This is a genomic window from Agromyces chromiiresistens (genome assembly GCF_029167465.1).
GTDB classification, from domain to species: Bacteria; Actinomycetota; Actinomycetes; order Actinomycetales; family Microbacteriaceae; genus Agromyces; species Agromyces chromiiresistens.
In genome coordinates this window covers 113044-157001 of the sequence record NZ_JARFNL010000007.1, presented here as the reverse complement: position 1 = coordinate 157001, position 43958 = coordinate 113044, and the positions used below count along the sequence as shown (strand labels likewise).

40 protein-coding genes (1 of these 40 running past the window's edge) are annotated in these 43958 nt (G+C 70.3%); 11 read left to right on the top strand and 29 right to left on the bottom strand.

The features are described from left to right. Positions 1-196: 196 nt before the first annotated feature. Together PX701_RS17730 and PX701_RS17725 are read left to right on the top strand one after the other, a co-directional pair. Positions 197-1477: a TrkH family potassium uptake protein gene (locus PX701_RS17730; protein WP_275507036.1), complete on the top strand. Its 1281-nt coding sequence runs from the start codon at positions 197-199 to the stop codon at positions 1475-1477. Then, positions 1470-2168, top strand: a complete 699-nt coding sequence (locus tag PX701_RS17725; protein ID WP_231429346.1) for a potassium channel family protein — start codon at positions 1470-1472, stop codon at positions 2166-2168. Before PX701_RS17730 ends, PX701_RS17725 begins: the two co-directional genes overlap by 8 nt. A 71-nt stretch (positions 2169-2239) precedes the next feature. Here PX701_RS17725 and PX701_RS17720 read toward each other — a convergent pair whose 3' ends face one another. Next, positions 2240-10429, bottom strand: coding sequence for a DUF7507 domain-containing protein (locus PX701_RS17720; protein ID WP_275507035.1), 8190 nt, complete (start codon positions 10427-10429; stop codon positions 2240-2242). A gap of 345 nt (positions 10430-10774) precedes the next feature. On the opposite strand from PX701_RS17720, the gene PX701_RS17715 reads away from it, so the two are divergent. From PX701_RS17715 to PX701_RS17690, 6 genes are all read left to right on the top strand, one after another. Further along, positions 10775-11113, top strand: a complete 339-nt coding sequence (locus PX701_RS17715; RefSeq protein ID WP_231429345.1) for a PadR family transcriptional regulator — start codon at positions 10775-10777, stop codon at positions 11111-11113. Between the two features lie 2 nt (positions 11114-11115). Continuing rightward, positions 11116-11481: a DUF1048 domain-containing protein gene (locus PX701_RS17710; protein ID WP_275507032.1), complete on the top strand. Its 366-nt coding sequence runs from the start codon at positions 11116-11118 to the stop codon at positions 11479-11481. After that, on the top strand, positions 11478-12323 hold the full coding sequence (locus tag PX701_RS17705) for an ABC transporter ATP-binding protein (RefSeq protein ID WP_275507031.1): 846 nt from the start codon (positions 11478-11480) through the stop codon (positions 12321-12323). The genes PX701_RS17710 and PX701_RS17705 overlap by 4 nt, the downstream gene beginning before the upstream one ends. Then, positions 12320-13084: an ABC transporter permease gene (locus PX701_RS17700; RefSeq protein WP_231429343.1), complete on the top strand. Its 765-nt coding sequence runs from the start codon at positions 12320-12322 to the stop codon at positions 13082-13084. The genes PX701_RS17705 and PX701_RS17700 overlap by 4 nt, the downstream gene beginning before the upstream one ends. A gap of 83 nt (positions 13085-13167) precedes the next feature. Beyond that, the gene (locus PX701_RS17695) at positions 13168-13524 is read left to right on the top strand and encodes a DUF1048 domain-containing protein (protein ID WP_231429342.1); all 357 of its coding nucleotides are present in this window, start codon (positions 13168-13170) and stop codon (positions 13522-13524) included. 1 nt (position 13525) lies between these two features. Continuing rightward, positions 13526-13852 (top strand): DUF1048 domain-containing protein, encoded by a 327-nt coding sequence (locus PX701_RS17690; protein WP_231429341.1) that lies wholly within the window; start codon positions 13526-13528, stop codon positions 13850-13852. A gap of 85 nt (positions 13853-13937) precedes the next feature. On the opposite strand, the gene PX701_RS17685 is transcribed toward PX701_RS17690, so the two are convergent. The 3 genes from PX701_RS17685 to PX701_RS17675 form a co-directional block, all read right to left on the bottom strand. After that, complete coding sequence (locus tag PX701_RS17685; protein ID WP_275507030.1) at positions 13938-14420, bottom strand: YciE/YciF ferroxidase family protein; 483 nt, start codon at positions 14418-14420, stop codon at positions 13938-13940. A 10-nt stretch (positions 14421-14430) separates the two neighbouring features. Continuing rightward, complete coding sequence (locus PX701_RS17680; protein ID WP_231429339.1) at positions 14431-14631, bottom strand: CsbD family protein; 201 nt, start codon at positions 14629-14631, stop codon at positions 14431-14433. Between the two features lie 177 nt (positions 14632-14808). Next, positions 14809-16284 (bottom strand): FAD-dependent oxidoreductase, encoded by a 1476-nt coding sequence (locus tag PX701_RS17675; RefSeq protein ID WP_275507029.1) that lies wholly within the window; start codon positions 16282-16284, stop codon positions 14809-14811. Positions 16285-16517: 233 nt separating this feature from the next. Between PX701_RS17675 and PX701_RS17670 the strand changes: the two genes are divergently transcribed. Beyond that, complete coding sequence (locus tag PX701_RS17670; RefSeq protein WP_231429337.1) at positions 16518-16685, top strand: hypothetical protein; 168 nt, start codon at positions 16518-16520, stop codon at positions 16683-16685. 171 nt (positions 16686-16856) lie between these two features. Here PX701_RS17670 and PX701_RS17665 read toward each other — a convergent pair whose 3' ends face one another. From PX701_RS17665 to PX701_RS17650, 4 genes are all read right to left on the bottom strand, one after another. Continuing rightward, a complete protein-coding gene (locus tag PX701_RS17665) occupies positions 16857-17699 on the bottom strand; it encodes a class II glutamine amidotransferase (RefSeq protein ID WP_231429336.1) in 843 nt (280 codons plus the stop codon). A gap of 122 nt (positions 17700-17821) precedes the next feature. Next, positions 17822-18379, bottom strand: coding sequence for a dihydrofolate reductase family protein (locus PX701_RS17660; RefSeq protein ID WP_231429335.1), 558 nt, complete (start codon positions 18377-18379; stop codon positions 17822-17824). 5 nt (positions 18380-18384) lie between these two features. Then, positions 18385-19680, bottom strand: a complete 1296-nt coding sequence (locus PX701_RS17655) for a serine hydrolase domain-containing protein (RefSeq protein WP_275507028.1) — start codon at positions 19678-19680, stop codon at positions 18385-18387. A 180-nt stretch (positions 19681-19860) separates the two neighbouring features. Further along, positions 19861-21168, bottom strand: coding sequence for an ATP-dependent DNA helicase (locus PX701_RS17650; RefSeq protein WP_275507027.1), 1308 nt, complete (start codon positions 21166-21168; stop codon positions 19861-19863). Between the two features lie 234 nt (positions 21169-21402). Between PX701_RS17650 and PX701_RS17645 the strand changes: the two genes are divergently transcribed. Then, positions 21403-22449: a hypothetical protein gene (locus PX701_RS17645; RefSeq protein ID WP_231429332.1), complete on the top strand. Its 1047-nt coding sequence runs from the start codon at positions 21403-21405 to the stop codon at positions 22447-22449. Positions 22450-22470: 21 nt separating this feature from the next. Here the strand turns inward: PX701_RS17645 and PX701_RS17640 are convergent, their stop codons facing one another. The 18 genes from PX701_RS17640 to PX701_RS17555 all read right to left on the bottom strand — a co-directional run bounded on the left by PX701_RS17640 (position 22471) and on the right by PX701_RS17555 (position 40343). Further along, complete coding sequence (locus tag PX701_RS17640; RefSeq protein ID WP_231429331.1) at positions 22471-24450, bottom strand: bifunctional copper resistance protein CopD/cytochrome c oxidase assembly protein; 1980 nt, start codon at positions 24448-24450, stop codon at positions 22471-22473. A 123-nt stretch (positions 24451-24573) separates the two neighbouring features. Beyond that, positions 24574-24861: an HU family DNA-binding protein gene (locus tag PX701_RS17635; protein ID WP_231429330.1), complete on the bottom strand. Its 288-nt coding sequence runs from the start codon at positions 24859-24861 to the stop codon at positions 24574-24576. A 187-nt stretch (positions 24862-25048) separates the two neighbouring features. Next, positions 25049-26434 (bottom strand): PxKF domain-containing protein, encoded by a 1386-nt coding sequence (locus PX701_RS17630; RefSeq protein ID WP_275507026.1) that lies wholly within the window; start codon positions 26432-26434, stop codon positions 25049-25051. Between the two features lie 229 nt (positions 26435-26663). After that, complete coding sequence (gene rpsN, locus PX701_RS17625) at positions 26664-26969, bottom strand: 30S ribosomal protein S14 (protein WP_231045429.1); 306 nt, start codon at positions 26967-26969, stop codon at positions 26664-26666. Positions 26970-26972: 3 nt separating this feature from the next. Beyond that, positions 26973-27140 (bottom strand): 50S ribosomal protein L33, encoded by a 168-nt coding sequence (gene rpmG, locus PX701_RS17620; RefSeq protein ID WP_021760158.1) that lies wholly within the window; start codon positions 27138-27140, stop codon positions 26973-26975. After that, complete coding sequence (rpmB, locus tag PX701_RS17615) at positions 27140-27376, bottom strand: 50S ribosomal protein L28 (protein ID WP_231429328.1); 237 nt, start codon at positions 27374-27376, stop codon at positions 27140-27142. The genes rpmG and rpmB overlap by 1 nt, the downstream gene beginning before the upstream one ends. Positions 27377-27616: 240 nt before the next feature. Then, on the bottom strand, positions 27617-28309 hold the full coding sequence (locus tag PX701_RS17610) for a hypothetical protein (protein ID WP_231429327.1): 693 nt from the start codon (positions 28307-28309) through the stop codon (positions 27617-27619). A 43-nt stretch (positions 28310-28352) separates the two neighbouring features. After that, entirely contained in the window at positions 28353-29165 is an 813-nt protein-coding gene (locus tag PX701_RS17605; protein WP_231429326.1) for a trimeric intracellular cation channel family protein, read from the bottom strand. A gap of 100 nt (positions 29166-29265) precedes the next feature. Beyond that, complete coding sequence (gadC, locus tag PX701_RS17600; RefSeq protein WP_275507025.1) at positions 29266-30807, bottom strand: glutamate/gamma-aminobutyrate antiporter GadC; 1542 nt, start codon at positions 30805-30807, stop codon at positions 29266-29268. A 12-nt stretch (positions 30808-30819) separates the two neighbouring features. Next, on the bottom strand, positions 30820-32193 hold the full coding sequence (gene gad, locus PX701_RS17595) for a glutamate decarboxylase (protein WP_275507024.1): 1374 nt from the start codon (positions 32191-32193) through the stop codon (positions 30820-30822). A 281-nt stretch (positions 32194-32474) separates the two neighbouring features. Further along, positions 32475-33368, bottom strand: coding sequence for a glycine betaine ABC transporter substrate-binding protein (locus tag PX701_RS17590; protein WP_275507023.1), 894 nt, complete (start codon positions 33366-33368; stop codon positions 32475-32477). A gap of 151 nt (positions 33369-33519) precedes the next feature. Next, a complete protein-coding gene (locus PX701_RS17585; protein ID WP_275507022.1) occupies positions 33520-34482 on the bottom strand; it encodes an ABC transporter permease in 963 nt (320 codons plus the stop codon). Then, positions 34479-35840 carry a quaternary amine ABC transporter ATP-binding protein gene (locus PX701_RS17580; protein ID WP_275507021.1) on the bottom strand — a complete coding sequence of 454 codons (1362 nt, stop codon included), beginning with the start codon at positions 35838-35840 and terminating at the stop codon, positions 34479-34481. Before PX701_RS17580 ends, PX701_RS17585 begins: the two co-directional genes overlap by 4 nt. A gap of 321 nt (positions 35841-36161) precedes the next feature. Continuing rightward, entirely contained in the window at positions 36162-36584 is a 423-nt protein-coding gene (locus PX701_RS17575; RefSeq protein WP_275507020.1) for a Fur family transcriptional regulator, read from the bottom strand. Next, positions 36581-37423 (bottom strand): metal ABC transporter permease, encoded by an 843-nt coding sequence (locus tag PX701_RS17570; RefSeq protein WP_231429319.1) that lies wholly within the window; start codon positions 37421-37423, stop codon positions 36581-36583. Before PX701_RS17570 ends, PX701_RS17575 begins: the two co-directional genes overlap by 4 nt. Next, a complete protein-coding gene (locus PX701_RS17565; RefSeq protein ID WP_275507019.1) occupies positions 37423-38412 on the bottom strand; it encodes a metal ABC transporter permease in 990 nt (329 codons plus the stop codon). Before PX701_RS17565 ends, PX701_RS17570 begins: the two co-directional genes overlap by 1 nt. A 46-nt stretch (positions 38413-38458) precedes the next feature. Beyond that, entirely contained in the window at positions 38459-39241 is a 783-nt protein-coding gene (locus tag PX701_RS17560; protein ID WP_231429317.1) for a metal ABC transporter ATP-binding protein, read from the bottom strand. Between the two features lie 4 nt (positions 39242-39245). Then, positions 39246-40343, bottom strand: coding sequence for a metal ABC transporter substrate-binding protein (locus tag PX701_RS17555; protein ID WP_275507017.1), 1098 nt, complete (start codon positions 40341-40343; stop codon positions 39246-39248). A gap of 155 nt (positions 40344-40498) precedes the next feature. Between PX701_RS17555 and PX701_RS17550 the strand changes: the two genes are divergently transcribed. Next, entirely contained in the window at positions 40499-40987 is a 489-nt protein-coding gene (locus tag PX701_RS17550; protein ID WP_231429315.1) for a GNAT family N-acetyltransferase, read from the top strand. An 83-nt stretch (positions 40988-41070) separates the two neighbouring features. Here PX701_RS17550 and PX701_RS17545 read toward each other — a convergent pair whose 3' ends face one another. The 3 genes in view from PX701_RS17545 to PX701_RS17535 are tightly spaced (at most 56 nt apart) and all read right to left on the bottom strand, a layout consistent with a single transcriptional unit that may run on beyond the window. Next, a complete protein-coding gene (locus PX701_RS17545) occupies positions 41071-42474 on the bottom strand; it encodes a dihydrolipoamide acetyltransferase family protein (RefSeq protein ID WP_275507016.1) in 1404 nt (467 codons plus the stop codon). Positions 42475-42524: 50 nt separating this feature from the next. Beyond that, complete coding sequence (locus tag PX701_RS17540; protein WP_231432223.1) at positions 42525-43547, bottom strand: alpha-ketoacid dehydrogenase subunit beta; 1023 nt, start codon at positions 43545-43547, stop codon at positions 42525-42527. 56 nt (positions 43548-43603) lie between these two features. Continuing rightward, on the bottom strand, positions 43604-43958 hold the 3' portion of the coding sequence (locus tag PX701_RS17535) for a thiamine pyrophosphate-dependent dehydrogenase E1 component subunit alpha (RefSeq protein WP_275507014.1). 779 nt of this gene lie beyond the right edge of the window; the window shows 355 of its 1134 coding nt (coding positions 780-1134); its start codon lies off the right edge, out of view; the stop codon is at positions 43604-43606.

Here is a 43958-nt window from a genome sequence, read left to right as displayed (position 1 = left end):
GTGCCGTCGAATCGTCCCAACGCTTCCCTGCCGAGCGCTGCGATCAGAGCCGACGCCCCACGACCTCACCCGCAACGGCATCCGATCGCTCTAGAGTTGGCCCGTGGCACCATCCGCACCGTCGGCCCTGAAGCGTCGAGGGCGCCTTCGCTCCCTCCGCCTGCATCCGGCCCAGACCGTCGTGGCCGGCTTCGCGATGGCCGTGCTCGGCGGCACCGCACTGCTGATGCTGCCGATCTCGAAGGCCGGGCCGGGCGGCGCCTCGTTCGTCGAGGCGCTCTTCACCGCGACATCCGCCGTGTGCGTCACCGGGCTGACCGTCGTCGACACCGTGACGTACTGGTCGCCGTTCGGGCAGGTCGTGATCATGCTGCTGATCCAGCTCGGCGGCCTCGGCATCATGATCTTCGCCTCGCTCATCGGCCTCGTGCTCGCACGGAAGATCTCGGTGCGCTCCAGGCTCAACACCGCGGCCGAGGCGAAGGCGACCGGCCTCGCCGACGTGCGGGGGCTCGTGCGGGGCATCGTGAAGATCACGTTCACGATCGAGCTCGCGATCTTCCTGCTGCTCGGCCTGCGCTTCCTCTTCGGCTACGGGTACGGCCTCGGCGAGGCCGCCTGGCACGCCGGCTTCCTCGCGGTCTCCTCCTTCAACAACGCGGGCTTCGCGCTGTACAGCGACAACCTGATGGGCTTCGTCGCCGACCCCTGGATCTGCCTGCCGATCTCGGCGGCGATCATCCTCGGCGGCCTCGGCTTCCCGGTGATCATGCAGTTGCGCAAGGAATTCCGCCGGCCGCTGCACTGGACGATGAACACGAAGCTCGTGCTCTGGGGCACGGTCGTGCTGCTCGTGGCGGGCACCGCCTACCTCACTCTCATCGAGTGGGACAACCCCGAGACGCTCGGCGGCCTCGACCCGGCGGCACGCCTGCTCGCCGGCTTCTTCCAATCGGTGCAGACCCGCACGGCCGGCTTCAACTCGATCGACATCGGCGCGATGCACGACGCGAGCTGGCTCGGCATGGACGTGCTGATGTTCATCGGCGCCGGCCCAGCGGGCACCGCCGGCGGCATCAAGGTCACGACGTTCGCGGTGCTCTTCTTCATCATGATGACCGAGCTCCGGGGCGAGGCATCCGTGAACATCTTCGGCAAGCGGCTCAGCCGCGCCGTGCACCGGCAGGCGATCACCGTGGTGCTCATCGCCGTCGCCGCGGTCGTCACCGGCACCGCGGTGCTGCTGCTGATGACGGGCCTCGACCTCGACCGCGTGCTGTTCGAGGCGGTCTCGGCCTTCGGCACGGTCGGCCTGTCGACCGGCATCACGGCCGACCTGCCGGATGCCGCGAAGGTCGTGCTCGTCCTGCTCATGTTCCTGGGCCGGATCGGCCCGCTCACGCTCGGCAGCGCGATCGCGCTGCGCGATCGACGCCTCCTCTACGAACTCCCCAAGGAAAGGCCGGCCATTGGTTAGGTTCCCCATCTTCGGCGGCGACCCCGCTCGCCGCATCGCCGAGGCCGACTCGGTCGCCGTCATCGGGCTCGGCCGGTTCGGCAGCTCGCTCGCCATCGAGCTCATGGCGGGCGGCACCGAGGTGCTCGGCATCGACCTCGACGAAGAACTCGTCCAGGCCCACAACGGCGAGCTCACGCAGGTCGTGCGCGCCGACTCCACGAAGGAGGAGGCGCTGCGGCAACTCGCGATCGACGAGTTCGACCGCGTCGTCGTCGCGATCGGCGGGGATGTCTCGGCGTCGATCCTGACCTGCTCCGTGCTGCTGAGCATGAAGATCCCGGTGATCTGGGCGAAGGCCGTCGACGATCGGCACGGGCTCATCCTCGAGCAGCTCGGCATCCAGCACGTCATCTACCCGGAGAAGGACATGGGACGCCGCGTCGCCCACCTCGTGCGGGGCGCGGCGCTCGACTACATCGAGGTCGCACCGGGGTACGCCCTCGTCAAGACCGCCGCGCCGTCGGTGCTGCACGGCAAGCGCCTCGGCGACACCGGCATCCGCGCGAGCCACGGCATCACGATCGCGGCGTTCCAGCACGGCGACGAGGCCTGGCGCAACGCCGACAACGCGACCGTGCTGCACGAGGGCGACACCATCCTCGTGGTCGGCCCGACCGCCAATGCCGAGGCGTTCGCGCAGCTGCGCTGAGCCGACGGGCGGACCACCCGGACGACCGCGCCCCGCTGAAGGGGTTGGGGGCGCGGTCGTCCGGGGGCGTCTCAGCGGGCGGGTGTCCCGTTCCGGTCCTTCCGGCGGCGTGTGATGACGAACAGGATGCCTCCGGCGATGACGAGTGCGCCCCCGAACGCCCAGGGCGCACCGGCTTCGAAGCCCGTGGCCGCCAGGCCGGCGGGCGGAGCGGGCGGCACGTCGACGTACTCGGTGACCGCGGGTGCGACCACCGGGTCGTCACCGTCGGGCGGGCTCGCGACGGCGAACGCGGTGTTCGCCACCTCCTGCGCCGCGACGTCGGCCGAGGTCACCGCATAGGTCGCCCTCGCCGTCACCGACTGACCCGGTTCGAGCACGCCCGGCTCGCCCGGCCAGTCGTAGGTCAGCTCCGAGAGCCCCTCCATCTGGTCGACGATCTCGGCGTCGGTCACGGTCACGTTGCCCTCGTTGGTGAGCGTGAACTCGTAGGTGATGACGTCGCCCTCGCCCGACACCTGATCGGGGTCGACCGCCTCCTTCGTCAGGTCGAGTGCGTCGACTGCGCCGAAGTAGTGCGACCAGTCCTCATCCGTGACCGGCGGTCCAGGCGGAACCTCCTCGCCGTCGACGCCCGTCGTCGGCGGGGGTGTGGCCGTCACCGACCCCAGGTTGGCGTACTGGCCGGCCGTCGCCACCCCGGTCGCCGTGCACTCGACGGATTCCCCGGCGGCGAGCGGGCCGGGGACCGCGTTGCTCCCCGTTCCGGCGCAGTCGATCTGGTCGGCGGCGACCTGGTCGTCGGTGACGACGACGTCCGTCAGCGGAGTGTTGCCGGTGTTCGTCACGACGTAGGTCCACGTCACGGCGTCGCCGATCGGGACGTACGGGCCGGTCGGCTCGTCGGCGTCGACGCCGTTCGTCGACTTCTCGATGTCGACCGCCGGCTCGGCGCCGAGGTAGTGCGACCAGTCCTCGTCGGTCACCTCCTTCGGCGGCAGGGGCTCGCCGTCGGGCCCGATCGTCTCCGGCCCGACCGCCGCGACCGTGCCGAGGTTCTCGTACTGGCCCGCCGTCGCCGTGCCGGTCGCCGTGCACTCGAACGTCTCGCCCGGAGCGAGCGGGCCGGCCACCACGTTCGTGCCGTCGCCGCAGTCGATCTCCGACGCCGCCACCTGGTCGTCGGTCACGGTGATGCCGATCAGGTCGACGTTGCCCGTGTTCTCCACGAGGTACACCCAGCGGACCGGGCCGCCGACGGCCACGAGTGGGCCGGTCGGTTCGTCCGCGTCCTCCGTGTTGGTCGACTTCTCGATGTCGACCGCCGGCTCTGCGCCGAAGTAGTGGTCGAGATCCTCGTCGCCGACCTCCTCCGGCGGCAACGGGTCTCCGTCGGGCCCCGTCGTCTCGGGGCCGAGCGCCGCGACCGTGCCGGTGTTCTCGTACTGGCCGGCCGTCGCCGTGCCGGTCGCCGTGCACTCGAACGTCTCGCCCGGCGCCAGCGGCCCCGCGACCACGTTCGTGCCGTCGCCGCAATCGATATCTCCCGCATCGACCTGGTCATCGGTGACCGTCACGTCGGTCAGGTCGACGTTGCCCGTGTTCTCCACGAGATACGTCCACACCACCGGCCCGCCGACCTCGACCAGCGGGCCGGTCGGCTCGTCGGCCTCCTGGCCGTTCGTGTGCTTCTCGATGTCGACCGCCGGGTCCACACCGAAGTAGTGGTCGAGATCCTCATCGCCGACCTCCTCCGGCGGCAGCGGGTCGCCATCCGGCCCCGTCGTCTCCGGCCCGAGCGCCGCGACGGTGCCGGTGTTCTCGTACTGGCCGGCCGTCGCTGTGCCGGTCGCCGTGCACTCGAACGTCTCGCCCGGGGCGAGCGGACCGGCGATGACGTTGCCGCCGGTGCCGTCGCAGTCGATCTGCGCCGCATCATCGTCGAGCATGTCGTCGGTCACGGTGACGTCGGTCAGGTCGACGTTGCCCGTGTTCTCCACGAGGTACGTCCACACGACCTGATCACCCACGGTGATCGCCGGACCGGTCGGCTCGTCGGCCTCCTGGCCGTTCGTGTGCTTCTCGATGTCGACCGCCGGCTCTGCGCCGAAGTAGTGGTCGAGGTCCTCGTCGCCGACCTGCTTCGGTGGCAGCGGGTCTCCGTCGGGTCCCGTCGTCTCGGGGCCGAGCGCCGCGACGGTGCCGGTGTTCTCGTACTGGCCGGCCGTCGCCGTGCCGGTCGCCGTGCACTCGAACGTCTCGCCCGGCGCCAGCGGACCGGCGACCACGTTCGTGCCGTCGCCGCAATCGATATCTCCCGCATCGACCTGGTCGTCGGTCACGGTGACGTCGGTCAGGTCGACGTTGCCCGTGTTCTCCACGAGATAGGTCCACACCACCTCGTCGCCAACGGTGATCGCCGGGCCGGTCGGCTCGTCGGCCTCCTGGCCGTTCGTGTGCTTCTCGATGTCGACCGCCGGCTCTGCGCCGAAGTAGTGGTCGAGATCCTCATCGCCGACCTCCTCCGGCGGCAGCGGGTCGCCATCCGGCCCCGTCGTCTCCGGCCCGAGCGCCGCGACCGTGCCGAGGTTCTCGTACTGGCCGACCGTCGCTGTGCCCGTGGCCGTGCACTCGAACGTCTCCCCCGGAGCGAGGGGGCCGGCCACGACGTTCGTGCCGTCGCCGCAGTCGATGTCCACCGCGTCGACCTGGTCGTCGGTCACGGTGACGTCGGTCAGGTCGACGTTGCCCGTGTTCTCCACGAGATACGTCCACACCACCTCATCACCGGCGTTGATCGACGGACCGGTCGGCTCATCGGCCTCCACACCGTTGGTGTGCTTCTCGATGTCGACCGCCGGCTCTGCGCCGAAGTAGTGGTCGAGATCCTCATCGCCCACCTCGGGCCCCGGAATCGGCTCGCCGTTCTCGTCGACCGTGTCGGGCCCTCGGCCGATGACGCTGCCGAGGTTCTCGTACTGACCGGCCGTCGCCGTGCCCGATGCCGTGCACTCGAACACCGCACCCGGCGCCAGCGGCCCCGCGACGACGTTGCTGCCGGTGCCGTCGCAGTCGATCTGCGCCGCGTCGTCGTCGAGCATGTCATCGGTGACGGTCACGTCGACGAGGTCGGTCGTGCCGGTGTTCGTCACCGTGTACGTCCAGTTCACCGTGCCGCCGACTGCGACGAACGGACCGGTCGGCTCGTTGTTGTCCGTCGTGTTCGTCCGCTTGACGATATCGACCGCCGGCACGTCGGCGAGCGCGAGGTCGATCGTGAAGTTCGTGAACTCCGGCGCCAGGAGCGGCGGCGCGAGATCCGCGACGTCGTCGTTGATCGGTCCGTTCGCGCCGATCAGACGCGGGTCTGCGCCGGTCGAGTACCGGTATGCGAGCGTGATCGGCGCACTCGTCAGGCCGGTCTCGGCCGGATCGCGGGTGTCGGTGTTGTTGTTCGACACGTTCTCGTTCTCGTCGTTCGAGTCGCTGTTGCGGGTCAGCGCGGGAACGTAGCCCTCGACCGGCCCGCCGGCACGGAACTCCGTCGCCGGGATCCGCGCCGAGTACGTTCCGGCGGGAATCGCGGAGACCGACCAGCGACCGTCGGCGTCGGTCCGCTCGGTCGCGACGACGTCACCGTTCTCGTCGAGCAGCTCCACCACGACGTCCACGACCGGGTCGTCGACGCCGTCGGTGTAGCGTCCGTCGCCGTCGCGATCGAACCAGACGAGGTCGCCGACCGAGAAGCCCGGCATCTGCACGTACGGCTCGTTCGACAGCAGCGGCTGGTTCGGGAAGGTGGCGGAGTAGATCTGCGCCCGGTTCACGTAGAGGTTGTCGAGGTCGTTGCTCGTCGACACCATCGGAATGAGCGCTCGCACGCGAGTTCCCGTGTCGAGCGCCGTCGACGAGACGAACCGCACCGCCGTCACGTCGTCGAAGTCGGTGATCTCCGCAGCCGTCTTCCACAGGCCGCCGGCAGTGGCCGGGTTCGCGTTCGCCGCGTTGCGCGGGTCGTGGTTGATCGTCGACGGGTCCGCGGTGGCGTAGTACCAGGTGCCCGGCACATCGCCCGTGAGCTTACGGACGTAGGTCGGCGGGTCGAGCGGGCCCGTCAGCTGCGCCAGTCCCTGGTAGGAGGAGGCGAACTGGTCGCGTGCGGATCCGACGCCGTCGGCCCCGTCGCCGTTCCACGGCAGCACGTCGATGACGTCCGTCGGCAGGAAGGAGATCACCGTCGACGAGTTGCCCCAGTCGAGCGACCACGTGTACTCCTCGCCGCTCGCCACGAACGGCTTGTCGACACCCTTGACCAGGCCCAGCTGACCCGACCCGGTCGCCATGGTGGTGGCGGTCGCCGTGGGCGCGTTCTCAGCGGTGTCCGACATCGCCTGCACCTGGTTGACGTACGTGTCGCCGGGCTGCGCGACCGTCTCGAGCGTCGCGCACAGCTGCAGCGCGGTCGCGCCGGTGCGGATCCAGTAGTTGGCCGCGGTCGTCGTGATGTCCCCGAGCAGGAACGTCACCTCGCGGGTCGCCGCGTTGTAGCTGACGGTCACCCCGGCGGGCAGCCTGCTCTCGGTGCAGGCCTCGTTGTAGGTGAGGCCGGCCGGGACGGTGTCCACGAGCCGGAGGTCCTCCACCACGGCGCCCACGGCGGCGTCGTTGACGCCGACGCTGAGGTTCCAGATGGCGTCCTGACCCGGGAGGTACGTCGCCTGCCCGGCGGACTTCGCGACGATGAGGCGCAGTCCCTGGTATCGGACCTCCTGCTGCATCGTCGCCCAGTCCTCACCGCGAGGGCCGGTCGACCAGCCGCCGACGTTCGAGAGGCGGATGCCCGTCAGCAGCGGCTCCCCGTCGTTCGGGCCGCCGTTGTAGGACCCGCGGGCCCGCAGGAACATCCGCAGGTCGAGCCGGAACGCCGAGTGCTCGACGTGGTCGGGCTCGACGGGACGGATCCGCACCATGTTGACCTGGTCGCGCCAGTCGGCGCCGAACTGCGCGGGGTCGGTGTGCCACGGGCCGGCGTCGTCACGGCATCCGGTGTTGTCGCCAATGAGCGACGTGCGGTCCACCGGGTAGAGCCCTCCGACCTGCGCGCCCGCCTGGGTGTCGACGGCATTGGTGCCGACGCCGTACTCGATGACGTACTCGGATGCGGTGGCGCGGCCCTGCGCCGTGAACGTGGCGGGGGCGTCGAGCTGGAACACCGACACGTCGAACGTGTCGCAGACCATGGGGTTGTCGATCGGGAACCCGATGGCGTCCGGCGCACCGGGCGCCTGGACACCGCGGGCCGTGCCGGTGTTGCGGATGCCGGACCAGTCGACCTCGAGGCCCGCCCACGACTGGACCCGCTGCCCCGAGGCGACCGTCGTGTTGTCGGCCCACGCGTTGCCGGCCTCGTTCGTGAAGTACTTGTAGCCCGTGATCGGGAGGTTCGCCGCGAGCTGCCGCGAGACGTCCTCGTAGACGATGCCGCCGTCCTGGTTGGTCTCGGGCCAGCTTCCGGAGTTGTTCAGCAGCACGCCCTGCGGGATGTCCTCGCCCGCGTTGGGCCCGCCGTTGTACTGCCAGCGCGACTGCAGCGGAACGTAGAGCCCGAGGGTGAAGGGGCCGACCTCGACGTGGCCGGCGTTCACCGGGCGGGCCCGCACCATGTTGACCTCGTCGCGCCAGTCGGCGCCGAAGGTCGCCGTGGGGTCCGTGGTCCACGGGCCGTCGTCATCGCGGCACCCCCGCACGTCGGTCACGTTCGCGGTGTTGTCGAGCCCGTTGCCCGTGCCCGTCTGCGTATCGACGGTGTTCGAGCCCACCGCGTACTCGATGACGTAGTCGTTGCGATCGAAGTTCGGGTTGGTCGGGTTCGCCTGCAGGTGCGGGTTCGGGTCAGTTCCCGTGACCGGTGTGAGCGGGTTGCCCGAGACGCGCCACACCGACACGTCGAACACGTCGCACACCACCGGGTCGGTGACCGAGATGCGGCTGGTCGTCGCCGTCGTCCAGACGTGCGAGTTGACGACGTCGCCGAGCGAGAACTGGTTCCAGTCGTTGAGGCCGCCGGCGATGCCCTCGTACTGCTTGTTGCCCTGCATCGTGCCGCAGTCGCTGACCGTGCTGCGCACGTTGAAGGTGCGCGTCGAGACATTGTTGCCGGTCGCGGTCGTGTCGTCCCAGCCGGGCTCGAACCCGGTGTCGTTGATGGGCCAGTCGTCCGCCGTCCAGCCATCGGTCTCACGCGCCTCGTTGCGGAACGAGAGCGTGTCGTTCACGTTGGCCCGGCACGGGTCGGGCACGGTCGGCGTCGGGACGAAGAAGATCGCCTGCCACGTGTTGGTCTTGGTGTTGTTGCCGTTCGCGTTCGGCGTGAAGCTCATGTCCCAGCCGTCCGCGGGCTGCACCCCGGTCTCGCACGTCGGGGTGCCCGTGTTGAAGTTTCCGGAGTGGCCCACGCAGCCCGTGAGCACGGCACCGGGCCAGTCCGGCATCACATCCTTGAACGCGATCTGGTCGATGTTGGCGCTGAGGATGTTGCCGTTCGACTCGTTGACGCTGAACTGGTAGACGACTTGGAATCCGGGCACCGCAGGGGTGGCGGGGTTGTTGTCGAGGTCCCGTTCCTGGAACGAGACGTTCCCGGTGTTGGTCTTCGACAGGTCCCACCGGGGCTCGGTGATGTTGAACTGACGAGGCACCACGTTGTCGCCCGTCGCGGTCGAACCGTCCCAACCGGCCTCGAAGCCGGGGCCGACGCCACCCGGAGGGTTGTTCGGCTGTCCGCCGGTCATGTGCCAGCCGTCGGTGTCCTCGACGTGGTTCTCCCACGACACCGTTCCGGTGGGCGGCGTGTCGCCGTGCTGCCAGGTCGGGTCCACCGAGCGGTACGCGTCCTCGGTGGGCACGAAGACCTCCACCAGGATGCGCGTGCTGTCGTACGGCGAGTTCGACGGCTTGCTGGCCGTCATCGTCCAGCCGTCGGCGCCGGCCGCCTCGTCGATCGGACAGGTGATCGTCCAGCCGCTGCTGAGTCCGATGTTGTCGAGGCGGCGGGGCAGGCAGAAGGTCATGACCGCGTTCGGGAACTTCGTCATCCGGTCGGTGAACGTGATCGGCCACTGCAGGTCGGATCCACCGGCACCGCGGAGGTTGAGGAGGTCGATCCAGTACTGAACCCGGAATCCGGGCGTCACCACGCCGTTGATGGTGCGGGTCGTCGCGCCGGGCGCGGCCTGCAGCGACTTCTTCGCCTCCCACTCCGCGGTGCCGGTGACCTCGATGACCGGGCCCGAGACGGTGTTCGACGGAGCGGCGTCGTCCTGACCCGCGTAGGCGCTGGCCGTGACCGACGCGAAGCCCGGGATCGGCGTGTCGTCGGCGAAGCGGTACGCGAGCTGCACCGTGCCGACGTTCGACGACATCGGCCCGAGGTTGCACACGACCGTGATCGACCCGTCGGCGTTCGTCGTCGCCGACGACGGCGGGTTCGCCCCGTTCGCCGCCGCGAGGCATCCCGCAGGCAGCCCGTTGGTGCCGGGGCCGGCCAACTGGAGCCGGGAGTCCGCGACATCGCTCGGGTCGTCGGGGTTCGAGACCGGGTCGATCGTCATCTCGATGACGACGTTCGGCACGCTGACCCCGGTGGGGAGGCCCGTCAGCGACACCGAGTAGTTCTGCAGCACCGTGTCGCCGACGCGCACGATGCAGTTGCCGGGCCCCGTGTCCAGTCCGGGCCCGTCCGTCGCATCCCACGGCGGAGCACCCGTCGTCGCGTACCCCTCGCACGAGTTCGGAATCTGCAGGCGGTCGACCTCGAGCGTTGCGATCGGCTGCAGCCCAGCGTCGCGGTTCGGGGCCTGCGTCGCGCCGGCGATCGTGATCGGACCGGTGATGCCGCGCTCCGGATTGCCGGTGGTGGGCACCTCGGCTCGCGTGAACACGTTCTGCCCTGAGGCGGTGTCGGGGAAGCGGTGCGCACCGGGAGCGATGACGCGCACGTAGACCGCGCCGTCCGCGACGTTCGCGAAGCTGTAGGCGCCGTTCGCGGCGCTCGTGGTGGTGCCGACGATGGGACCCGTCGGCCCCGACAGCAGCTGGACGGTGACGCCGCCCTTGACGGACTCGTCAGCCGTCCGGAGGCCGTCGCGATTCGCATCGGCCCACACGGTGCCGCTGATCAGGCTGCCGGCGGCCGCGCGCGCGGCGTCGCCGGCGAACGGCAGGAAGAGGCTCGCCACCATCGCCAGTACCGCGATGAACACCGCCGCCAAGCGGGTCCCTCGACGAACCACTGAGACCTCGTCGGGGGTCGTGACCGCCGACCCCTTGCCCCCAACATCCATGCTGCAGCCCCCTCGCGCAGAACACCTGTCATAAGTGAGGAGTCGTCGCGACATGTTTCCTTACGCCGGCACGAGAATTCCTCGCGACGAGACGGCGGCTCGGCGAGGCATCCGGGCGGTGTCTCGAGAAGAATCTCGAGAAACTTGCTATTCGGTGTTGCTAAGTACCGGTACTCAGTGTTACTTTCTAGTGGTACTCAGCAACGCTGATTACCAGCGACACTGAATAGCTAGCACCGAGAGAACAGAGAAGGGGGTGGCCTGATGGGCAAGCAGATGACCGAGATGCTCAAGGGCACGCTCGAGGGCATCGTCCTGGCGATCCTCGCCACGGCGCCCGCCTACGGCTACGACATCACCGCACGGCTGCGCGAGCGCGGCTTCACCGACATCGCCGAGGGCACGATCTACGCCCTCCTCGTGCGGGTCGAGCAGCGCGGGCTCGTCGACGTCGAGAAGGTGCCCTCCGAGAAGGGCCCGCCGCGCAAGGTGTTCTCGCTCAACGAGCGCGGGCACAGCGAACTCGAAGAGTTCTGGAGGACGTGGAGCTTCCTGGCAGAACGCATCGAACAGCTCCACACGACCGACGAATTGGAGAAGTGACCATGGCTGCGAAGTGGATCGAGACCATCACCGGCTCGCTCGAGCAGAAGAAGCAGTACAAGCAGGCCAAGGCCCGCATGGAGGCCCTCCCCGAGCCGTACGCGGCCTCGGCGGGCGCCGTTCAGCGCTACCTCATGTACTCGGGCGACATCACCGACGGCGACACGATGGTGCAGATGCTCGTCGACCTCGCCGACCTCTGGGAGCGCGCGTCGATCGACGGCACCCCGGTCGGCGACATCGTCGGCGACGACCCCGTCGAGTTCGCCGAGTCGTTCGCCCAGGCCTACGGCGGCAAGCGCTGGATCGACAAGGAACGCGCTCGCCTGAACAAGGCGATCGACGAGGCCAGGAAGGAGCAGTCATGACCACCATCACCGAACCCGCCATCCGGGTGCAGGGCATCGAGAAGTCGTTCAAGGACCTGCACGTGTTGCGCGGCGTCGACTTCGACGTCGCCCGGGGCTCGATCTTCGCCCTGCTCGGCTCGAACGGAGCCGGCAAGACCACCCTCGTGCGCATCCTCTCCACCCTCCTGAAGGCCGACGCGGGCACCGCGACGGTCGGCGGGCAGGATGTCGCGGCGAATCCCGGCGAGGTGCGCGAGGCGATCAGCCTCACGGGCCAGTTCGCCGCCGTCGACGAGGTGCTCACGGGTCGGGAGAACCTCGTGCTCGTCGCGAAGCTGCGCCACATGAAGCAGCCCGGCAAGATCGCCGACGACCTGCTCGCCAGGTTCTCGCTCACCGAGGCCGGCGGCCGCAGGGCGGGCACCTACTCGGGCGGCATGCGCCGCCGGCTCGACATCGCGATGAGCCTGATCGGCAACCCGTCGATCATCTTCCTCGACGAGCCGACCACCGGGCTCGACCCGCAGGCCCGCATCGACGTGTGGCAGACCGTCAAGCAGCTCGCCGACGGCGGCACCACGGTGCTGCTGACCACGCAGTACCTCGACGAGGCCGAGCAGCTCGCCGACCGCATCGCGATCCTGCACCGCGGCACCATCATCCAGAACGGCACCCTCGACGAGCTCAAGCGGCTGCTGCCCGCGGCCAAGGTCGAGTACGTCGAGAAGCAGCCCTCGCTCGAGGACGTCTTCCTCGCCCTCGTCGGCGAGACGGGCGAGACCGAGGGCGAAGAGACCGGCGAGCCCGCGACCGCGGGCACCCGCGCCGACAAGAAGAAGAAGAAGGAGGCCGCACGATGACCAGCCACGCCATCAGCGACACCGCCGTACTCACCGGCCGCTCGCTGCGCCACATCCTCCGCAGTCCCGACACGATCATCACGACCGCGGTCACGCCGATCGCCCTCATGCTGCTGTTCGTGTACGTGCTCGGCGGGGCGATCAACACCGGGTCGAACGAGTCGTACATCGACTACATGCTGCCCGGCATCCTGCTCATCACGATCGCGTCGGGCGTCGCGTACACCTCGTACCGGCTCTTCCTCGACCTGCAGGGCGGCATCTTCGACCGCTTCCAGTCGATGCCGATCGCGCGCTCGAGCGTGCTGTGGGGCCACGTGCTCACCTCGCTCGTCTCGAACCTCGTGTCGGTCGCGATCGTCACGGGCGTCGCGCTCATCATGGGCTTCCGCACCGGCGCCTCGTTCGGGGCATGGCTCGCGGTCGTGGGCATCCTCGTGCTGTTCACGCTCGCGCTCACCTGGCTCGCGGTGATCGCGGGACTCTCGGCGAAGACGGTCGACGGCGCGAGCGCCTTCGCCTACCCGCTGATCTTCCTGCCGTTCATCAGCTCGGCGTTCGTGCCGACCGAGTCGATGCCGGCCCCGGTGGCGTGGTTCGCCGAGAACCAGCCGGTCACGTCGATCGTCGACACGACGCGCGCACTGTTCGCCGGCGAGCCGGTCGGCAGCGACATCTGGGTCGCCCTCGCGTGGCTCGTCGGCATCATCGCCATCGGCTACGTCGGCGCCCTCGCGGCGTACCGCCGCAAGGTCAGTTGACGAACGGATGCCGCGGCGAGTCCCGCCGCGGCATCCCGTCGCCCGACCGACCGACCGACCGAACATGATCGAGGAGGACTGAGATGAACTTCTGGGACACCATCACCGGCAACGACCTCCGCAGGGAGCTGAAGGCGTTCGACGCCCGGGCCGAGGCGCTGCCGGCCGACTACCGTGCGGCCTTCGAGGAGATCAAGCTCCAGCTGTGGGGCTACGCCGACTTCACGGGCCGCAACCTGATGCCGATCCTCGACGGGGCCCTCGGGCTGCTGGAGGAGACGGCGGCCGAAGGACAGGGCATCGACGAGGTGCTCGGCGACGACATCCCCGGGTTCTGCCAGGCGCTCGCCGGCGGCGAGGGCGCAAAGGGCTTCCGCGACAAGTGGCGCGAACAGCTCAATCGGAACGTCGCGAAGAAGCTCGCAAGGCTGGGAGGCTGACATGGGAATCCACGACATCATCGAGGGCAAGCGCGAGTGGCGAGCCCACCTGGCACGCGTCCGGGCGCTGCCGAAGGACTACCAGGTCGTCTACGGCGAGATCCAGAAGTACTACTTCAAGATCGGACCGGTCGGCCTCGAGGACGGCACGCTCCTCTCGGGCATCGTCGACTTCTTCGAAGAGGGCGCGACGCAGGGCAAGGGCGCGATCGAGCTCATCGGCGACGACGTCGCAGCCTTCGCCGACGACCTCGTGAAGGACACGCCCACCTACGCCGACCGCTACCAGGCGTCGCTCATCGAGAAGGCCGGCTCGGCCGGCGAGTGACGACGACCACGGAGGGGCCGCACCACCCGGTGCGGCCCCTCCGTCGTGTCGCCTCGAGTTTCGTCGAGACGCCCGATCTCGCGCCTCAGCCCGCGATCGACTGCAGTTTCGTGCGGATCTCCTCGCTCGTGTGCGTCTCCTGGTCGAGGTTCGACTGCAGGAGGGCCGCCGCGTCGGAGGCGCCCATCGCGGTGACGGGCACGAGCAGCGCCTCGTACGCCGAGATCTCGTAGTGCTCGTTGCCGAGCGCGCTCGCGAGCGCCGCCCGGTCGCGCAGCTTCGGCGCGCTCCGCTCCAGCAAGGAGGCGGCCTGTCGGCTGATGCCCTTCGTGCTGGGCGACGGCGCGGTCGACTCGCGCAGCTCGAGCAGGCGGAAGACCTGCTGCAGGTTGGCGATCTGCTCGCGCGTCTCGTCCGCGTGATGGCGGAACAGCTTCTTGATCTCGGCGCTCTTCGCCGCCGAGGCGAGGTCGCCGAGCGCCGCCAGCGAGTCGTTCTCCATCGTCAGCGCGGTGCGCAGCTGGAAGTGCAGCAGGTCGCCCGGGCTCTCGAGGCGCTGCCTCACCACCGGTCGCTCCTCAGTCGCGATCCGTGAAGACGTCCTTGGCGCGTTCGCCGGCGTCCTTCACCTCGTCGCCGGCCTGCTTCATGTCGGCCTTGGCCTCGTCGACGTGGCCTTCGGCCTCCATCTCCTCGTTGCCGGTCACCTTGCCGACGCCCTGCTTGATCTTCGCGCCCGCTTCTTCGGCCTGGTGCTTCGCCTTGTCTCCGATACCCATCGTCCTCATCCTCCGTGTTCGAGTCTTGGATGCCGTGCCCGGCACCACGCGGTGTCGGGTCGGCACCGGTGCCGGGCGCGGCACCTGTGTTCCACGCTCGCACCGGCCCGCTGACCCCTCAAGGGATTGACAGCCTGGGAACGATGTGCCGACGCGTGCGCGCACGCGGTCGCGGACTCAGGGCTCCGGCGTCAGGTCGTCGCGTGCCGGACCCTCGAGCCGACGACCGTCGGCGGCGAACCGGCTGCCGTGCAGGGGGCAGTCCCACGTGCACTCCTCGTCGTTCCACGCGAGGATGCCGCCGAGGTGCGTGCAGACCGCCGACACCCGGCGCGTGACGCCGTCGACGGTGCTGATCGCGACCGGCGGCACGCCCCGGCCGACCCGGCCCTCGCCCTCCGCGGGCGGCTCGTCCTGTGAGCCGCCGATCGCGCGAGCCATGCCGCCGAGCAGGTGCCCCACGGCATCGGCGTTCCGTGCGACCGCGGCCGCGACGTCCGATGCCGTGCCGGGCCGGTCGTAGAGCCGCGCGGCCCAGTCGGGGCGACGGCCGCTCGCGATCTCCTGCGCGAGGGCGATGCCCGAGGCGGCACCGGCGGCGAGCCCCCACTTGCCGAAACCGGTCGCGAACCACGGGCCGTCGCGACCGAGGCGACCGGCGTACGGCGCACCGTCGAGCGAGTCGTAGTCCTGCGCCGCCCACTGGTGCGCGAGCACCGCGCTCGGAGAGCGATCGGCGACCCAGCGGTGCAGCTCGCGTGCGCGCTCGGCCGTCGATCTCGCGTGCCCGACCGCATCGTCGTTGCCGGCGACGACGAGGTACTCCTGCCCGCCCCGGCGAGCGGGCCGCAGCGAACGCGTCTCGCCGTCGACCGAGAGGTGCATGCCCTCGACCAGTCGACGCCCCGTGCGGAACGCGGCGACGTGCGATCGCGACGGCGACGTGCGGGCGAACGTCAGCCCGCGGTCGACGACCGGCGTGCCCGTCGCGAGCACGAGCACGTCCGCGTGGAGCTCGCCCAGCTCGGTCTCGACCTCGTGGCCCGAATCCGACGATCGCACGTCGACCACGCGGCATCCCGCGACGACGGGCACGCCCGCCGCGCGGGCGGTGGCGACGAGGCGGCGTACCAGCACCATCGGGTCGAGCATGAACTGCCCGTCGAGCGCGACCGCCGCGCGGGCGGCGACCGGCGACTCGCGCGGAGCGGCCCATCGCACGTCGAGGCCGAGTTCGCGGGCCACGGCGTGCTCCGCCTCGAGGCGCTCGGCACCGGCCGAGGTCGTCGCGAAGCTGTAGGCGGTCGCCTGCTCGCAGCCCTCGTCGTGCTCGGAGAGCTGGGCCCGCAGCCACGCGGCGCCGCTGCGGCACGCCTCCAGGTAGGCGGCGGCGACGTCGAGCGAGCTGCGGTCGCGCACGGCCGAGAGCCGCGTGCCCTGCAGCAGGGTCACCTTGCCGGTCGAGCCCCCCGTCGTGAGGGCGCCGGGCGCCGCGGCATCGAGCACCACCGCGCGCCGGCCCGCCTGGGCGAGCCGCACCGCGACGGTGAGGCCGACGAGCCCGGCGCCGACCACGAGGACCTCGTGCGAGGCGTCCTCGGGCAGCTCGTCGACGGCGTGCGCGTCGAGTCCGTCGCGCCAGAGCGATCCCATACCCACATCGTCGCGACGACCCGCGACGGGGGCGAGGGCTTGACACCCGGCGCGGGCGATGGCTCGGCCTGCGGATCACGTGAAGGGTTCCGCGGCTGTCGCGCGAAGTCAACCCCCTGCCGCTCGTCCGCTCGTGTCCCTAGTTTGGAAGCGTCGCGGCCCGACGGGTCGCGGCTCGACCGTACGGGGCCCGACCGAGAGGCCCCGGCGTTCCCCGAAGGAGGGACTCTCAGATGAACATCCTCTTGATCGTCATCGTCGTCATCGCCATCATTCTCGCCATCACCGGCGGGCTCGTGCAGTCGCTGAACTTCCTGCTCTGGGTCGGACTCGTACTGCTCGCGATCGCGGTGATCGCATGGCTGATCCGGGCGATCGCCGGCCGCAACAGCAGCGTCTGACGACCCGCGCGGCGGCTCGCGTGCCGTCGCGACACCGGTCGCTTTCCGACAGGGATGAGCCGGTCGGCACCCGCCACGAGCGGGCCAGCCGACCGGCTCATCCCTGTCCGGGCGGATCGACGACGGCGACGACGGGCGGCGTGCCGCCAGAGGCATCCGCCCTATTCGGGCCTATTCGGGCTCCGCGAAGAACGTCTCGTGCCGGTAGTGCCCCGCGTCGAGGATCGCGACCGTCGCCTCGGGTACCTCGACGAACACGCCGGGCATGTCGGTGAGCGGCTCCGACACGATGACTCTCGCCGCACGTCCGAAGCCCTGCAGCCGCTCGGAGTCGGGGTACATCTGCTGCAGCGTCGCCATGTCGACCGAGTGGAACAGCGTGCGGGTGCGTCCGGCGCTCGAGTACCGGAAGGCCCACACGGTCGCCCCGTCGGCGACCGCGACGGTGCCCTGCATCGGGAACTCGATGCCGTGCGCGTGGCCGACCTCCTCGACCTTGCGGATCGCCTTCGTCATGCCCGCGATCGGGTCGTCGCGAAGGCCCAGCGTGAGCGCGAGGTAGAACAGCACCTCGCTGTCGGTCGTGCCGCGGATGAGCGGGAAGAACGACTCGTCGATCGCGAGCATGAGGTCGCGCCGTACGCTCGCGAACCCCGCGAGCCCGCCGTTGTGCATGAAGAGCCAGTTCTCGTGCCGGAACGGGTGGCAGTTCGTCTGCTGGATGGGCGGACCGGCCGCGGCGCGCACGTGCGCGAAGAACAGCGGGCTCTCGATCGCCCGGGTCAGCTCGCGCAGGTTCTCGTCGTGCCACGCGGGCTCGATGCTGTGGAACAGCCACGGCTCGGTGCCGACGGTCGCCCCGGCGGGGTACCAGCCGACGCCGAATCCATCGCCGTTGACCGTCTCGGCGCCGAGCGGCGAGTTCAGCGACTGGGCGACGAGCGAGTTCTCGGTGTCGAGGATCAGCCTTGCGGGCTGGATCGGCTCACCGGAGTAGGCCAGCCAACGGCACATGTCCCACACCTCCCCTGAGGGTTACGGATGCCTCGGGGCTGACGATACGCCGCTTCGCGTCGCCGCGACAGAGCACGTCGCGACCGGATCGGCCCCGATCGACCCGTGGGCCGGGGCCCGGCTCAGGCCAGGAGCCGATACCGCAGGTAGACGACCTCGTCGAATCGGCGCTCCTCGAGGAGCTGGAGGTCGAGGCGCACCCCGTCGGGCAGCAGCCGCGTGCCCCCGCCGACGACGACGGGGAACACGAAGACGAAGAGCTCGTCGACGAGCCCCGCGCGGACGGCCTCGGCGGCGAGGTGGGGGCCCGAGATCGACAGGTCGCGCTCCGCGGCCGCCTTGAGCCTCGCGACCTCGTCGGCATCGAATCGTCGCTCGAGCCGGGTGCGCGCGGTCGTCACCTGCTCGAGCTTCGACGAGTAGACGATCTTGTCGGTGTCGCCCCAGATCGAGGCGTAGTCGCGTTCGACGTCGGAGATCCGCGGGTCGTCGGCGAGTCGCTCCCACGCGGACATGACCTCGTACATGCGGCGACCGTAGAGATAGGTGCCGATCGGGCGCTCGAGGTCGTTCACGAACGCGTGCACCTCGGCACTCGGCATGGCCCAGTCGAATGCGCCGTCCGCGTCGACGATGTAGCCGTCGAGGGAGGCGAGCGCTCCCGTGATGAGCTTGGCCATGGCGATCAGCCCTCCGCCGTCTTCTCCGTCGTGTCGTCGCCCTGCTGCCCACGCGGGCATGCCGCGAGCGAGGTCATCTTCTCGGTCGCCTGATCGTACGACCAGGGCAGCTCGACGAGGGGCTGGTCGTGATCGGCGGTGGCCTTCGCCTTCGAGCCTGCGGACGCGAGCGCGAACGCCGCCTCGCGCACGAAGTCGGCGCCCGAGGTCGAGTTGTTGAGGGCGATCACGACCGTGAGCCCCGTCTCGGGGTCGGTGAACGCGGCGGTCAGCGCACCGGCCGACTCGCCTGCCGTGCCGCGGAGCGGGCCGTACTGGGCGCCGCCGAACCCGTACGAGTACCAGACGGGGGCGTCGCCGCCGATGGGCTGCGTCGTCCACTGCTCGCGGGCCTCGCGCTCGTCGAGCAGCGCGCCGGTGGCGAACGCCTCGCTGAGTCGGCGCGCGTCGGCGAGCGTCGACACGGCACCGGCAGCGCCGGCGCCCATCGAACTCGACTGCGCCGAGTCGTCGTGGAGCGAGTCGCACACCGGCTCGTCACCCGCCCATTCCGACGCGTACGCCCCGAGCAGCCCTGCGTGGGTGGTGTCGTCGGGAGCGGGCAGCTCCGTGTCGTCGAGGCCGAGCGGCGCGAACACGTACTGCTCGGCGAGCTCGCTCCACGTGCGCCCCGTCGCCTCCTCGAGCGCGCGCGACAGCAGCAGCACGCCGGTGCGCGAGTACGACCAGTCGTCGCCGGGGGTGCCGGAGCGCTTCGTGGCGAGCCCGCCCGCCAGCAGTTCGTTCGGCGACCAGATGCGCTCGGGGTTCTGGACGAACTGGTGCTCGAGGTCGGGGTAGTAGTCGCCGAGGCCCGACGTGTGACGGCAGAGCTGTTCGAGGGTGATCCCCTCGAGCCCGGGCACGCGGTCGACGTACTCGGAGACCTGGTCGTCGAGCGAGACGGTTCCGGCCTCCGCGAGCCGCAGCAGCATCGTGCACGTGATCTCGCTCGTCACGGTCGCCAGGTGGAAACCGGTGTCGACGGTCACCGGGCGGGACTTCTCCGCGAAGTCGACGGTGCCGGAGGCGCCGCTCCACGACCCCGCCCACGGCGCCCAGACACCCGCGACCCCGCCGCTCGACCCGCTCAGCGCGACCGCCTGGTCGAGGGTCGACTGCAGCTTCTCGACGAGCGCCTCGTCGTACGAACCCTCGACCGGCTCGAACTGGCTCGATGGGTCGACACTGCCCCCGGTGCAGGCCGAAAGCGCGAGCGCCGCGGCGAGCGCGACGATCGATGCCGCGACGGCTCTCGCCATTCGCCGCCTGCCCCCGGTACCGTCAGCCACCGTGCCCCCTCAAGCCGTGTGTCCGCAGAAATTGTAACCTGCGTAGGCGGCGGCGCCCGGGTCGACGGGCCCCGTCGGGGTGATGATGAGCGCACCCCTGTGCTACTGATATGTCCGGAGGGGGCCGAAAGGTTCCGGATCGGTCGCGATTCAGCGCGAGACGGCACCGATCTCGCGAGCCGCGCCCGCCATGAACCGCTCGACGTTGCGATCGACGATGATGTCGCTCGGCCGCAGCGGCCGCTGCAGGTAGAGCCCGTCGAGCGCGGTCAGGCGACTGAGCGCGACATACGTCTGGCCGGGGCTGAACGCGCGGGGGCCGAGGTCGACGATCGCGGCGTCGTAGCTCGCCCCCTGCGACTTGTGGATCGTGACGGCCCACGCGAGGCGCAGGGGGAACTGCGTGAACTCGGCGACGATCTCCTTCTCGAGCTTCTTGCGCACCGGGTCCCAGCTGTAGCGGTACTTCTCCCAGGTGACCGGTTCGACCTCGTGGATCTCGCCGCCGATCTCGACGTGCACCTCGCGCTTCAGCGAGGTGATGGTGCCGATCGTGCCGTTCACCCAGCGCTGCCCGTCGGGCCCGACGGCCGTGTCGTTGCGCAGGAACATCACCTGTGCGCCGACCTTGAGCTCGAGCCGTTCGTCGGCGGGGAACGCGCGGCCGCCGAAGTCGCCGTTCACCTCGGCCTCGTTGGCCTTCGACGTGCCGGGCAGCCGGTGCAGCGCCGTGGCGTTGATGCGGTTCACGGTGCTGTTGGTCGTCGCGAGCGTGATCGCACCCTGCTCCGGCACGGGGCGACGGGCACCGACGCCGTTGAGCACGCCGGCCATCTCGGCGGTCACCCGTCCGTGCCGTACGGCGTTGAGCAGCTGCTTGAACTCGTCGTCGTGCTGACGGTGGATCTCGCCGAGCTCGAAGATCTTCAGGTCGGCCTCGCGCCACACCCTCGCGTCGAAGAACCACATCGAGTCGTAGGTGTCGGCGAAGTACGCCCGCTCGTCGCCGTCGCCAGGGACGGGGGCGAGCTGGTAGGGGTCGCCGAACAGCACGACCTGGGCACCGCCGAAGGGTTCGAGCGGCCGCTGCCTGGCCTGCCGCAGCGACCGGTCCATCGCATCCATCAGGTCGGCGTTGACCATCGACACCTCGTCGATCACGAGCGTGTCCATCGCGTTGAGGATCTTGCGCACGGTGTCGTTCTGGTCGATGTCATGGTCGGCGATGACCCCGATCGGCAACCGGAACAGTGAGTGGATCGTCTGACCGCCGACGTTGAGCGCCGCGACGCCGGTCGGCGCGCAGATCACGATCTGCTTCTTCGTGTGCCAGTTCAGGTGGTTCAGCAGGGTCGACTTGCCGGTGCCCGCGCGACCCGTCACGAACACGTGCTCGCGCGTGTCCTCGATCGCCTGGAACACCGCGGACTGCTCACGGGAGAGGGTCACGTTCTGCACGGCAGGTCTTTCGATGGGCGGGGCGGACGGCTCGGGGCGGGCGCCGCACGGGCGCATCGCCCGGCGCTCCCACTGTAACCACACCCAGGGGTTGACGAGGCAGTGCGGCCACCGTCGCATCCGAGGGTCGAGGAGGGGGCGGAGCGACCGTCTCGAGACCCCGCGCCCCGGCATCCCCGCGCGGCCTGTGGAGATCCTCAGGTTGGCGCGACGCGCGACCTTAGACTTGGGCGCGTGGGGAATGCGGGCGGTGAGCGGCGGCGCATCCCCGCGCGCGCGCTGATCGCATGGGGCGGGCTCACCGTCGTGCTCATCGGCGCGTTCCTCGCCGCACTCGGCGGCCTGAACCAGTCGCTGTACGGCGCGTCGAGCTTCGTCGAACGGTATCTCGAGGCGATCGCCGACGACGACATCGGCACGGCGGCCGCGACGCCCGGCGTCGCCCTCGATGCCGAGGAGCTCGAGGCCCTCGGCCTTCCGGCCGACATCTCGACGGCGATGCTGCGCTCGGGGGTCGTCGAATCGGGCCCCGAAGACGTCTCGATCGTGAGCGACGTGGCCAACGCCGACGGCAGCCATTCGGTGACGGCGAGCTACCGGCTCGACACCGAGATCGCCGAGTCGACGTTCGAGGTGCGCCCCATCGACCCGCTGTACGGGCTGCTCAACCGGTGGGAGTTCGCCGACAGCCCCCTCGCCGTCGTCGAGGTGACCGCGGCGCACAACCCGCTGTTCACGGTGGGAACGCTCACGCTCGACGCCCGGGCGACGAAGCCGCCCGAGGAGCTCGCGAGCTTCACGCAGGTCACGCCCTACCTCGCGATCGCACCGGCGGTGTACCAGTTCCACTACGAGTCGACGCTGCTCGCGGCCGCTCCCGTGCTCGTGCCGGTCGACGCGGGCGAGCAGGTCGCCGTGACGGTCGACGCCCAGCCGACGGCCGCGTTCGTCGAGCGGGTGCAGACGAAGGTCGACGAGTACCTCGCCGCGTGCGCCGAGCAGCCCGTGCTGCAGCCGGCCGACTGCCCGTTCGGCATCGAGGTCGACGACCGGGTCACGAGCGAGCCGCAGTGGAGCATCGTGACGACGCCGCAGGTCACGCTCACCGCCGGCGAGACCTCGTTCGACATGCCTCCGACCGAGGGCGTCGCGCACATCTCCGTCGAGGTGCAGGACCTCTTCGACGGGCACTACTACACGCTCGAGGAGGACCGTTCGTTCAACCTCGCGCTCGCGGCGACGATCCGTCCCGACGGGTCGATCGCGATCCAGCTCAAGTAGGCACCGCCCCGACCGCCGGCCTCAACCTGCGGAGCTCTTGTCGTGCTCGGCGATGGCCGCGAGCCGTGCGTTGTAGGCCTCGAGCTCGGCGTCGCCCGTGCGGTCGGCGTGGCGGTCTCGGCGCTTCGACTCCTTCTCGTCGCTGCGCGACCACTGGAACGCGACCGTGATCGCGAGCGCGACGGTCGGGATCTCGCCGATCGACCACGCGATGCCGCCGCCGAGCTGCTGATCGGTGAGCGCGTCGGTGCCCCAGCCCATCGCGCCGTACCAGTCGGCGAGCATGAGCCCGGTGCCCGACATGATCGCGAGTCCGAAGAACGCGTGGAAGGCCATCGTGCCGAGCAGCAGCAGCAGCCGGAACGGGTACGGCAGGCGGTAGGGCACGGGGTCGATGCCGATGAGCGACTGCACGAACAGGTAGCCGGTGATCAGGAAGTGCGCGACCATCCACTCGTGCCCGATGTGGTCGAGCATCGTCCAGCGGAACAGCGGCGAGTAGTAGAACACCCACAGCGACCCGGCGAAGAGCACGGCCGCGACGATCGGGTTCGCGATGATCGAGGCGAACTTCGAGTGCACCGCGAGCAGGATCCACTCGCGGCCGCCGCGCGAGCCGTCCTTGCGGGGCTTGATCGCCCTGGCCGCGAGCGTGACCGGGGCGCCCGGCACGAGCAGCACGGGCACCGCCATCGTCAGGGCCATGTGCCCGAGCATGTGCGCCGAGAACAGGTACTGCTCGTAGACGTTGACGCCGCCGTTCGTGACGTAGGCGAGCAGCAGCAGGCCCGACACCCAGAGCACCGCGCGGTAGACGGGCCACTTGTCGCCCCGCTTTCGCAGCCGGACGACGCCCGCGAGATAGAAGAAGATGCCGAACCCGCAGGCGAGGAGCCAGATGAGGTCGGGGTTCCACTCGGTGAAGTACCGGAAGGTCTCGGGCCACGGCGGCAACGGCGTGCCCGTGAGGATCTCGGCAGGCGTGCGGGCGAGCTCGCCCGCCTCCTCCGAAACCGGGGTCGCAGTGCGCGCGAGCGCCGCCGCGACGCCCGATGCGATGCCCATGAACGCCAGCTCGGCCACCACGAGCCACCAGAAGTTCCCCGTCGATCGAGCGGCATCGCCCCGCGACATCCGCCCGATCAGGAACCGGCGGTACATCGCGCCGAAGCACCCGAGGGCGATGAGCACCCCCACCTTCACGAGCACGAGCACGCCGTACTGCGTCATGAGCTGGTCCCACGTGCCGATGCGCAGCGCCGCGCTCGCGTAGCCCGAGATCGCGACGACGATGAAGCAGATGAGCGCGACGGTCGAGTACCGGGCGAGCACGACGGGCAGTCGCTTCGCACCGAGCTCGCGCCTCAGCAGCACGATCGTGAGCAGCCCGCCGAGCCACACCGCGACGAACACGAGGTGCAGGCCGAGGCTCGTGACCGCCGCGGCATGGCCGGCCGCGCCCGCCGCGTGGCCCTGCTGCGCCATCGGCACGAGCGACGCGACCGCGAGCACCGTCACGAAGACGAGGGCGGTGTGGTTGCGCACGGCGAAGCACAGCACGGTGACGGTCGCCGCGACGAGGGTCGTGATGAGCCACGCCTGGCCGAGTCCGATGGTCGTTACGAACTGCCCGAGCTTCTGACCGAACGCGTCGCTGAGGTCGAACGGCACGGCCGTGACGAGCACGAACGTGAACAGACCCGTCGCCGCGCTCGCGACCGTCATGACCGCGGCCGACGCTGCGGCGACGTCGAGCGCGAGGTCGAACTCGCGGCGCTTCGGGCTCAGCGCCCACACGGCGAGCGCGAGCGCGCCGATCATGCCCGCGGCACCGAGGTTCACGAACAGCTTCGCGACGGGCACCCCGTAGCGGGCGATCGGCCCGGGGTCCTGGATCAGCTGCTCGTCGGCGCCACCGCCGTAGGCGAGCGCGAGGAACGTCGCGGCGAGGGCGACGGCGATGAGCACGGCAGGGCCGAGCACGCGGACGGAGCGGGGCACCGAACCAGCCTAGACGGCGGTGACTGGATGCCTCGTGGATGCGCCGTCCGAGGCCTCCACGTGCCCCCGGAACGACGGAGGGGCGCACGGCTCTCGCCGTGCGCCCCTCCGGGAAGGCTCTGGTTACTTGGCAGCAGCCTTGAGCTTCGAACCGGCCGAGACCTTGACCGAGTAGCCGGCCGGGATCTCGATGGTCGCGCCCGTCTGCGGGTTGCGGCCGGTGCGCGCAGCGCGGTGCGTGCGCTCGACGGCGAGCCAGCCCGGGATGGAGACCTTGGTGCCCGAGCCCACGGAGTCGGCGAGCGCGTCGAACAGACCGCCGAGCACGGCGTCGACGGTGGCCTGGCTCTGGCCGGTCGACGCAGCGATCTTCGCGACGAGCTCGGTCTTGTTCAGCGACTTGTCAGCCATTGAATGTCCTCCTCGGACGTTCGCTGTATGCAACAGCATTGAGTTGAAGAACTCGGAGACGATCCTCTGATGCCCCCGTGGCCGATCAGGCCGCCTCGAATGTAACAGAGATCCGCGGAATCCCGCGGATTTCCGGCCCTCTCGGACGAATTCCCACGGCGTGTCGGGAGCTTGGAGGCTGTTCGGTCTACTTCAGGAACTTGAACTTCGCCGTGCGGGTCACCCCGTCGTCGAGCTTCAGCTCGAACGTGCCGCACCTGCCGGCCCAGCTCTTGTCGGTCTTCCAGACATAGACGTACTGCCCGGCGACCGGGTCGTAGGTCAGGCTGCTGCCGCCCGCGGTGACCGTCGACTCGACCGCGTCGACCGGTGCATTCGCGTCGCACGACGTGAACGTCGCCCTCGGGTAGCCGGCCGCGATGATGTCGAGGCCCTGGTCGCCGTCGAGGCTGAACTTCATCGGCACGGCGCTGCCCGCCTTGACCGAGTTGACCACGCCGCCCATGTCGACCGGGCGGAAGAACCCCGCGAAGTCGTAGATCACCGAGTACTCGCACGACACCGCGGCCGACGGGTTGCCGGCGTTGTCGCGGGCCGCGCCCTCGGCCGCCGTCGCCGTCTTCGTACCGACGCTCGAGGTGTCGAGCGCGATCGAACCGCTCTCGTAGCCCTCGGCCACGCCCGAACCGCCCGCCTCGTCGGTCGCCGTCCACGTCGCCTCGGCGACCGCGCCGAGCAGCACCGGACCGGTCGGGCAGGCCAACAGGACGACGGGCGGCGTCACGTCGACCACGGTGTACGTGCAGGATGCCTCGGCGGACGGGTTGCCCGCATTGTCGACCGCGGTGCCCGCTGGAGCGTTGAACGTGTGCTCGCCGAGCGTCGCCGTGTCGAGCGCGAACGTCCCGCCCTCGTAGCCCTCGGCCACGCCCGAACCGCCCGCCTCGTCGGTCGCCGTCCAGGTCGCCTCGGCGGCCGCACCACGTGGGATCGGATCGGTCGGGCACGTCAGCACCACGACCGGGCCCGTCACGTCGACGGGGTCGACGCCGCCGCAGTTCTCGACCGTCCAGCTCACCGACACGGTGGCGTCCCGGTGCTTCGTGTCCCCGTTGAGCACCTTCCCGGTCGCCCGGTAGCCGACCGATCCGGTGGCCGGGCCGTTCGTGTCGCCGGCCGCCACCGTGATCGTCGAACTGGTCTGCGCGCTGTCGACGGTCGAGTTCTGGTCGAGGGTCGCCCAGTCGTCGGGGAGCGTGATGGTCGTCGGCGACGGCTGCGACGCTTCGACGTTCGTCTGCGAGGTGCGCGAGAAGGCGATGTCGGCACCGTTCTCGAAGATCGTCGCGGCGCCGGCCCCGCCCCGGTCGAGGTTGAGCTTCACCACGATGTCCTTGCTCGCACCGCAGCCGAGCACGCCGAGGTCCACGACCGGCGTCGACACCACCAGGTCGTCGACGGTGACGATGGACTCGATGTCGTCGGCGTACGCGATCGCACCGCCGCCCAGTACGAGCACGGCGGCCGTGGCCGCCCCGGCGATCGATCCGCCCCATCCACTCCATCGCTTCATCGGGCTGCCCTCTCTCGTCGGTGATCGCATGCGCACGCATGCGTGCGGTCCGTCAACGCTAGGGGCCGGTCGGCTCGCCCCGGCAGGCCCCCGTGGTGGTGGCACCCGCACGGGGAGTCCCCCGTCGCCGGGCAACTCGTGTACCCCTCCCCGCGACGGCGGAGACGACAGAAGAGGGGCGCCCCGGAGAATCCGGAGCGCCCCTCTTCGTGAAGCGTGAAGCTACTGCTTACCAGCTCGACTTGGTGATGCCGGGCAGTTCGCCGCGGTGCGCCATGTCGCGGAAGCGGACACGCGAGATGCCGAACTTCGAGAGGTTGCCGCGGGGGCGACCGTCGATGGCGTCACGCGAACGCACGCGCACCGGCGAGGCGTTGCGGGGAAGCTTCTGCAGGCCGACGCGGGCGGCCTCGCGGCTCTCGTCGGTGCCGTTCGGGTCGACGAGCGCCTTCTTCAGCTCGAGGCGCTTCGCCGCGTAACGGTCGACGATCACCTTGCGCTGCTCGTTGCGCGCGATCTTGCTCTTCTTCGCCATGTCTTAGCGCTCCTCTCGGAAGTCGACGTGCTTGCGCACCACGGGGTCGTACTTCTTGAGCACGAGGCGGTCGGGGTTGTTGCGACGGTTCTTGCGGGTCACGTAGGTGTACCCGGTGCCGGCCGTCGAACGGAGCTTGATGATGGGACGGATGTCCTGCTGCTTCGCCATCAGATCTTCACCCCACGAGCCTGCATGTCACGAACGACGGCCTCGATGCCACGGGCGTCGATGACCTTGATGCCCTTGGCGGACACGTTGATCGTGATGTTCCGACGAAGCGACGGCACGTAGTACGTCTTCTTCTGCACGTTCGGGTCGAAGCGGCGCTTCGTCCGGCGGTGCGAGTGCGAGATGTTGTGACCGAAGCCGGGAACGGCGCCGGTCACCTGGCACACTGCTGCCATTGGTTTCCTCCAATACCGAGGGGCGATGCCCCTCCCAAGGTCTCTTGTCTGCTGACGCTCACACGCCGAATCGCGCGATTTCTCGCGGTGATCTGCGTGGGATTGTCGCGGTCTGGGTAGTGGAAGTACCCAGCCAACGAGCCAGCTTACCAGACGCCCCGGTCGCAACCGAAATCCGGCCGGCGGATGCCTCGGCGCCGGCGCCCGTCGCACGTCGGCGCCGAAGCATCCAGAGCCGGATCAGGAGGCGGCGGCCGCCTCGTGCTCCTCGCGGAGCACCGTGCGTCGCGACAGCACGGCCGCGATGAAGAAGCAGAGCGCGCCGATCACCGTGCCGAGGTTCGTCCAGAACAGACTCACGAGATCGCCGGTCGTCGGGACGACGTAGGCGGCGACCGCCGAGACGCCGAAGGCGATCGAGCCGAGCAGGTTGAGGCCCGTGCCGTGCCAGGTGCGCGCGTCGCGGTCCCAGAGCCGCCCGCGGTCCCTCGTCGCGACGACCGCGAGGCCGCTCGAGACGAGGAACGCGATCGAGCCGAGTGCGTCGGGCCGCCAACCGACGCCGACCGCATCGGGATGCTGCACCGCCGCGACGAGCGCCGACCCGGTGCTCACGTTGAAGAAGAGCGTGCCGACGAACTGGATCGCCGCGGCGAACCAGTCGGCCCGGTCGGCGGCGTTCATGCCCCTCCGAGGCGGGCGGCGCCCGCTCAGGCTCAGCTGGATGAATCCCGCGGTCGTGAACAGCAGCGACCCGATGAAGAAGGTGACCGCGACGCCGACGTCGCCCGCCCACGCGGCGTACGCCGGGAGCGGGCCGACGAAGAAGCAGATCGACCCGAGCGCGAAGCCCCACGCCTCGCGGCGCAGGCGACGATCGCCCTGCGGGGTCGGGCGGGCCGGCCGATCCGGTGACGGCGCATCGCGTGCCATGCCCTCATCTTGGCCCATCCGCCCCGCCGGGGCGATCCTCGGGCTACTTCGCATCGCCCGGAGCACCGCCGTCGGCACCGGCCGGCGCCGCCGTCTCGACGACCAGGCCGAGGTCGCGCATCTCGCGCACCGACTTGCCCGCGAGCTTGCGGCCGAGCAGCGGTCGCCCGTTGCTGTGCTGGTAGACGCCCTTCGGCTCCCTCGCGAGCGGCTCCTCCCAGCCGAGGTAGAGCGCGAGCACGCGCAGGGTGAATCCGATGATGAAGGCGATCCCGGTCGCGAGCCACGTGTTCAGGCCGAACGCGTCGCAGACGATCCACACGAGCCCGGTGAGCGCCGCGATGCCGACGAACCACTCGCCGCGGATGAACTGCTTCGGCGGCACCCCGCTCGTGACGTCGATGAAGTAGCGCCCGGCGGTCGGGCCGACCACGGCGAGCGCGAGTGCGCCGAGGATGGGCAGCCCCGCCTCGACCGCCTTCTGCGCCCCGACGATCGCGTACCAGGGCAGCGAGAACGAGGTCATGAACTGGAACAGTCCCTCGCGGAACAGCTGCCCGCCCTTGAAGGCGAGCGCGTACCCGATGAGTCCCGCGACGAGGCAGAGCAGGATGTACGCCGGGTTGGTGAGCGCCGACGGCACGTCGCCGAGCAGCACGTCGCGAGCGACGCCGCCGCCGATGCCGCCGACGAGCGCCATCAGGAGGATGCCGACGATCGTGTAGTTGCGGTAGTGATCGGGACGGCGCGCGAGCAGCGCGCCGTTGAGGGCGTTCGTCGTCGCGGCGATCAGGTCGATCGTCGTGAAGTCACCGGTCCAGACGAAGTCGCCGAACGTGATCGGGGTGGCGCTCATGTCGAAGAGCATGACGGCCTTTCTGTCGCTGCGATGTTGTGATCGGGTGGGGTGCCGAACGGCCCACGGGATGCTCCCGTGGGCCGTTCGACGGGCGCGCTCAGCCGCTCGTCGCGGCGTCGCCCGGCGGTGCGGTCGAAGCGGCCGAGGCGGCCGGTGCCCCCTCGTCCTCCTGATGGGTGCCGCGCATGGCCTTCTCCTCGTCGGACCGCAGGTCCCAGGAGGGGCGGCGGAACGCGTAGAAGAGCAGCGGCGGCACTCCCAGCAGCAGGATGACGCCGAGCACCACCAGCGCGTACATGCCGGCCGACATCGAGTCGAAGCCGCTCGGCGGGATGAACGCGAGGCAGAAGGCGGCGAGGCATCCCAGGAACCCGACGCCCGCGATGAACCCCATCGCCGGCACGCGGTAGGCGCGCTTGACGTCGGGCTCCTTGCGGCGCAGCCGGATCGCGGCGGCGAACATGAGCATGTACATGATCAGGTAGAGCGCCGCGGCCATGTCGACGAGCGCGATGAACGCCGAGTTCACGTTGGGGATGAAGATGAACATCGCCGCGAGCAGCGTCACGATCGTGCCCTGCAGCATCAGGATGCCCGACTGCACCCCCTCCTTGTTGCGCTTCTGGAGTCCGCGCGGCAGCAGCCCCGACTCGGCGGCGGCGAGCAGGCCCTTCGACGGACCGGCGATCCAGGTGAGCACCGAGGCGAGCGCACCCGCCGCGATGAGCGCCGAGATGACGGGCGTCGCCCACGACATGCCGAACGTGTCGAAGTACTCCTGGAACGCGAGCATGATGCCGTTCGTGAGCCCCAGGTCCTTGTTCGGCACGGCGATCGCGATCGCGATCGTCGGCAGGATGAAGACCGCGAGGATCAGCACCGATGCGAGCAGGATCGACTTGGGGTAGCCGCGGCCGGGGTCCTTCATCTGGTTCACGTGCACGGCGTTCACCTCCATGCCCGCGTAGGCGAGGATGTTCGAGACGATCAGCACGATCGACGCGATGCCCGTGAACGGCGGGATCATGTTCGCCGCCCCGAGCGGCACCTCGCTCGGCTCGCCGGTTCCCAGCCAGATGAAGCCGAACACGATGAGCAGCGCGGCCGGGAAGAGCGTTCCGAGGATGCCGCCCCACGACCCGAGCTTCGCGAACAGGTTGCCGCCGCGGAGGGCGATGAGCGTCGACCCCCAGTACAGCACCAGGATGATGATCGCCGTGTAGAGGCCCGAGTTCGCGAGCGACGGGTCCATGAAGACGAACGCGATCGCCGCCGCGATGAAGGCGATCTGCGTCGGGTACCAGACGACGTTCTGGATCCACTGCAGCCAGACTGCGGTGAAGCCCCATCGATTGCCGAAGGCCTCCCGCACCCAGACGTAGACGCCGCCCTTCCACCCCGTCGCGAGCTCCGCCGCGACGAGCGCGGTGGGGATGAGGAAGAAGATCGCCGGGATGATGTACAGGGTCACGCTGCCGAGCCCGTAGACCGCCATCGCCGGCAGCGAGCGCAGGCTCGCGACCACGACGAGGGTGAGCAGGGCCAGCTGGCCGGCACCGAGGAATGCCGTGTGCGCCGTCTTCGGCGCAAGCGGGTGGTTCTTTCCGAGCCGTGGCGACTCGGTCGCCTGCTTGGTCATCTCAGTCGCCTCCTAGTGGTGGAACGCCGGACGGTTGCCCTCGACGGGCATCGGCGATTCGAGCTGGTCGAGGTAGGCGGTCTCGGACTGGATGTCGCGGAGCAGATCCGTGGCGAGGTCCATGCTGAGTCCGTTGCGGACGACGATGCGCTGCACCGTGCGGTCGGCCATGTTGTCGGGCAGCGGGTAGGCGGGCACGAGCCATCCCTTCTGCCGCAGGCGATCCTGCAGGTGGTACAGGTTCCAGTTGTCGGTGTGCCCCGGCTTGAGCCGCCAGGCGAAGACGGGGATGTCGGTGCCGTCGCTGATCAGGTCGAAGGCGCCGATCTCCGCGATGCCCTTGGAGAGGTACACGGCGACGTCCTGCGAGGCCTGTTGCACCGCGGCGTAGCCCTTGACGCCGAGCCGCAGGAAGAGGAAGTACTGCAGGAGCACCTGCGCCCCTGGACGCGAGAAGTTGAGCGCGAGCGTCGGCATCGAGCCGCCGAGGTAGCTCACCCGGAAGATGAGGTCGTCGGGCAGCACGTCGGCGGTGCGCCAGACGACCCAGCCGAGGCCGGGGTAGACGAGGCCGTACTTGTGACCCGAGGTGTTGATCGAGTGCACGCGCGGCAGCCGGAAGTCCCACTCGAGGTCGGGCTGGATGAACGGCGCGATCATCGCACCCGACGCGCCGTCGACGTGGATCGGCACGTCGAGCCCGGTCTTCGCCTGCAGCGCGTCGAGCGCCTCCGAGATCTGCTTGACCGGCTCGTACGCGCCCGTGTAGGTGACGCCCATGATCACGACGACGCCGATCGTGTTCTCGTCGACGTACTCCTCGAGCTGGGCGCCGTCGAGCATCGGGTACTCGTCGCTCACCGGCACGTAGCGCGGCTCGACGTCGAAGTAGTTGCAGAACTTCTCCCAGCAGACCTGCACGGCGCTCGACATGATCATGTTCGGCTTGGAGGCGTCCTTGCCGGCGGCGCGGCGGGCCTGCTGCCAGCGGCGCTTCATCGCGAGGCCGCCGAGCATCGCCGCCTCCGACGAGCCGATGGTCGACGTGCCGATCGTGCCGTCGGGGTCGGGCGAGTGCCAGAGGTCGGCGAGCATGCGCCAGCACTTCTCCTCGATCGCCGCGGTCTGCGGGTACTCGTCCTTGTCGATCATGTTCTTGTCGAACGCCTCGGTGTACAGCGCCTTGGCCTCGTCGTCCATCCACGTCGTGACGAAGGTCGCGAGGTTCAGCCGGGCGTTGCCGTCGAGCATGACCTCGTCGCGGATGATCTGGTACGCCGTCTGCGGCAGCGACTCGTTCTCGGGGATGCGGTGCCCCGTGGTGACCGTCGCCTCCCCCGGCCGTGCGAACCTCGGGGTGTACTCGTTGTCGGACTGCTCGGTCATCGTCATCCCTCCATGCGTTGCCGTGCGCGATGCCGTCGGGGCATCGCCGAGGTGCGCGAGCGAGAGGAGCCGTTCCCCCGAACGTCGCATCCGATCGCGATGCTAGACCTCGGCGGGCGGCGGCCGTGTCACGCAGATCGCATGAACCGCGCGACGGCGATGACCCTCGTTCGGGGGTGACGACGCTCCCGTCAGGATGACGCGGCGACATGACGACGGCGGGTGACGGACGCCGCGAGGCATCCACCACCCGCCGTGTCGTGTCGGCGGAGTCCGCTCCCCTACTCGGTGAGCCCGTCGACGTAGTCCTGGTTGTCGGCGATCCACTGCTCGACGACGGGCCCGTAGTCGTCGGTGTCGGCCTCGTTGAACATGGCGTTCTCGAGCGAGAAGAGCAGCTCGCTGTCCATCTCGAAGTCCTCGAGCCAGCCGCTCAGCGTCGGGAAGCTCGCCTCGAAGCTCTTGCCGCCGAACGCGTGGATGCCCTCGGCGTCGCCGAGCGCGCCCTCGGGGTCCTCGAGGTCCTTGAGCGGGAACGCGTCGTACGCCCAGTGCGGACGCCACAGGGTGACGGCGATGTTCTCGCCGGCCTTGGTCGCAGCCGTGAGCTCGGAGAGCATCGCAGGCGTCGAGCTCGTGAGGTACTCCACCTTCTCGAGGCCGTAGGTCGGGATGACCTCGTCCTCCGTCACCCGGTTGAGGCCCGACCCCGGCTCGATGCCGACGAGCCGGTTGCCGAACAGGTCGGCGTTCGCGGCGAGCTCGTCGAGCGAGTCGATCGGCGCGTCCTCGTTCACCGCGATGGTGAGCTTCGCGTCCTCGTTCCAGGCCCCGAGGTCGACGAGGTCGTCGCCGTACTGCTCGATGTAGTCGGCGTGCGTGATCGGCAGCCAGGTGTCGAGGGTGACGTCGTAGTCGTCCGACGTGAGGCCCGAGTAGACGGGAGCCGGGTCGGCGTACTCGAGCGTGACGTCGTAACCCTGCTCGGTGAGCACGGCCTTCCACAGCTCGCTCGCAGCGATGCCCTCGTCCCAGCCGTTGAACACGGCGATCGTGACGTCCTTGCGGTCGCCGTTCTCGAGGGTCTCGGCCGGTGCGCCGGCGGCGCAGCCGCTCAGGGCGAGCGTCGCGACGGCGCCGAGGGCGAGCGCCCCCGTGATGGTGCGGTGCTTCATGGTGCTTCCTTTCCTCCGCGAGCAGGGTCGCGGGTCGGGGTGAGGTCGATGCGAGCGCCGTCGGCCGGGCGGCGCTCGACGCAGGAGGACCTGTGTCGAGACGGCGGCCCGCCTCGATGCGACGCTTCGGTCATGGCGCGAGCGAGGCCGGTCAGCCGGTCGGGGCGGATGCCTCGGCGCGGGCGCCCGCCGCGACGGGCTCGGGCTGCCCGGGGCCGCGGCCCGCGTCGCCCGACCCGTGCCTCGTCGGCGCCGAGGCATCCCCTCGCTGTCGGCGCGGGCGCCGGGTCCGGGGGGCTCCGAGCGCTCCGGTGATGCGATCGAGGATGATCGCGAGGATCACGACGGAGATGCCCGCCTCGAATCCGAGTCCGACGTCGATGCGCGTGAGCGACTGCACGACGTCGCCGCCGAGTCCGCCCGCGCCGACCATGCCGGCGATGACGACCATCGACAGCGACAGCATGATGACCTGGTTGACGCCGGCCATGATGCTCGGCATCGCGAGCGGGAGCTGGATCTGGCGGAGGATGCGCCACGGCGACGAGCCGAAGGCGTGCCCCGCCTCGACCACCTCGCGGTCGACACCGCGGATGCCGAGCTCGGTGAGGCGCACCCCGGGGGCCATGGCGAAGATGATCGTCGCGACGATGCCCGGCACGACGCCGACGCGGAACAGGATGAGCGCCGGGATCAGGTACACCATCGCGGGCATCGTCTGCATGAAGTCGAGGATCGGCCGGATGACGCGCGACGCCCCGTCGGAACGGGCGGCGAGCACGCCCACCGGGATCGCCACGACGACCGCGATCGCGCTCGCGACGAGCACGAGGGCGAGGGTCGCCATCGCGTTGTCCCACTGGTCGACGCCGACGATCACGACGAGGCCGACGGCGGTGCCGACCGCGAGCTTCCAGCCCTTCGCGAACCAGGCGATCGCCGCGATCGCGAGGATGACGACCCAGAACGGCGGCGTCTGCAGCACGAACTCGACGAGGTCGTAGAAGCCGGCGAAGACATCGCGGACGACGCGGAAGAACCCGCCGAGCACCTCGGTGATGAAATCGATGAACGCGGCGACCCACTCGCCGAGCGGAAGGCGGAACTCGGTCATGCCAGGCTCCCCTCCCCCGCGACCACGGCGGGCGATGCGTCGGCCGGCACCGTCTCGACCGGCGGCGCGTCGGCGACCGCCGCCTCCGCACCCGCGGTGCGGTGCAGGGTCTCGGTGATGACGTCGACCGAGATCGTGGCCGGCGTGTCGATGATCACCTGCTCGGCGGTGTCCGTGCTGACGTTGCCGAGCGCGGCGAGCAGGGTCACCCTGGGCACGGCGCCGAGGAGGCGTCCCTCGCCGTCGACGACCGCGAGCGGGAGCTGGCTCTCGACGGCGCTGCCGAGCAGTTCGGCGAGGTGCTCGTCGACGCCCACGACCGGATGGTCGTCGCTGATCGCGAGGCCGAGATCCCGCTCGCCTCGCTGCACGAGGCGCAGCACGTCGCGGTCGTGCGCGACGCCGAGCAGGCGCCGGCCGTTGCCGACGACGAACACCATGGAGGTCTGCAGGTCGCGCATCGTGCGCAGTGCGGCACGCGGACCGGCCGAGGCGGTCGCGACCGCGCGCGGCGCCTCCATCACGTTGCCCGCGGTGAGCACGCGCGCCCGGTCGACGTCCTGCACGAAGTGGGCGACGTAGTCGTCGGCCGGATCGGTGAGGATCTCCTCGGCGGTGCCGATCTGCACCACCCGGCCGTCGCGCATCATCGCGATGCGGTCGCCGAGGAACATCGCCTCGTTCAGGTCGTGCGTGATGAACACGATGGTCTTGCCGAGCTCCTGCTGGAGTTCGACGAGCTGCTCCTGCATCTCGCGCCGGATGAGCGGGTCGAGCGCCGAGAACGCCTCGTCCATGAGCAGGATGTCCGTGTCGGCGGCGAGGGCGCGGGCGAGGCCGACGCGCTGCTGCATCCCGCCCGAGAGCGCCGAGGGAAGCGTGTCGCTCCAGCCGCCGAGGCCGACGCGCTCGAGGATGCGTTCGGCGCGGGCCCGGCGCTCGGCCGGCGGCACGCCCTGGATCTCGAGGCCGTAGGCGGCGTTCTCGAGCACCGTGCGATGCGGCAGCAGGGCGAAGTGCTGGAAGACCATCGACACCCGGCGGCGGCGCACGGCGCGCAGTCGCTTCGAGGCCACGCCGGTGATCTGCTCCCCCATCACGGTGACGGTGCCGTCGGTCGGCTCGACCAGCCCGTTGAGCATGCGGATGAGCGTCGACTTGCCCGAGCCCGAGAGGCCCATCACGACGAAGATCTCACCTCGCCGCACGTCGAAGTCGGCGTCGATGACCGCGGCGGTGCCGAGCGGCGCGAGTTCGTCGCGCCCGGCGCCCTGCCGCAGTCGCTGCAGTGCTTCGCGCGGCTTCCGGCCGAAGAACTTGGTGAGGTGGCGCACTTCGAGTGCGGTCGTGTCTGACATGGTCTGGCTCCCCGAGGGCGCGCGCCGATCACCGCGAACGCCGGGCGTTTCGCGGTCGAGTCCGGGCGCGCCGAACTCCTGGGTCACGGCCGGGTTGACGGCGAGTCGGAAGCCCGGCACTCAAGCCGGGCGCATCATGGGGGCGCCGGGCGAAACAGGGCTTCGTCGCAGCCGGCCATCGGGGCCGGATGCCTCGCCGCCGAACCATACGTTCCGATGATTCCCGTTCGGGAATATCGAACCGCGGACTGGGCGGACGGTCTTGCAGGACCGCACCCCACCGTAACGAGGTTCGTGGCGGAACCCAAACCGAGCACGGTTTTAACGGGCTCGATCAGGGCTTTCCGTCGTCGCCGCGAGTCGCGTGCAGTCGGCGCAGAGCCCGAACACGTCGACGACGTGCGCGGCCTCGGTGAACCCGTGCTCGGCGGCGATGCCCTTCGCCCAGGCCTCGACCTCGGTGGCTTCGATCTCGACCGTGAGCCCGCAGTTGCGGCAGATGAGGTGGTGATGGTGGCCCGCGGTCGAGCAGGCGCGGTACAGCGCCTCGCCGTCGGGCGACTGCAGCGAGTCGGCCTCGCCGCTCGAGGCGAGGTCGCCGAGCGCGCGATAGACCGTCGCGAGCCCGATCGGCGAACCGCTCGCGTGCAGCGCCGAATGCAGCGCCTGCGCGCTGATGAACCCCTCGGTCGTGTCGAGGGCCTCGCGCACGGCCTCGCGCTGCCAGGTGTTGCGTTTCATCATGCGATCCGTGCGCCCTCCGCGGTCTCGACGGGGATGTCGGTCCGCTTCAACGGTAGCGCGCGGAGCTTGGAGATCCCCAGCGCGAGCAGGAAGAACGCGGTCGCCGCGAGCGCGATCGCCGGGCCGGCCGCGACCGCGAACATGCGGGAGGCGAGGACGCCGATGACGCCCGACGCCGCGCCGATCACGGGCGCCGCCAGGAGCACGCCGCGGAACGAACCGGCCACGAGCCGCGCGGCCGCCGCGGGTGCCGCGATGAGCGCGATCGCGAGGATCGCCCCGACGGCGGGGAGCGAGCTCACGACCGAGGCCGCGGTGAGGCCGAGCACGACGAGCTCGATCGGCCATTCGCGGTAGCCCATCGCGCGGAACCCCGCCGGATCGAAGGTCGAGAACGCGATCTCCTTGCCGATGAGCGCGACCACCGCGATCGCGACCGCTGCCACACATGCCGCGAGCAGAATGTCTCCGTCGCTCACCGTCAGGATCGAGCCGACGAGCAGGCTCTCGGCGCGCACCGGGAGGCCCGGGAGGAGGGCCTGCAGCAGGGCGCCGGCCGCGAAACCGCCGGTGAGCACGATGCCGGCGGCGACTTGGGCACCCTGCCGGCGGACACGGGCGATGCCGGCCATGACCGCCACGAGCACGATCGAGGCCACGGCCGCACCGGCGGGCACGCTCACCCCGAGGGCCGCCGCGGCGACTGCGCCGGGATAGGTGCCGTGGGTGAGGGCCTGCGCGAAGAAGGTGCGCTTGCGCAGCACGACGAGCGCCCCGACGAATCCTGCGCCCACGCCGATGACGATGGCGGCGAGCAGCGCCCGCTCGAAGTAGCCCATCAGCGCTCCTCCCCGGCTCGCCTCGCACGCTCGGCGTGCTCGAGCGGCGCCGCAGGACGGCGCGCCCCTGTCCGCGCTGGCCGAGGAGCATCCGACGCCGGAGGAAGCGGCTCGAAGCCCGACCGCCCGACCCCGCTCCCCCGCACCCGTCCGGCCACTTGCGCGACCGCCAGTACGAGCGCGTACCCGAGCACGAACACGGCGACGATCGTCGCCCCGGCCGGCACGTCGACGCCGGCACCGACCGACACGGCGAATCCGGCCGCCAGCCCGAGCCATGCCGCCACTGCGGCGAAGCCGGCAGCTACGGGGAACAGCCACCACAGTCGCATCGTCACGAGCCGCGCCACCGCCCCCGGCACGATGAGCAGGGCGAGTACGAGCAGCGTGCCGACCGTGCTGGCTGCGGCCACGACCACGAGTGCGATCGCCGCGTTGAGCACGAGGTCGAGCACGAGCGCCGAATCTCCCGCAGCGCGACTCCCCCGGGCGTCGAAGGCCCTGAAGAGCTGCTGCTTGAGCGTGACCACGACCGCGACGAGCGCGACGCCGCTCACCGCGACCAGCGGCAGCACCTGGTCGGGCGGAATCGTGAGCACCCGACCGAACAGCAGCGCCTCGAGCTCACCCGCGTAGTCGCTGCTCTTCGAGACGACGATCACGCCGATGCTGAAGGCGGCCGTCAGCACGATGGCGATCGCGGCGTCCGACGTGATCCCGGCGCGGTCGAGCCAGGTGAGGGCGAGCGCACCGGCGAGGGCGGCGATCGCCGCGCCGGGGATCAGCCCGCTCGCACCGCCGACGGCGAGGCCGATCGCGAGTCCGGGGAAGACGGCGTGGGTCAGTCCGTCGCTGATGAACTCGAGCCCGCGCAGGTTCACGAGCACCCCGACGACGCCCGCGACGACGGCGAGCACGAGCATCACGACGAGGGCGCGCCCCATGAACGGGATCGCGAAGGCCGAGAACAGGGCGTCGACGATGGTCATCGGGCGCCGCTCCCCCGCCGCGACGGCTTATATGCCGATGCCCGCATCAATGTCCTTCGTGCCCGGGCACGACGAGGGTGTGCTCGTCGATCTCGACCTCGACGCCCTCGAAGCACTCCTGCACGTTGCCGAGGGTGAGCACGTCGTCGACCGGGCCGTGCGCGAGCTGGGTGCCGTTGACGAGCACCACCGAGTCGCAGACGAGCCGGGCGAGTTCGAGGTCGTGGGTCGAGACGAGCACGGCGACGCCGTCGGCCTTGAGCTGCCTGAGCGTCTCGACCAGCGCGTCGCGATTGGCCTGGTCGAGCCCGTTGAACGGCTCGTCGAGGAGGAGCAGCGCGGGTTGCGAGGCGAGCGCCCGGGCGAGCAGGCCGCGCTGCCGCTGGCCGCCGGAGAGCTCGCCGAACGGGCGCTTGGCGAGTTGCGCAAGGCCCACCCGGTCGAGCGCCTGTGCGACCGCTGCGCGGTCGGCGCGCCCCGGCCAGCGGAGGAGCCCAAGGCCGCGATACCGCCCCTGCATGACGACCTGCTCGAGGCTGATCGGGAAGTCGGCGTCGAGCTCGGCCGACTGCGGCAGGAACGCGACCATTCCGTTTCGGGAATGCGACGGGCGTTCCGACGCGCGGGCGCCGCCGAGCTCGAGCGTGCCGGCCGTTCGCGGCACCAGCCCGAGGATGCCCTTGAGCAGCGTCGACTTGCCCGCGCCGTTCGGCCCGATGAGCGCCACGGCCTCGCCGCGGCCGATCTCGAGGTCGAGGCCGGCGACGCCGGCGCCGCCCGGATGGGTGAACGCCGCACCGGTCAGCCGCAGCACGGGGGAGTGGGTCATGCCGTCATCCTTGCAGTACCGCCGGCAGCGGGGAAGGCTCGACGCCCCACGACTCGAGGATGAGCCGCGCGTTGTGCACCTGGCTGCCGAGGTAGCTCTCGCCGTCGCTGCCGGCCGCGCCGAGCGAATCGCCGTAGAGCGCGTCGGGTCCGGAGTACACCGTCGCCCCCGACTCGGCCCCGATCGTCTCGGCCGCCTTCGGCGAGATCGACGCCTCCGAGAACACCGCCTTCACACCGGTGTCGCGGATCTTCGCGACGAGGTCGTCGATCTCGGCGGCGCTGGGCTCGGCGTTGTCGTCGAAGCTGGGGATGATGCTGCCGACGAAGGTGATGTCGTACGCGTCGACGAAGTAGGTGAACGCATCGTGGTTCGTCACGAGCAGCCGGTCGGCGACCGGAACCTGTTCGACGTTCTCGGCGATCCACTCGTCGAGCGCGTCGAGCTGCTCGAGATAGGCCGTCTCGTTCGCCTCGACCGCGTCGGCGTCGATGCCGGGCACCTCGGCGAGGCCGTGCGCGATGTTCTCGACCATGTGCTCGGCGAGCTCCGGGTCGGTCCAGATGTGCGGGTTGCCGTCGCCGTGATCGTGGCCGTCGTGATCGGCCGCCGACCCGGCCGCCGGGTCCTCGGACTCATGCTCGGACGACGACTCGTCGTCGTTCTCGTGGTCGTGCCCCGAGTCATCCGTCTCGTGCTCGTGGTCGTCGGTGCCGTACAGCTCGATGCCCGTGCTGGCGTCGATGAGCACGCCGTCGAAGCCCGAGGCCTCGACCGCGTCGTCGAGCCAGCTCTCGAGGCCGGCGCCGTTGACGACGAGCACATCGGCATCGCTCAGCGCGAGCAGCTGCGCGGCCGAGGGGTCGAACCCGTGGGCGCTCTGGCCGGGGGAGAGCAGCTGGGTGACCTCTGCCTCGTCGCCGGCGAGCTCGCGCGCGAAGTTGCCGACCTGGGTCGTGGTGGCCACGACCCGCGGCGCGTCGGCGCTCGCGCCGGCCGCCCCGGGCCCTGCGCAGCCCGCGAGCGCCAGTGCGCCGACGGCACCGAGCCCAACGGCGGTCGTGGCGGTGAGCATGCGGCGAGGTCGGGGGAGCGTCGTCATGCCTCCACCCTAGGTGTTATTGATAATGATTGTCAAAACCATCTGGCGGCTCGAAGAGTCGAGGGGCAGCCCGGGTGATCTCGAAGCCCCGCGTCAGCCGCCGCGCTGTGGACAACCCTTGGCGTGTGTCGTCGGGTCGTGCAAGAGTGAAGTACGTGGATACGACGACGACACCCGCGCTCACGTTGCATCCGTTCACCGTCGCCGATGCCGAGCGCGTGCTCGCGGGCGAGGTCGATCCGCACGATGGCTGGGAGGGCGCCTACGCCTTCACCGACGAGCCCGAGCTCCTCGCCGAGTACGTGCAGGCGGTCCGTGAGAGCGGCGACCCCGCGCCGTTCGGACCGTACCTCGTGCATCGCGGCGAAGACGGACCGGCCATCGGGGGAGTGAACCTGTTCGGCCCGCCTGGCCCCGACGGGGCCGTCGACTTCGTGTTCGGGCTCGTCCCGGCGGTGCGCGGCCAGGGCCTGGCGCTGCACACGATCCACGCGGCCGTGGAGCTCGCCCGCTCGGCGGGCGCACGCATCGTGCGCGCCGAGGCCGAGGTCTCCAACCTGCCGGCCCGTCGCACGCTCGAGCGCGCCGGCTTCGCCGAGGCCGGCCGCACGCCCGACGCGATCACGTACGAGATCCGCCTGTAGCCGACCTGTTGCGCCCACGCTCCTCGGCCGGTCCGCGGCGCACGATAGCTGCGGCGACGCTGTGGAGCGGGGCGAGCGGCCCACTACTCGAGCAGCAGCGCCGGCTCCTCGATGATCGAGGCGACGTCGGCCACGAAGCGCGAGACGACGTCGCCGTCGACGACGCGGTGGTCGAACGAGCCGCCGATCGTCGTCACGAAGCGCGGGCGCACCTCGCCGTCGACGACCCACGGCTTCTGCTTGATCGTGCCGAGGGCGACGATGCCGACCTCGCCCGGGTTCAGGATCGGCGTGCCGGTGTCCATGCCGAAGACGCCGATGTTCGTGATCGTGATGGTGCCGCCCTGCATCTCGGCGGGCTGGGTCTTGCCCTCGCGGGCGGTGAGCGTCAGCTGCTCGAGGGCAGCCGCGAGCTCGACCATCGACATGTCCTGCGCGTTCTTGACGTTCGGCACGATGAGGCCGCGCGGCGTCGCCGCCGCGATGCCGAGGTTCACGTAGTGCTTGACGATGATCTCGTCGTCGGTCCACTGCGCGTTCACGGTGGGATTGCGCCGCACCGCCCAGAGCATCGCCTTCGCCATGATGAGCAGCGGTGAGATCTTGATGCCGGCGTAGTCGGGGGAGGCCTTGAGCCGCTTCAGGTACTCCATGGTGCGCGTGGCGTCGACGTCGACGAAGACCGACACGTGGGGCGCCGAGTACGCGCTCTGCACCATCGCGTTCGCGATCGCCTTGCGCACGCCCTTCACGGGGATGCGGGTCTCGCGGTCGGCCGGCGCCTCGGGCGTCTGGATGTTGCGGAAGACGCTCGCCTGGCTCGCCTCGCGGATGACGTCGTCGCGCGTCACGTCGCCGATCGGCCCCGTCGGTGCGACGCGCGAGAGATCGACGCCGAGATCCTTCGCGAGCTTGCGGATCGGCGGCTTCGCGATCACCGGCACGTGCGGCTCGGGCTTCGCCTCGGCACGGGCTGCGGGGGCGGGATGCGTCGTGGCGGGCGCCGCCGGCGGAGTGGGGGCCGGCACCGCGGGAGCCGCCGGCGGGGCCGGCGCGGGGTGCGGAGCGAGGTTCACGTGGGCGCCGTTCGGCGCCGGGTGGCGGCGACGACGGGTCGCGGCCGGGCCCGACGAACCGTGCCCGACGAGCACGGCGCCGCTGCCCTCCGCCTCGGGCGCGGGCGCAGGTTCGGAGGGAGCCGAGGTCGCACCGGCTTCGGGCGCCCCGGCGGGCGCCGTGCCCGCGGCATCCGTCTGGATCACGAGGATGGGCGTGCCGACGTCGACCGTCGCGCCCTCGTCGACGAGCAGCTCGGAGACGACGCCCTCGAACGCGCTCGGCAGCTCGACGAGCGACTTCGCGGTCTCGATCTCGACGAAGACCTGGTCGAGCGAGATGCGATCGCCCGGCGCAACGCGCCACTGCACGATCTCGGCCTCGGTGAGGCCCTCGCCGACATCGGGAAGGGGGAATCGGATCTCGCTCATCAGTCTTACCCTCGCAGTCGAGTCATGCCGTCAGCGTCATACGAGCCGGGTCAGTACGCCAGGGCGCGATCCACGGCTTCGAGCACCCGGTCGGGGCTCGGGAGGTACTCGGTCTCGAGTGCGGCCGGCGGGAACGGCGTGTCGAAGCCCGACACGCGCAGCACGGGCGCCTCGAGCGAGTAGAACGCCCGCTCGGCGACGGTCGCCGCGATCTCGGAGCCGACCGACACGTTGCCGTAGGCCTCCTGCGCGACGACGAGGCGACCGGTGCGGTGCACCGAGTCGAGCAGCGGGCCGTAGTCGATGGGGGAGAGCGAGCGCAGGTCGACGACCTCGACGCTCGTGCCCTCTTCGGCCGCGATGTCGGCGGCCTGCAGCAGCGTCGAGACCATCGCGCCGTGGCCGACGACGGTGACGTCGGTGCCCTGGCGCATCACTCGGCTCGCGTGCAGCGGCAGTCCGGCGTGATCGAGGTCGACCGGGCCCTTGGGCCAGTACCGGCTCTTCGGCTCGAGGAAGAGCACCGGGTCGTTCGACTCGATCGCCTCGCGCACCATCCAGTAGGCGTCGTGCGGGTTCGACGGGCTCACCACGCGCAGGCCGGGAGTGTGCGCGAAGTACGCCTCGGGGCTCTCCTGGTGGTGCTCGATCGAGCCGATGTGGCCGCCGTACGGCACGCGGATGACGACGGGCATCGTGACGCGGCCCTCGTGTCGCAGCGTCTGCCGCGCGAGCTGCGTCGTGATCTGGTCGAACGCGGGGAAGATGAAGCCGTCGAACTGGATCTCGCACACCGGGCGGTAGCCGCGCATCGCGAGGCCGATCGCCGTGCCGACGATGCCCGACTCGGCGAGCGGCGTGTCGAGCACCCGCTTCTCGCCGAACTCGGCCGACAGCCCCTCGGTGACGCGGAACACGCCGCCGAGCGGTCCGATGTCCTCGCCCATGAGCAGCACCTTCTCGTCGGCGCGCATCGCGTCGGCGAGGCCGGCGTTGATGGCCTTCGCCATCGACATGGTGTGCACGCCGCGCACGGCGTCGGCCGGCGCGGCCGACTCCGTCGCGACATCCATGACGGATGCCTCGGCCGTCGTGTCGCTCGTCACGCGTACCTCCTCGTCGATGCCGCTCACGCCTCGCCTCCCTCGAACGAGGTCTCGAACGCGTCGAGCCAGGCGAGCTGCTCGGACATGAGCGGGTGCGGCTCGCTGTAGACGTGGGAGAAGATCGTCTCCCGCGTCGGCGCCTCGAGCTCGAGCGTGCGCCGGCGCACGTCGGCCGAGAGGTCGGCGGCCTCCTGGTCGACCTCGTCGAAGAACGCGGCGGAGGCTCCGCGGCCCTCGAGCCACGTGCGGTAGCGGGTGATCGGGTCGCGCTCGGCCCAGTAGGCCACCTCGTCGTCGGTGCGGTACTTCGTCGGGTCGTCGGCCGTCGTGTGCGCACCCATGCGGTAGGTGAGCGCCTCGATGAAGCTCGGGCCCTCG

What these genes read in the sequence shown, in the direction of transcription:
- PX701_RS17630 (WP_275507026.1), bottom strand. Translation starts at nt 26,434, where the DNA reads ATGAAGCGATGGAGTGGATGGGGCGGATCGATCGCCGGGGCGGCCACG.
- PX701_RS17695 (WP_231429342.1), top strand. Translation starts at nt 13,168, where the DNA reads ATGAACTTCTGGGACACCATCACCGGCAACGACCTCCGCAGGGAGCTG.
- PX701_RS17580 (WP_275507021.1), bottom strand. Translation starts at nt 35,840, where the DNA reads ATGTCAGACACGACCGCACTCGAAGTGCGCCACCTCACCAAGTTCTTC.
- PX701_RS17575 (WP_275507020.1), bottom strand. Translation starts at nt 36,584, where the DNA reads ATGATGAAACGCAACACCTGGCAGCGCGAGGCCGTGCGCGAGGCCCTC.
- PX701_RS17670 (WP_231429337.1), top strand. Translation starts at nt 16,518, where the DNA reads ATGAACATCCTCTTGATCGTCATCGTCGTCATCGCCATCATTCTCGCC.
- PX701_RS17570 (WP_231429319.1), bottom strand. Translation starts at nt 37,423, where the DNA reads ATGGGCTACTTCGAGCGGGCGCTGCTCGCCGCCATCGTCATCGGCGTG.
- PX701_RS17635 (WP_231429330.1), bottom strand. Translation starts at nt 24,861, where the DNA reads ATGGCTGACAAGTCGCTGAACAAGACCGAGCTCGTCGCGAAGATCGCT.
- rpsN (WP_231045429.1), bottom strand. Translation starts at nt 26,969, where the DNA reads ATGGCGAAGAAGAGCAAGATCGCGCGCAACGAGCAGCGCAAGGTGATC.
- PX701_RS17700 (WP_231429343.1), top strand. Translation starts at nt 12,320, where the DNA reads ATGACCAGCCACGCCATCAGCGACACCGCCGTACTCACCGGCCGCTCG.
- PX701_RS17660 (WP_231429335.1), bottom strand. Translation starts at nt 18,379, where the DNA reads ATGGCCAAGCTCATCACGGGAGCGCTCGCCTCCCTCGACGGCTACATC.
- PX701_RS17705 (WP_275507031.1), top strand. Translation starts at nt 11,478, where the DNA reads ATGACCACCATCACCGAACCCGCCATCCGGGTGCAGGGCATCGAGAAG.
- PX701_RS17710 (WP_275507032.1), top strand. Translation starts at nt 11,116, where the DNA reads ATGGCTGCGAAGTGGATCGAGACCATCACCGGCTCGCTCGAGCAGAAG.
- PX701_RS17545 (WP_275507016.1), bottom strand. Translation starts at nt 42,474, where the DNA reads ATGAGCGAGATCCGATTCCCCCTTCCCGATGTCGGCGAGGGCCTCACC.
- PX701_RS17730 (WP_275507036.1), top strand. Translation starts at nt 197, where the DNA reads ATGGCCGTGCTCGGCGGCACCGCACTGCTGATGCTGCCGATCTCGAAG.
- PX701_RS17655 (WP_275507028.1), bottom strand. Translation starts at nt 19,680, where the DNA reads ATGGCGAGAGCCGTCGCGGCATCGATCGTCGCGCTCGCCGCGGCGCTC.
- PX701_RS17610 (WP_231429327.1), bottom strand. Translation starts at nt 28,309, where the DNA reads ATGGCACGCGATGCGCCGTCACCGGATCGGCCGGCCCGCCCGACCCCG.
- PX701_RS17540 (WP_231432223.1), bottom strand. Translation starts at nt 43,547, where the DNA reads ATGGATGTCGCGACGGAGTCGGCCGCGCCGGCCGACGCCGTGCGCGGC.
- PX701_RS17555 (WP_275507017.1), bottom strand. Translation starts at nt 40,343, where the DNA reads ATGACGACGCTCCCCCGACCTCGCCGCATGCTCACCGCCACGACCGCC.
- rpmG (WP_021760158.1), bottom strand. Translation starts at nt 27,140, where the DNA reads ATGGCGAAGCAGCAGGACATCCGTCCCATCATCAAGCTCCGTTCGACG.
- gadC (WP_275507025.1), bottom strand. Translation starts at nt 30,807, where the DNA reads ATGACCAAGCAGGCGACCGAGTCGCCACGGCTCGGAAAGAACCACCCG.
- PX701_RS17680 (WP_231429339.1), bottom strand. Translation starts at nt 14,631, where the DNA reads ATGGGTATCGGAGACAAGGCGAAGCACCAGGCCGAAGAAGCGGGCGCG.
- PX701_RS17665 (WP_231429336.1), bottom strand. Translation starts at nt 17,699, where the DNA reads ATGTGCCGTTGGCTGGCCTACTCCGGTGAGCCGATCCAGCCCGCAAGG.
- PX701_RS17715 (WP_231429345.1), top strand. Translation starts at nt 10,775, where the DNA reads ATGGGCAAGCAGATGACCGAGATGCTCAAGGGCACGCTCGAGGGCATC.
- gad (WP_275507024.1), bottom strand. Translation starts at nt 32,193, where the DNA reads ATGACCGAGCAGTCCGACAACGAGTACACCCCGAGGTTCGCACGGCCG.
- PX701_RS17690 (WP_231429341.1), top strand. Translation starts at nt 13,526, where the DNA reads ATGGGAATCCACGACATCATCGAGGGCAAGCGCGAGTGGCGAGCCCAC.
- PX701_RS17560 (WP_231429317.1), bottom strand. Translation starts at nt 39,241, where the DNA reads ATGACCCACTCCCCCGTGCTGCGGCTGACCGGTGCGGCGTTCACCCAT.
- PX701_RS17565 (WP_275507019.1), bottom strand. Translation starts at nt 38,412, where the DNA reads ATGACCATCGTCGACGCCCTGTTCTCGGCCTTCGCGATCCCGTTCATG.
- PX701_RS17590 (WP_275507023.1), bottom strand. Translation starts at nt 33,368, where the DNA reads ATGAAGCACCGCACCATCACGGGGGCGCTCGCCCTCGGCGCCGTCGCG.
- rpmB (WP_231429328.1), bottom strand. Translation starts at nt 27,376, where the DNA reads ATGGCAGCAGTGTGCCAGGTGACCGGCGCCGTTCCCGGCTTCGGTCAC.
- PX701_RS17585 (WP_275507022.1), bottom strand. Translation starts at nt 34,482, where the DNA reads ATGACCGAGTTCCGCCTTCCGCTCGGCGAGTGGGTCGCCGCGTTCATC.
- PX701_RS17605 (WP_231429326.1), bottom strand. Translation starts at nt 29,165, where the DNA reads ATGAGCGCCACCCCGATCACGTTCGGCGACTTCGTCTGGACCGGTGAC.
- PX701_RS17675 (WP_275507029.1), bottom strand. Translation starts at nt 16,284, where the DNA reads ATGGGATCGCTCTGGCGCGACGGACTCGACGCGCACGCCGTCGACGAG.